Origin of the sequence: Thiorhodococcus mannitoliphagus (genome assembly GCF_010915725.1) — a bacterium.
GTDB lineage: Bacteria > Pseudomonadota > Gammaproteobacteria > Chromatiales > Chromatiaceae > Thiorhodococcus > Thiorhodococcus mannitoliphagus.
Map to the genome: position 1 here is coordinate 1 of NZ_JAAIJR010000028.1, position 52445 is coordinate 52445.

Consider the following 52445-nt stretch of genomic DNA (forward strand, 5'->3'; position numbering starts at 1 on the left):
GAGTTGTTCAATAGATTGAAATATAAATGGTTTATGGAAAATGAATAACGTTGGCTATTCTTAGCCTGACGGCTATGGGGCCAGGGGGGATTTCGGGCGGGATCGCTCGCATCGGGAAACAATTGATGAGCGCTTTCTTACTCTTAGAAAGTGTCCATCAACAGCTTCCCCCCCTTTCGCAAAGGGGGGCTAGGGGGGATTTCGGGCGGGATCGCTCGCATCGGGAAATAGTTGATGGGCGCTCTCTTAGCGGGCGGGGACAAGGGTTCGCAAGACCGCGACATTACAGCCCGTACACCGCAACAATCCAACCCCAAGGGGAGCGACATCTCCCCACGGGGAAGGTGTGTCTCCCCGATTGATCAAGGAGATCACACCATGAAACGCAGAACGCGACTCATATCGATCCCGCAGATTGTCCGCAATCAAAATTGGATCGGATCCTGGATGCATCCCGCCATACTCCCTTTACTCCTTCCTCTTTGCGCCGCAACACGATCGCGCAGGCGCTCGCATCCACAGCATCTCTAACGGCTGACCACGCAGCACCGCGACCGCCGTGGAACAGGCATAGCGCTCTGTGATCTCCATCACCCGCAACGCCTCCGGTAAGCATTCTCCGAACTTCAGCTCGGCGATGAAGTCTTCATCGAGCGGCAACCGGATCTCAGCGGCATCGCCCAAGACCTTCTCGCCGATCGCGCGTTTCAACGACTCCAGATCGACAGCACCACTGAAGCTGATGGCAAGGTTGTCGGCGATGACCTTGCTCGCCTCGCCCGAGAGGGCATCGGCGATTGCGGCATTCACAAGCCGACCCGCGAAGGTCCACCACGCCAGGCTGTCGGGCTCATAGGCAATCAGGAAAGTCTTATCGGGCTCCACCCAGTCGAAGACCTCGCGCAGGCCTTCCATGTGCTCCGCAGCACGGCGCGAAAAGGCGGCGGGCGGGTCTTCACGCGCCAAGACGCGAGCCACGGCCTGGCAGAGCGCGAAATGCAGCGGCTGACCGGCACTCAGCCACTGGGAGCGGCCACGTAGCTCGGTGGGCTCCACATAGGCCTTGCGGCGCGGCCAATCGACATATTTGGTGGCCCAGGAACGCCCCCCCAAACTGAGGACCGCAGCCCCCTCCTCTTTCACGATGAAGGTCGACTGATGGACCTCGCCGATCTCCTGGCGACCGTGAAAGACCTTGATCGAGGGCGGGCTGACGAAAACCGAGAACAGCTCCATGAAGTGCTTGGCACCGAACTGGCGCTCGCCCGATTGGCCGATGCCAAAGAGGCCCTGGTCGGCATGGAGGATCTCGGTCTGGTGCATGAAATCGAGGATCTGCTCCAACATGCCTAGCTCGACAGCCTCCAGCCCCGGCCTCCGACCCAGCCAGGCTGGCCAATCCGCCGCCGTGATGCCGGATTCCTGCAAGGCCAGGCCCATGATCTGTTGCGCGAAGAGATGCATGGGCAGCGGCGGCGGCTCGATCGGCTCGACGTAGCCTTCGCTCCACAACTGCAGCAGGGCGGCTGCGGGCAAGAAAGCCTCCTCCTTGGTGATGAGGAAGAGGCAGTTGCGCGGCGTTCCCGTGCGGCGGCCGGTCCGCCCGATCCGCTGCAAGAAAGACGAGACCCTACTCGGCGCATCGATCTGGATCATCCGATCCAGATCCCCGACGTCGATCCCCAGCTCCAGGGTGCTGGTCGCGACGATGACGCAATCCTGACCCTGACTGAAGGCCGCCTCGGCAGCTTGACGCTCATCCAGGCTGAGACAGCTATGCGAGACGAAGGTATAGACGCCCAAGGCCCGTAGCTCGATCGCCAGCTCCTCGACGCGCGCCCGGCTGTCGCAAAAGACGAGGCGCTTCTCGCCGCGATGAAGTCGGGAGATGACCAGTGCGGCGTTGCGCAGGTTGCCGACCCAATCGAGTTCGACCTCGGGTGCGGGTCCTGCGTCTGTTGGCGGATTGATCACGCGGCGCGGCTGGACCAGGCCGCCGGCCAGCCAGTCGCAGAGCTGCGCGGGATTGCCCACCGTCGCCGAGAGTCCCAGGCGCTGCAGCTCACGGCCCGCGATGCGACTGAGCCGCTCGAGCAGATACAGCAGATGCCAGCCACGGTCGTCGCCAGCGAAGGCGTGGACCTCGTCGATGATGACGCAACGCAGCTCGGCGAAGAGCCGCCAATGGTCGATCCGCCGCGAGATCAGCGTGACCTCCAGCGACTCGGGTGTCGTCAGGAGGATGTCGGGCGGATCCGTGACGAGCTTGGCCTTGCGCGCCGGGCTGACATCGCCATGCCAGAGTGCGACCCGCCGGCCGACCAACCCGGCATCCTGCGCGAGCCGTGGCTCAAGGTTGTTGAGCAGCGCCTTGATTGGGCAGATGTAGAGGACGCTAAGGCCGTTCCAAGGCTCGGTCAGCATCCGCGACAGCACGGGAAAGACCGCCGCTTCCGTCTTGCCGCCAGCGGTAGGCGCCAAGAGGATCGCATGCTCGCCGCTCAGGATGGGCGGGATGGACGCGGCCTGCAGCGGACGCAGCGACCGCCAACCGAGGCTGTTGACGATGTGATGCTGCAGCGCCGGGTGCAGCCGTTCGAAGGCGAATCCCCCCAACCCCCCTTTTTCAAAGGGGGGCTTTTCTCGCGAAAACCCAACCATCAGCGTCCTTCATCTTCCTTTTTCAAAGGGAGCCTTTCTCGCAAAACTCCAGTCATCAGCCTCTTTCACCCCCCTTTATGAAAGGGGGCCGGAGGGGATTAAATCCAGCTCAATGTCGTCCACACAGCGGGCGGAACGAGCCGCGCGCTCCACGGCCGTCAGCTCCTGATCGCCGACGGTGAGGGCGTAATGCCGACGCGGATCGAAGCCGGCGTACTGATCGACGCGATCGAGGACCTCACCGACCAGCTTCTTCAGAAACACCCGGGGCGCAATGCCGACCTTGCCGCCCAGAGCCCCGGTAACGGCCTGAGCGAGCGTCGCGACATAGGCATCGTCGACCACCTGCAGGAGGCGCGCCGACGCCCTGCCCTCTGCATAAAGATCCCGCACCTTGCGGCCCACCTCGCAAAGGGCCTCGACATCGAAGCCCTTGAGGCGAATCTGCACCGCGCGCGGATTGTCGAAGCGGGCGTCGGTCGCGAAGTCCACCGCGAGGCGCTGCGCCAGGGGCGGCAGGCGCTGCACGCCCATGGGGCCTTCGAAGAAGGGCGGCGTTCCGGTGATCACTAGATAGAGGCCAGGAAAGCGTCCGCTGTCGATCTCGTCCATGAGCTGTCGCAGGGCGTTCAGGCTCTTGTCACGCACGTCGCCGCGCATGCGCTGCAGGGTCTCGACCTCGTCGAGGACCAGGAGCAGCCCCGGGTGGCCAGAATCCTTGAGGATGGTCAGCACACCCTGCAGGAAGCTCAGGGCGCCAAAGTGGTCAATGTCCCCTTTGATGTTCGCAGAGCGCTTGATCTTGGCAGCAATGTTCGGCTGCCCCGCCATCCAGGCGAGCAGACCATCGGCAAAATCATCGCGCCCCTCCAGCAAGGCGCGACGATAGGCACGCAGCGTCAGCGCGAAGGCCGGCGCCGCGCGCACCACCGCGCCGAGGCGTTTTTCCATCAGCACGTCGGTGGCCTGCATCAAGGCTGGGAGGTCGTTGGGATCGACCTCGCCCTGGGCGATCACGTCCTCTTCGAGGGCGAAGAACCAGGCATCGACGACGTTACGAAAAGCCCCGGACGGCGAGTCGGCCGTCGTCAGCCGCTCCATCAGGCGGCGGTAGACGGTCTCCAGTCGGTGCAGCGGTGTCTCCGTCTCCGAGATCTGCACCTCGGCGCAGGCGAAGCCCAACCGGTGCGCGCGCTCGCGCAGCCAACGGGCGACGAAGGTCTTGCCGCTGCCATACTCTCCGCGCACGGCCTTGAACTGACCGCGACCGCAGGCGACGCGCTCGAGTTCGGCATCGAAGGCGGTCTCGAAGGGCGCCAGGCCCACGGCCAGCGCGTCCAGCCCGTACTGAGGCACCGTGCCGCGCCGCAGCGCGTCGATGATATCGGTCCTACGCTGATGGCTGATCATCACAGCCCCGCCCGAAGCAACCGGACTCCGATCACCGCGCTGGAGTCGCGAAGGTCATGACTGCTCGTCGATTGACATGCACTTAGCATGCAACTAGCTTAATCGCATGCCAAAGAATATCCAACTTCGTAACGTGCCGGACGACCTACACCGCCGGCTCAAGGCACGGGCGGCACTGGCGGGTCAATCCCTGTCCGAGTATCTGATCACTCAGGTCGAGGGACTGGTCGCGCGACCAACGCCACAAGAGCTCCAGGAGCGATTGAGCCGGCGCGAGCCCGTCTCGCCCAGCCGAAGGGCGGCAGAGGTTCTGCGCGAAGAACGAGACAGCGGGTGATCGTCGTCGACGCATCCGTCGTGATCGAGATGCTGCTGCGCACCCCTGGAAGCGAGGGACTCGCGGAGCGGTTGCTCGCCCCGAGTGCGCTGCTCAATGCGCCGCATCTACTCGATATCGAGGTCACCCTGGTCTTGCGCCGCTACGTCCGCCAGCGGGAGCTGACACCCACCCGTGCCGACGAAGCCCTGCAAGATCTCGCCGACCTGCCCGTCGAGCGCTGGTCGCATACCTTGCTGTTGCCGCGCATCTGGTCCTACCGCGACAACCTCTCGGCCTATGACGCGACCTATTTGGCATTGGCCGACGCGCTCGACTGCGGGGTCCTGACACGAGACAGCCGCTTCGCGGGCGCTCCGCCCTGTTCTGGACGAGTCGAGCTGGCTTGATTCCCTGCTTAAGAAAGTGTCCATCAACAACTTCCCCCCTTTCGCAAAGGGGGGCTAGGGGGGATTTCGGGCGGCATCGCTCGCAGCGGGAAATAATTGATGGGCGCTCTCTAAACTTCAAACTGCGTCTTCAATGAGTGCCGGTCGAGCCGAACCGTCTTAGACGCCCGATCGATCGACAAGACTGGATAGCCGTCGACATTCAGCAGCTTCTGCACGCCGGCCAGGAATCCATTCAGACGCAGCTCGGGAATACCGAGCCGCTGGGCCACGGTCGCGGACATTTGTTGGCCGCCCGCCGCATCGAGTTCTTCGAGGAGCGCGCGCAGCTGCGACTCGCTAACGCGCACCCGCCCGCTACGGGCCTTCATCTGGGCGTAGACCGGCGAGCGGAGCAGCGCCGCGATCCAATCGCCCTCCTCGTGCTCGGCCGGCGCCTGCTCGGCCAGCTGGGCGAAGAGGTCGAGTGTGTGCGCATCGCGTTTGGGCGATTTGCCTGGCTGCGGCGGGGATTCGGCTGCGTTGGGCACCTTGGGCACGCTGCGCTTTGCCCAACCTACAAGTTCCTGTTCTACGCAGGTGGCCGGTTGCGCGTCCACTGCCAGGTCCCACCACTCCGGCGTCTGGCGCGCCACCTCCCGCCAGCCAGTCAGCTCGCCCGAGTCGCCGGCGTTGCGATAGACACCGAAGGGCACCAAGACCTCCTGCGGCGAGCCGCCGCCGTGGTAGCCCATCTTCGCCGCCGCATAGCGAATGCGCTCGGACCAGGGCAGTACGATCGCATGACCCGGTGCCACCACGCGCTCGCCCGAGACCCTCAACTCGCCCTTCCCGACCGGCTCGGTCACGGGCTTGAAGCGCTGCGCCTCGCCAGTGCGCTTCACCAGCTTCATGTCGTGATCCAGCACATGGCCGTGATCGCTGGTGAGCATCACCAGCCGGCCGGACTCGCGCGCGGCCTCCAGGATCTGGCGCAGCAGACCAATGGACGCCACCGACCAGCGCACCGCCACCTGGGCGCCGCTGCTCAAGTGGTCATCCACCGCGTTGATCACCGCGCCCACGACCTTGTGATCCTGGCCCGCGATGACCTCGCGAACCCCTTCGGCCAGGCCACCACTACCCGCCTGCTGGAGATCGGCCTTGTGCAGCAGCAATGGCGGTTGCTTTGTGGCCACGCGTTTTAAGGCGGGATGCGCCGCAAACGCCTTCTTTTCATCGGCACCGACGCCCTCGCCCAGTGTGCCGGAGAGCAGCGCATAGCGACTGACCTGGGTGACGGTCGGCAAAGCGGCCATGAGGCAGCAGGGACCGGCCTGATCCACGGGCAGCAGCTCCACCCAGCCCTGGCGCAGCACATCCTGCGTTAGCTCGCGATAGACGGCGTGACTCATGCCATCCAGGACCAAGATGAGCACCCGCTGCTGCTTGGCCAGAGGTGCCACCAGTACATCCAACGCCCGCTCGATGGGCTGAATCCACGGACCAACCTGATCGCCGCGCGCGATCATCGGCAGAGACTCTGCAAAGTGCGCATTGAAGCGCTCACGCCGCGCCGACAGCTGGCTGACTAGCTTGGCGTAGACCCGACTCAGCGACTCCTGCGCATCGCCCGACCAGAGCCGGCTGCGCGCCCAGTCGAGATAGCCGCCGTTCGCGACATAGTCGTAGACCGCGTCCGGCAGGCTCGCGGGCCTGCCCTCCTCCGTCCGCAGCCAGCGGCAGGCCCGCACCGCGAGTGCAGCTGTAGCGAGCTGCTCGCCGCGCACCGTGGCAAGCCGATGACGGCGCAGTTCCGCCAGGGCGTCGAGCGCGGGCGCGATCGGCTTGCCGTAGAGCGCCGCCGTCAGCGACCTTGCGAGTCGATCGAGACGCTGACCAAAGGCCGCCGGCAGCAGGTCGGAGGCATCGGCCAGCGACAGCATGTCGAGACTGGCGAGAATCTGCTCCGCCTGATCGAAGGCCCCATTGAGCGTGCGATTGGCGCCGATGTTCGAATGACGCGTGATCGCGGCCACCGTTGCGTCGCCGTAGTCCTGCAAGGTCGTATCCGTGATGTCCGCGCCGCCAAGCAGGCGCTCACACAGGCGGCCGCGCGCCTGGAACAGCGCCTGGTCGGGCTTGAGTCCCGGACGATACAGCACTGAGCACACGAGCCCGATGGCGACCATCTCGCCCGCGTGGCCCTCCCGCCATAGGCTGAGGACCAGATCCGCCTGTTCGCAACCGGGGGCGCCGAGCGCCGGCCCGAGCCAGTCATCGAGATGTCCAGCCAGGGACTCAGGGAGTGCCGCCACCGCCGTTGCGGCATCTGCGCCGAGCGACCACTCCAAAAGCGCGTCCAGATCGAGCGTATCGCTCTTAAAATCCAACCAGGCCAAGGCCAGCGCACGCCACGCCTTATCGAGATCCAGCACCTCGCCGAATTGAATGCGCCCGCGATAGCGCTCGAAGCCCTCGATCAGAGCCTCGGCGATCCAGCGATAGGACTTGGCCGTCAGCCGTGGATCGATCTGGCGCACCCGCAACAGCTGCTCCAGGGTACGCCAGGGGCTGATGCGTTTGGGCTCGCAGCCCCAGAGCCGCGCCAGGACGTCCTTCGAGAGGCGCGTCTCGTCGAACGGGGTCAACATCACCAGGCGCTCATCGCCCGGCGTATGCGTGACCAACAGCTCGCGCATCGCCAGCTCGGACGGGCAGTAGACCAGACGCAGGCGCGTCTCAGAGGCTTGATGACGCCGCTCGCCGGGCGGGAGCGGATCGGGCCACAACAGCGCGATCCGGTCGGCCTCGGCGTCCTTAGCCAGAATCGCCTGGACCTGGGTCAGCACAGCGCTGGGGAGCGCATCAATCATCGGTGTTCCCAATGACCTGGTAGCTGATGTCTAGCGTCACACCATTGCGCAGCAATGGCTCGATCTCCTTCAGCACACGTCGAGCCTCGCGGACGTCCAAACCTTGGTGGTCGTCCTGCTTCAGCACCTTCCGCGTCTGTCCACGCCCAACTCCAGCCCCCTCTCCCACAAAGCCCCCCTTTCGAAAAGGGGGGTTGGGGGGATTTGGTCTCACCAGCTGTGTCGCATCCATCTGGGCCTGCTTCAACACCTCTGCGAGCGCAGTCACCAGCTCGTCCGCCGCCAGCGCCTCCGCCACGGCGTGCTTGATCCGCACACCGTCACCCGTGCCCCAGACGGCTTCGAGCAAAGCCCAGTTGTTGTCCGCCAGCGCATTGCTCACCCGGAGCGCCGCAATGATGCTGCGACCCAACGCCTGCAGACTAGTGACCGGCTTGAGCGCTGCCAGGGCCGCGACCAAATCAGGCCCCTCGCGTGACTGCAGATCCTCCAGCCATCGCACGGCGAGCTGGGCATTGGCCAGCCGGTTGCCGGTCGCCGCAAGCCCAAGCGCGTCGAGCTGTTTAGTCAGATCCTCGACCAGGGTGCGGCAGTCCTCCAGACGGGCATTGACCTCGGCCTGCACCTCTTTCTGCAGCGCATTCTGGTTGTTTGCCGTACGCAGGGCATTGACCGTCAGGCCGAACACGGCGCCAGCATGCTCCAGCGCCCGCTGCCAGGTCTCGGGCGCGGCCAGATCCTGCTTGATGAGTACCAGGTCGTCACGGATGTCCTTGAGGCTGACATCATCGAAGGGTCCGCCGTGGAAGGTGAAGGCGTACTGGCCATGCTCGACGAAGACCAGGATCAGCAGGTTCTGCACCGCCGTTGGCAGCCCTCGGGGGCGCGGATCGTCCATCGCCGCTCGCAGCGCCCGCACGGTCACATCGCCGCCCGCCTTGGCCAGGACGCGCGCCAGATGCTGCGGCCAATCCTCCTTGAAGATGAAGTGCCGCTCGTGCATCTCGCCGAGCTTCAGCGGCTGGGCGATCTGGCGCATCAGCGGCCGCAGCGGGCTGTCCACGTCGATGCGCCCGTGCGGGGCGTGAATGGCGCGGCGCAGCTCGGTGAAGACCTTGCCGAGATCGCTCGTCCTGACTTCCCCATCGAATTCAGGATGGTCCGGATACTGAAAGGCCAGCGCCTGCCCCAGCAGCTGCTCGAAGGCCTTCGCCATGGTGGTGCCGGCAGGCGGACGCGGCCTGAAGCCCGGCTGCAGCGACATGAGCTGGGACTCGAGCAGATCGGTATTGTCGAGCGAACCGGGCAGGTCTTGGGCCACGCCGTAGGCGCCCATCAGGGTGTCCTTGAGCTGCTGGCGCAACTGGCTGCGCTGGTTGTCGAGCAGGGTGCGGGCGCTGGCGCGGTCCTGCGGGCTCAGATGGCGGCTGTAGCGGTTGAAGCTGTCCTCGCTCTTGAGGATCTCCTCCAGCACGACGAGCTTGCCGAGGTTCTTCTGCGCGCTCTGGCTGAGGAAGTAGGGCAGCCAGCAAATCGTTCTGGCCTGCCCGCCGGCCGCCTCGAAGTCGCGCACCCGCGCCTGGGCATCGGTCGGGGAATGCGTCCCGGTGCCGAAGGGGAAGTCGATGATGACCTTCCACTGATCGTCGCGCGACTCGAAGACGCTGTCGTCGGTGATCCCGAGGATGCTCTGGAAGAGCACATCCACCCGCCGCCGGGTGCCGTGCCACAGCCACGCGTGCTCGACGAAGAGCTGGTTGTCGTCGCGGATGCCGAAGGCGTCGAAGACCATCTCCTTGACCAGCCGGCGGCGGTTGCCATCGTTGTCGTTGATGCGCGCCTGCTCGAGGATGCTCTCGGTATCCACGCCCGAGAGCTGCACGCCGATGGTCGGGTTGGCGTCCTCGGAGATCTTGATCTCCCCCACCTGCCCCGCCCACTTGCGGCACTTCTGCAGCACCGTCGCGGCCTCGCGTCCCGGGATGGGCGAACGGATGGTGCCGTGATTCAGCGCCGCGAGCTTGGTCGCGGTGAGCTGTTTGAAGCTCTCGACCTCCGGCACCAGCGCGGCCAGGACCAGGGTCTTGAGCAGGCGCAGGTCATTGTCGAACGCCTGCCGCTTGGGATCGTCCGCGGGCAGCTCACGCAGCGCCTGGAAGCCGATCTGATGCTCCATCTCCAGCACCGGGACCAGCTTGCGCTCGAACAGCAGCCGGGCGTTATCGAAGTGCTGTCGCATCTGCTCGGAGAAGGGCTCGGCCTCGGAGGCGATGACGTCATAGAGGTCGCCGACCGGGATGACGCGCCCCAGGGTCAGGGTCTCGCGCTGCTCGACCAGCAGCATCAGCATCACCTTGAGCGCCGTGCGCTCGCGCTGCAACGCCGAGGACAGGGCAACCAAGGCTTGCACCAGGGCCGGACTGAAGGGATAGAGGGCGCGGAACATGTCGCGGTCGCCCTGGCTGGTGAGCAGCAGGGTGAAGGCCTCCTCGCGCATCTTCTCGGTCTGGGCGAAGGCCGCCTCGATCTGACCCTGGGCCGCGGCGCTGACGGGCGCGAGGAGACGCCGCTGGGCGATCACCGGCAGGTTGCGGTCTTCGAGCGTGATCCTGTGGAAACGCCCCTCCCAGTATTTCAGCGAATCGCTCAGGATCTCCTGCTCGACCCCGCTGTACTGATCGCCCACGAACTCGCGCAGGTCGCGCTGGCGGGCGATGAAACTGATCACCGGCAGCTCGCGCGGGATGCCGGTCTCGACCAGCTTGACGACCTTCTGGATCTCCGAGTTGATGAAGTTTCGGTCGGACAGTCGGCTCGCGAGCCAGAGGATGAGTTCGTCGAGGAAGAGGATGACGGCGTCATAGCCGAGCGCCTTGGCGTGGCGCGTCATGACGCGCAGCCCTTCGTCGAACTCGATATAGCCGCCGCTCTGAGTGTTGGCGAGGTCGGCAAAGGACCGGAACAGGCCCCCGACCAGATCGCTGACCAACCGGTCACGGTCGTGCTCGCCCGCCTGCCCCGAGAGCACGGCCTCGAAGCTCAGGGCATCCCAACCGGTCGCGGCATCGCCCCAACCGTCTTCGCCTCCAGGGGCTCCACTCGCCGCGTTCAGCGCGGCGAAGAAGCGCTCATCCCCCATGTGACCCCGCATCCCCTGCGCATCCGCGAAGAGCCGCCCGCTCATATAAAAGCCTGGCACCGGCGCATCCGGGTGGAGCTTGTGGACGTGTCGTGCATAGCCGCCCAGCACCCCGGCCTCGATGCTCGCGGCACCGATCATGTGATAAGGCACCAACAGGATGTTGCGGCTCTGCATCCAGTCGCTGTGCTTGGCCACCGAGGCGGCCAGCTCCGGGATGGCACGGGCCTGGGCGTTGCCCCGCAACAAGAGGTTGAGCACCGCCATGAAGTGCGACTTACCCGTGCCGAAGCTGCCGTGCAGATAGGCGCCCTTGTTGCGGTTCTGCTGGCTTCCGACGGTACTCTTGACGAAGCTCAGGGCGTCCTCGAAACAGCGCGCGAGCTGCGGGGTGACGACATAGTCCTTGAGCGTCCGGTCGATGGCCTCGGCCTCCAGGCCGCTTGCCAGATTGAGCACGAAGTCCCCGCGCTGGACGCGCTCGGGGATATGGATGAGGTCTTTGATAAGCGTCATGCGTGATCCAGCCGTGTCGTCCGTTCGCCATCATGGCAAGCATTGCCTACAATGATAGCAAAGCAATCATTCTTGGGTGTTCATCATGGCGACCCTGACCATACGCAATCTGGACGAATCCTTGAAATCCGCCCTCCGGGTGACGGCGGCCCAGCATGGCGTCTCCATGGAAGAGGAGGCGCGCCGCATCCTGCGCCAGACGTTACAGCCAGCCACCCCAGCGCCGACGGGCTTGGGCCAGCGCCTCGCGCGCCGCTTTCAGGCCGTGGCGACCGACGAGTTGCCCATCCCGCCCCGCTCGGAGGCACGCACACCGCCATCCTGGGACTGACCGTGATCCTGCTCGACACCAACATCTTGTCCGAGTTGATGCGTCCGGCTCCCGCGCCGAACGTGATCGCCTGGTTGGACCGGCTGCCCGCCGACCGGGTCTGGTCGTGCGCCATCGTGCGTGCCGAGATCGAACTGGGGGTGGCGCGTCTGTCCGATGGTCAACGCAAACGAGGACTCCTCATGGCCGCGCGCGCCATGTTCGAGGAAGACTTCGCGGACCGCTGTCTGCCCTTCGACGAGTCCGCCGCCATCCGCTATGCCGCCATCGTCGACAGCCGACTCCGCCACGGTCGCCCGATCAGCGTCGAGGACGCGCAGATCGCGGCGATCGCCCTGACGCATCGACTGACACTGGCGACGCGCAATGGGCGCGATTTCGCGTCGATCGACGGGCTGGATGTCGTCAATCCATGGATGGAGCCGGCGGGCTGAGCGCAACCGCCTCTGCGGCTCCAAACACTAGCCGATCATAGATCTCGCGCACCGACAACCGGCAGTCGGGCATCTCCAGCTCGATGACGGCGTCCAGGTCGGCGTAGGCGCAGAGCAGCCAACGATCGTCCGGCTGGCGGGTGAAGACATCCACCGAGACCCGGTCCTGGGCGATCAGCAACTAATGACGCAGGCTCGGCAGCCGCCGGTAGTGCGCGAACTTGCCGCCGCGGTCATACCCCTCGGTCGAGGGCGAGAGCACCTCGGCGATCAGCACCGGATTGGTCAGCACATCGCGCCGCTCGTCATGGAAAACCGGCTCGCCGCACAGCACGCTGACATCCGGATAGGCGCAGACATCGGCGGTCTCGATACGGATGCGCATGTCGCTGGTGAGCACCCTGCAGGGCCATTGTCGAGTTGATTGCCCAGTCGTATGGTCAAATTGGCCGCGATCAGACTGTGCTCATAGCTCCCGCCGGTCATGGCGAAGACCTGCCCGGCAACGTATTCGTGCTGCACATCGATCGATTCACGCTCAACCGCCAGATAGTCCTCGAAGCGATACTCGGGCATGGGTTGTGTTTACATCTGCGTGATCCTCCGATAGCCTCGGTTGGGCACGCTGCGCTTTGCCCAACCTAGATTTCTTCGATCTCCTCGTAGATCAGGTCGAGCGGTAGCCTGATAGCCAGACAGTCGAGCCCGAGGTCCCCGTCGGTCAGCACCTCCGCGGCCCAATCACGCGAGCGGCGATAGTGCCAGACCTCGCGCCGCGTCTGGCTCACCAAGAGATAGTCCTGCAGGCTCGGCAGGGTCGTATAGGCCAGGAACTTCTCGCGCCGGTCGATCCGCTCGGTCGATTCGGACAAGACCTCGACGATCACGCAGGGCTGGGTGCAATAGTAGGTCTCGCGGTCGTCTGGATCGCAGCTCAGCAGCAGATCCGGATAATAGAAGATGTCCTGACCCGCGATCAGTAAACGGATCTTCATGTCGTTGGAGAAGAGCTGGCAGCCGCGACCACGGATGAGCGGGCGCAGCCCGGCCACCAGATTGGAGACGATCAAACCATGCTGGCGGCTTGCGCCGGTCATGGCATAGATCTGACCGTCGATGTATTCATGGCGCAGCTCACCGCCCTCCTCGGCGGCGAGATACGCCTCGACGCTGAGCCTGGAAAAAGGATGCGTGGCGTGCATGATGTCGGTCCTCTGTATCCGAATCTCTCGACTGCTCACCGTGGACGTCTTGCCTTCAGCTCCTCGAGCGAAAGAAACACGGCCTCACCGGCGTCGACCTTGCGCTGCCGCTCCTCCAGGATCTCTCTGTGCCAATCAGGTGTCTCAAGATCAACGGGCGCCTGGCTGAGCGAGTCCCACAGCAGCTCCATGGTCTGAATCTTTTCCTCCACCGTCATCTGATCGAGTTGTAGGTTGGGTTTCATCATGCCTCCTGGATTGATCGATGATTTCGGCAATGATCAGGATCTTGCGGACCAGTTCAGATGCTCTAGCGCCAGTAGTTGCGCAGTGCGCAACATGCTACGATTGCCGCATGATCCAGTCGTTCCGACACAAAGGGCTCAAACGGTTCTACGCGACCGGCTCGACAGCGGGAATCCAGCCTCATCATGCCAAACGCTTGAAAATGCAACTAGCCGCCTTGGATACGGCCACAAGCATCGAGGACATGGATATCCCAGGCTTCAAGCTCCACCCGTTGAAAGGAGCCGACACAGGCCGCTGGTCGATCTGGGTGAACGGAAACTGGCGTATCACCTTCGAGTTTCAAGAAAGCCATGCCTATATCCTTGACTATGAGGATTATCACTAAATGCCCATGCACACACCCCCGCATCCTGGCGCGTTCATTCGAGAAGTCTATCTGGAGCCATTCGGCCTGACGGGACGACAGCTTGCGGCAAAGCTCGGCGTTTCAGCGTCCACGTTGAGTCGCATACTGAAAGGCAACAGCAGCATCAGCTCCGAAATGGCCCTCCGGCTCTCCAAGGCCCTGGGCCGCAGTCCCGAAAGCTGGCTGGCCATGCAAAATCAGTACGACCTCTGGCAGGCCCGGAAATCGGTCGATCTCGATGCCGTGCAAAAGGTTGAGCTTCGCGTTGCTTGAGCCGCATCACCGCCCGCGCCCCCGCCGCACCGCCGCCGGCTCCCACGCCAGCAGCGCGTCGCGTGACAGCTCCAACTGGCGCAGCTCTTCGAGCAGAAAGCCCGCGTAATAGTCACCCAGCCGCTCGCCGAATTCCGGATCGAGGGCGTTGTGCCATTGCTTGAGCCAGGGGGTCAGCTCGTCGAGGGCGACCAGCAGGGGCGTGAGCCGCGCAGCGTCCCAGCCGTCCTGCTCCTTGCGCTCCAGGTACCAGGCGGCGATGGCCTGGGCGCGGCTCAGATGATCGAGCCCGGCCCAGCCGATGACGAGGCTGGTGTCGCCGGGGCGCTCACAGCCCGGCAGGCTGAAGAAGCGCTCCTTGGGCACGTCGAGCTTACCGCGCAGGCCCCAGTAGCTCGGCTTGCGGAAGTCGGCGGCGGCGTACTTGGGCGGCAGCGGGATGTCGCCAATCTCGCTGGCCTTCAGCGCCCGGGCCTCATCCTCGGTGAGATGGGCCGGGTCGGCGGGATCAAGCATGGTGCGGGCGTCGATGGCGTCCTCGGCGCGCTGCTGGTCCCAGGTCTCCTGCCAGGCGCGGAATTTCGGCATCGCCTTGGGCTTGTAGCGCGCGGCGGCCATCTGCGGGACCTGATCGGACTCGACTAGCTCGGCGACCAGGGCGCGGGCATCGAAGGTGTCCGAGCCGGTGTAGAGGGCGGCGACCTGCTGGAAGGCGGCGTCGTGACGGGCGCGCTCGGCGAGTTGGGCGACGGTGAGCAGTTCGGGGGCGTGGCAGAGTCCCTCCAGATGATCCAGCAGCCAGTCGCGCAGGGCGCGGCGCTGGCGGCCCTCCCAGGGCTCACGGTTCCAGCGGCGCTTGTACTCGGGCTGCTCGACGAGTCGAATCCAGCGGTTGTCGGCGATCGCCTGGAGCCGGCGCTCGGTCAGGGCGCGGTAGTCGTCCGGCCAGTGCGCGGGGATCTCGGTGATGGGGGTGCTGTTGTGGCGCTGGAACCAGGTCGTCTCGGTTTCGCCAGCGGCCAGACGGCGGGCGAGCAGGATCTCGAAGGGGCGCTCGCCGAGACGGATCTCGGGCGGGGTGGCGTCATAGCAGAGGTCCGCGTCGGTCAGGCCGTAGAGCCGGTAGTTGAGCCAGTCGAGTTCTTCCTGGAGGGCGATCATCTGGCGCGCGATAGACTCGGATTGGGCTTGGGCCTGGTCGAGCATGGCCGAGAGATCCGAGGCGCTCCATTGAGTCGAGAGGACCTTGGCGGGGTCCTGGTCGGCTAGGCGTTGGGCTGAGTGGTCGAGGGCTGTTGCGAGGGTGCGGGCTTTGCTCTCGGGGTCGGCAGGAACGGGGAAACTCTTCATCCCGGTTCCAGTGAACTCACGAAATTCCTCCCACTCCGCGCGGCTTTCCTGGCCTATACCGCCCTGCCCTTTGCCGTGAAAAACCTGTTTCATCCAGAACATGGCGGTCGAGCTGTTGAGCAGACCCAGCAGCGCCAGATGATCGTCCTCGCTCGCCCCGGCGGGGAGCTTGATGACCGGCGCCTTGCTGTTGACTACCGTTCGCGACCGAATTAATGCGAAATGGTTGTGCGTTGCAACATTGGGAAAGACGACAAGAAAGCGACTGAGAAACCTCTCGGTAAACAGCATCGAATACTCAAACCAACGAAGCCCTCTCTCAGATTGTGTTTTCCCAAATGCAATCCGCGTTTCGAGCAAGATTCGAAAAGGCCAGAGTCTCCAAATCAGATCCACGCCGATGTCTTTAAGCGCCCGTGCGGATTCGTCATAGGGATAAATCACATCGTTTTCGGACGTGATGCTCCAATCCCGAACGTCCTGTCCGACAACGTGGGGCAGTACGGTGTTTCTCGGCAACCCGCCCCTGCGAGTCCCCAACGGTGGATCATAGATGTCATCGGCCCGAATGACGGATACCGCACCGATCTCTTCGGCGGCGTCAGCAAGGCGACTTGTGCATTGGCGCTCAATTAACTCCATCAACTGCGTCGCACCGCCACCTCCGACACTCCAAGGATGCCGCGCATACAGCCCCCGCTCCTGATCCACCACGCTGACGAACGCGCTCTCACTCCCTGGCCGCTCCAGCAGCTCCACGATCGACCGCCACACCAGCCCCTGCGCCGCATCCTCCGGCGTGCTCGGCTCACCCCGAATCCCCAGCACCGCCCGTACCCGCTCGCCCTCCGGCTTGCGATTCCGCCCGAAGAGGATCACCGTCGGCGTCCCATGCCCCGGGATGTAGGCCCCGGAGGTGTCGATCACATGGGTCAGATCCTTACGCGGCAGATAGGCCTCGATCAGCTTCTTGCCGAACTCGCGCTTCATGAAGGAGTTGGCGGTGATGAGGCCGACGAAACCGGCCGGGCGGTTGTCCTCCGCCGGTAAGGTCAGATCAAAAAAACGCTCGGTGAAGGGCACGCCGAGCGAATATTGACGATGACAAGTCGGGTACTTCACCCGATACGCCTGATTGAGCGCCTTGTCCTTGACGGTGATATAGGGCGGATTGCCGACGACGACCTGATAGCGCTGCCCGAGGATGCGCTCGAGCTTGTCCCGGTCCTCGACCTCGAAGCAGTGGGCCAGCGGGTCGTCGAGCAAGTCGCCCTGATTGCCCTGCCCCTCCCACTCGTGGCGCGGCCCAAGCAGCAGCGAGTCGCCGACGGCGAGGTTGAAATGGAAGTCAGGCGCGTCCTTGAGCCGCTCGCTGCCGGCCGCCTTCATGGCCGCGATCAGCAGCCGGAAGCGGGCGATGGCGACCGCGTAGGGATTGATGTCGACCCCGTGGATGGCGTCGAGCGCCCGCTGGGCCAGGGCGCGGGCGTTGGTGGCGGGCTCGCGCCGTTGCCACTCATCGAACAGCCGCTCGAAGCCGGTCAGCAGGAAGTGACCCGACCCACAGGTGGGGTCGATGAGTTTGAGCCCTGGCAGACCGAAGGCGGCCTTGGCCGGCTCCAGGCTGTAGTCGAGGATGAAGCGTTCGACGAACTCCGGGGTCTGCAGCAGCGCATAGCGCTTGCGCACGCTCTCGGAGAGGTCCTGATAGAGATCGCCGAGGAAGCGGGTGTCCCAGCCCCCATCGGAGCGGTCGTCCGTGAAGTCGTGGACGATGGCACCGGTCGCGGGGTCGAGCCGCTGGAAGAAGTCGATCAGTGCCTTGGCACCGTCGGCCGAGAGCGGCAGCCGCCAGAGCGGGTTGTGGGCGCGGTCGAGCAGCTCGCCCAGCGCCGGCAGGGTCTCCAGCTCGGTGAAGACGGCGAGCAGATAGTCGCGCTCGGCATGGGTCGGGTGCGCGTTGAAATAGACCGTCATCCGGTCCTTGGCCTGCTGCAGGGCGCCCTGCCCTGAGCTGTCCGCTGGCCCCGAGAGCATCGGCATGTCCAGCAGCCCGTTGTCCTCCAGGAAGCGCACGAAGACGCTGGTCAGCACCCAGGCGGCTGCGGCCTGGGTGATCTGCGCCTCGCGCCAGGCGACGAAGTGCTCGGCGGTGCGGCTGGCCTCCTTCGCCTTGGCGTACTCCGATTGGAGGTGCGCCTCCAGCTCCGGCCGGGTCTGGGAGTAGGCCAGGATGTCCTGCTCCAGCTTAGGCAGCAGGGACTGTAGGTCGGCGAGGAGGTGTTTGGGATGGATCATGAGCGTCAGGCGGCCACTTCCACGTACTCGACTTGACTCTTGGGGAGGGGGGGCGTGATCCCATCTTCGCGCATCCCCTCCAAATGGAAGGCGATGGCCTCCTTGATCTCCTCCTCGACTTCCTCGACCGTCGCCCCAGTCGCAATGCAGCCTGGGAGATCAGGGACGTAGGCGGAGAAATTGCCCGCCGCTTGCTCGATGACGATTGCGTAGCGCATAAGGATCAGATCCAACCTGCTTGTTTGAAGATGCTGTTTCTGGTTCCCGGCGCGACATCATCGCTCGGTTTTCCGGGAACCGTCACGCGGCCTGGCTTGGTCGGGTGCTTGAATTGACGATGGCTTCCCTTCGTGGCAACCAAGTACCAGCCGTCCTCCTTGAGCCTGCTCAAGATCTCGGAGATCTTCATTGGCTAACGCGCCGCTCGAATTCCTGCACGGCGACCTGGACGAAGCGCGTCGGCTGCTTGCGATGCTCGGCGATGTCGCGATGATCGGCCTCGATCTGCTTCAAGACCCCGATGTCGAAATACTGCTCCCCACAGTATTCGCACTCGAGACAAGGCACCTGCTCGACGAAAAGCAGCTCACCATTGTGCTGATGGATGTAACGGGTGGTCTTGGACGTCAGGTTGCGGTTGCCGCAGAAGCTGCATTGCTCGGCCATTGCTCAGTTGCCTCGCTCATAGGAATTCTTGAATTTGGGAGGCTCAGCCATGCCAATCCCTGAGATGGCGAATGCCCGGCAGCGCCTGGGCCTTGCGGTGGTAGGGATCGTCGGCCGTGATGAGACAGGCCTCCGACTCCAGGGCGACCGCGTGATAGAGGGTGTCGAAGAGGTGGTGCCCGAGATCGATGGCAAGCGTGCAGGCGTGCGTCAGCACAGGGGCATCGCCGCGCACCGGTAACACCATGGCCTCCAACAGCGCGAGGTCCCGCTGGGCACGCTCGGGCGTCGCGCGCGCCATGACGGCCGCGATCTCGATCAGCCAGTGCGGCGGCTGCAGGACGGGCTGATCACCGCGCACGACGCTGGCCATCAGCGCGGTTGCCTGCTCGGTATCGGCCTCGCGCTCTGGATCCTGAAAGAGCCATCTGATGATGACGCTGGCGTCGATGACCAAGATCATAAGTGGATCATGGCCGGCCCGATTCGCGTGCCGCGCGGGCGGCGACGTCGGTCAGCGCAGGCCGCTCGGCGCGTGCCGTCGTCAACTGCTCGAAGGCGACCTGGCGCCGACGCTGCTGCTCGGCCTCCGCGATGGCCTGCCGCATCAAGCGGGCGATCACGGCGCTCTTGTTCTGCCCGGAGAACTCGCGGTTGAAGGCGTCGCGGATGTCGTCCGGGATGCTGAAGTTCATGGTGGCCATTCAGACATCCGGTTGTTGAGATTTTCGACAATCGTAGTTGGTGGGCAGGCGTCGGACAAGTTCTGGGAGAAGCCCCCCTTTAAAGCCCCCCCTTTAAGAAAGGGGGGGTTGGAGGGGATTCTCGCTAGCGGCACGGTAAATCACCTCCACCACTGCGTCCGTCTCCCTCAAGACCTGACGGCTGTCGAACCGAAGCACTCGCAGGCCAAGCTGCGCCAACCCCTGATCCCGCCTTGCGTCCTTTGCTTTGTGCTGGGACTCCAGATGCTGACTGCCGTCGATCTCGATCACGAGGGCGGCCTTGGGGCAGAAGAAGTCCACGATGAAGTCGAGGAGCGGTTTCTGACGGTAGAACTGCAGTCCATGGATCTGTTTGCGACGCAGACGCTGCCACAGGACTTGCTCGGCATCGGTCATGTTGGAGCGGAGGTGGCGGGCGAAGGGTTTGAGTGCGTTGTTGTATGGCTTCAAAAGAAATCCCCCCAACCCCCCTTTTACAAAGGGGGGCTTTATCTGCTGCTCGGCCTCTCCCCTTTGATAAAGGGGGGCTTTGTCTGCTGCTCGACCTCTTCCCTTTGATAAAGTGGGAGCTTTGGTTCGGTGCTTCGTTTCCCTGATACGACGCGTCCTACAGGATCTGCTGCCCAGCCTCCCCCCTTTATCAAAGGGGGGACCGAGGGGGGATTAACCAAGCACTCGGAATCCGCGCAAATTCCCGACTGCCCGCGCCGCTCGGCACGCTCACACCTTCGATGACGGCACCTGGCGTGGCGGTCTCATTGGCGATGAGCAGCAAGAGGGTCGGCCTCCCCCCCTTTGACAAAGGGAGGCTTTATCTGCTGCTCAGCCGCTCCCCTTTGATAAAGTGGGAGCTTTGGTTCGGTGCTTCGTTTCCCTGATACGACGCGTCCTACAGGATCTGCTGCCCAGCCTCCCCCCTTTATCAAAGGGGGGACCGAGGGGGGATTAACCAAGCACTCGGAATCCGCGCAAATTCTCGACTGCCCGCGCCGCTCGGCACGCTCACACCTTCGATGACGGCACCTGGCGTGGCGGTCTCATTGGCGATGAGCAGCAAGAGGGCCTGTGCCCGCGGGTCCTCCTCCAGATGACGCCGCAGATCCCCGAGCCAGCTGTCGACGAGACCGTAGCGGGCGATGAGCCCGGCATCGGTGAGCAGGACCGGGCGATCCACGGCCTTGAGTTCCTCGGCCATCGCCGGCAGGACGCGGCGCACCAATCCCTGTAGCCGCGACCAATCGACGCTGCCCGGATCGGCGGCATCGGCCTTGAGCACCACCTGCCAGTTGGGCGGATTGGCCATGCCATCGCACAAGGCCCGCAGATGGCGCAGCAGCAAGGCATCGAAGCTCAGGATCTCCAGCCCGAAGGTCTCGGCAAGATGCGCTTGCGCGCGCCGCCACAGCTGAAGACGCACCGACAGCGCCAGGAAGCGCGCCGAGTCGAGGGCGTTGCGGACGCTGTGCTCGAAATGCTTGAGATCACGCGTGGCGGCGGCCGCGCCCCCGTCGTGCAGGCTGTAGTGGAGGCTGGTCCGGGTCGCGGCGAAGGTGCTGCTGCCGGAGCCGAGCACGCCCGCCTGGGGCAAACAGTAGAAGCCGCGCTTGCCGCCGTGCTCGGCCTGCGGGTCCCAAACGAGGCCCAGCTCGAGCTTCTGCAGCAGGGTATCGAGCTGCGGGCGGCCCGGCAGCGGCAGGGCCTCCGGATAGCGGCCTTGGATGCGATCCTGGACCTCGGCCACCGAGAGCCTGGGCGTACCGAGCAGGGCACCCTGGGCTAGCTCGAGCGCGCGGTCAGCGGGCATCCCCTTGGGATAGAGTTCGGCCCGGCTCGAGAGCGCGGCGCCTTGCGCGGCGGCGACGGCGAGGCGCAGCAGGCGATGATTGCTGAGGGCGGCCAAGGTGTCCGGCGCCGGGAGTGCGCGAATGCGCTCGAGGGTGCGTGCGGGCGACAGCAGGGGCTGCTGCTCGGCGCACTCGTCGGCGAGCTGCCCGAGGGCCTCGGCATAGTCGGCCAGCGCTTCGCCCTGCCCCTGGGTATCCTCGGCAACCAAGACGCGCTTGCCGCAACGGCGCAGCACCCAGCGCGACTCCTGACGCGCGAGCTCGGTCTCGATCGCGGCACGCACCACGGCCTGCGCCCAGCGCTCGCGCGTCGGCGAGGGCTGCACCGAGCCGCGCCGCAGCAGCACGGCCTCCCCCAGCTCGACCGCGGTCATGACGCCGCCTTGGTCGGAGAGCAGGCGGGCGATGTCGTGGCGCAGCTGAGTAATGAACTTGTTCTTACCCCATTGGCTCAGGACGCGGGATTGGAGCTCCCGCGCTTGGGTCGATTCCATGCCGAGGGTTGCACCGACCATGAGCGGCGTCGGCCAATGCACGTTTTCCGTTGTGCGGTTTGTGTCGCTGTCGAGACGGCCGAGGTACTCGGTGAGGAAACGCTGGCGGTCCGGGTCGGTCGCCTTGGTCGGCGTTGGCCGCAGGGCGCGCATGAGCTGGTCGACGCTGATCGCGAGACCTTCCGCCCCCGTCGCAGCAGGGGTGATGCGAGGCCCCTCCGTCCGATCGGCCTCGGGTGGGGTACCGATCGCGACCAGGCGCGCCTGCAGGCTGGCAATCACCTCCGAGAGTTCGCGCCGGGTCTTGGTGCCAACGCCGGTCATGCGCACCAGCTCGTTGCGCGGGAGCCGGATGAGTTCCGCGACGCTGTTGATGTTGAGCCGGCTCAGGGTATCCAGGGCCTGGGCCGAGAGCGGCAGCAGACCGATCTGGGTGTCGAGCTGGGCCTCGCCGATCGGACAGCGCGCGGTCTCGTCCTCCGCCTCTGGGTGCCGGGTGGTCTCGCGGGCGGCCTGGTGGAAGAGCTGCAGCCAGGCGCGGCGCATGTCTTCGGCATTGCCGAAACGCGTCTTGACGTCACGGGCGAGCGCCGTGCGGAAGAAGGCGGTCAGGCCCTCGCGCACGCTCGGGTCGAAGACGGCGGAGTTGATCTCGAGCGCGCCTTCGATCAAGGGCGGCAGTCCGTCCGTTTCGGCCCAGTGTGGCAACCCACCGGTCGCCATCTCGTAGAGGGTCAGGGCGGCGGAGAAGCGCTCGGCGTAGTCGTCCCAGCGTCGGCGGCCCGGATCGCGGATGAAGGGATCCATGTAGGCCAGGGTGCCGGCGGTGAAGTTCTCCGGGCTGGTGCCGGTGAGCGAGAAGTCGAAGAGCACCAAGTGCAGCTGGCGGCCCTGTTTCATGAGACCGATGTTGGCCGGTTTGATGTCGCGGTGGGACAGCCCCTTCGCTTCCAGGTGGCAGAGGGCGCTCAGGAGGTCCTCGCCAAAGCGCTCCAGCAGCTCGAGCTGGATGGGACCGAGGGCGCGCAGGCGCTCCGCCAGGTTGCCCTCGGCGGCATAGTCGAGCAGCAGCCCGGTGTGACCGAGGAAGTCGTGGGTCTCGTGGTAGGCGATGATGGCCTGATGCCGCAGCTTGTGGAGGGTCTCGCCTTCCTGGCGCAGACGCGCGTTGTGCTCGGATGTGGCGGCGAGCTTGAGCACCCGCTCCTGGCCCTTGTGGTCGACGACGAAGGCGACCGAGCTGGCTCCGCGCCCGAGACGCTTGCTGACGCGGATGCCGCCCTCGAAGGTATCGCCGGGGCGTGCGGCGGCCGGGTCGCTGCGGCGCTCGCTGTCAGGTCGCGTCAGCTCGTCCTCGACCGCGATCAGGTTGTCGAGAAACTCATCGACCGAGCCAGTCCGGCAGCTCGTGTCCGGATGCGTGGCGTATTGGACGAGATATTGCAGCTCTGTGCGGGCGCCATTGAGCGCATCCGTGACCTGCAGCCCCTTGCCACCGCTGAGCTTGTCCTGCAGGTCCAGATCGCTCGCCGCGGGCGGCTGGCCGGTGAAGAGCAGATAGGCGATGGCGCCGAGCGAGAAGACGTCGAGATAGACGCTGTCGCTCGCCGCACCGCCGAGCGCTTCGGCATGGGCCTCGAGCGCGAGGTAGGGACCGGCCTCATCCTGGAGAACGCAGCTCAGATGGCTGAGCGCCAAAAGTGTCTGCGTCTCGCTCGGCAGTCCACGCCGGGCGGTGGCCCAGTTGGCGATCCGGGCCGTGAGCGTCCCATCGGCCTCGCGGCGCGCGAAGATGCTCTGGGGGCTGAGCGCCCGATGGTAGAGCCGCTTGCAGTGGGCGAAGCGCACGGCCTCGGCGATCTGGCGCAGCAGCGCCAGGGCGTCCTGGGTGTCGAGCGGCTGCCCGGACCCGCGCTCGACGAGGAAGTGATCCAGGCGCACGGCCGCGGGATCGTGCTCGTAGACCAGGGCGGGGCCTTGGTCGTGCTGCTGATACTCGCGCGCCTGGAGGATGCCCGGATGCTCGATCCCTTCGAGCAAGCGGTGCTCGAGCCGCGCGGCCTGGCGCAGGGTCTCGGCCTCGGGCTCGGGCCGACCTAGGGTGAGATAGATGCGAATGCGCCGCTGCACACCGGTCTCGCTGTGGTGGGCGAGCCAGTCCTGGAAGTGGTCCGCCTCATCGAGCAGCTCGCCGAGTTCATAGAGACCAACACGGCGCGCTCGCATGGACTCCTTGATGCCGGCTTCTTCCAGCGCCCGGGCGACGGCCTTCGAGGTGGGCCGGTCGAGCTTGCGGTGCTTCCAGTCGTGGTCGATCCGGCAGAGTGCATCAAGGATGTTCTTGCGGGTGCAGACATTCAGCCGCGCCGGACCTTGCAGCTTGTTGACGACGTTCTCGGCGGAGAGCAAGACAAGCGTGTCGATGAAGGGAATGCGCTCCTTCCCCTTCAGCGCCGAGCGCTGGCTCTCGAGCAGCGACTTGAGCTTCTTGGCCTTGCGGTCGGCGAGCAGGCGGGGATTGTCGAAGACGCGGCGGCGGCCCTCGTGGCTCCAGACCCAGCTGCCGGCGTCCCCGCTGATCTCGCCGGGGCGGGACTTGATCTCGACGAGAAAGAGACCCTTGGGGGTCAGGACGAGGACATCCACCTCGTTGATAGCGCCACCCTGAGCGATGAATTCGAAATTGGCCCAAGCGCGGTAGGGCTCGTGATCGGGCAGGCTCTCCTTGAGAAAGGCGAGCGCCTCACGTTCCCAGGCGAAATCCGAGGGAGTGATCTGCTTCCAGAGCTTGTCCATGCAATCGCTTAGCGGGTGTCATTGAAGAGGCGGAGCAGTCCAGAGCAGAAGCGTCCGTTCTAGCCACGATCAGATTGGGCGTGGACCCGAGCATGGCAGCATCGCTAAACACTCAGGCGCTGAAGCACGGCGACGAGCGCGCCATTGGCCGCTCCGGCACCTGAGCATTAGCGGCGATGATAGCAAATGTCCGACATGCCCTGGATGCGAGAAGATCGATAGGAGTCTTGGAGCGAGGGATCAAGAAAAGCCGTCCACCGAACCGCGCCGGGCGAACAGCCGCGTATCGCCAACCCCAAGCCCGATGCACTCACCACCTATCGGTTTTATGTAGCCAGGGCTTTCAGCCCTGGCAAACCAGGCCAGGATGGCCTGGCGACGAAGGCTTGGAGCAGCTGTTCCGGTTGATTTCGGGAAACCGATAGGTGTTGAGCCCGATGCAGCCGCGCCTGGACATGGGGTCCACCTTATGGCGCCCGAGCAAGACCGGATCCTATTGTCACCCGAGCGCCTCGATCGCTTGCTAGACCAGCTCGCGGCGACCGCCTAAATTGGCCAAAGCCGAGTTGACTCGACAATAGATCTGAAGCAGGCCAAAAAGGTCAAAAGATGTCGTCTAGAGCCGCAAATCCCTGAAACCACGCCTGCGCAGCAAGCAGCGTGCTAGAGTCTAGCTGTAGAGGCTAGCAAGCTTTGGATCTTGAACGCGCCCCGCCGCTCGTTGCGGGGCCAACGCGAGGGCCTTGGGGCTACCTCGCATCCAACCAGGAGACCAGAATGAGAAGATCGGGGTTTCGGGCGGCCGCCATCGCCGTATCCGCACTGCTCAGCGTCGGCTTACCCTCAACGCTCTGGGCCCAGCCGGGACAGGGGTACTCCCAGGGCGGACAGCGCCAAGGCCCACCTCAAGGTCAAAGCCAGGGGCAGGGCCAACAACCTGGGCAGAGTCAAACTCAGGGTCAGCGCCCAAGCCAGGGGCAGAGCCAGGGTCAGCCCCCGAGCCAAGGGCAGAGTCAAGGGCAGCCCCCTAGCCAGGGTCAGCGCCCAAGCCAAGGGCAGAGCCAGGGCCAGCCCCCGAGCCAAGGGCAGAGTCAAGGCCAAAGCTGGGGACAAGGCCCCTCGCAAGGGCAACGACCGGGGCGGGGATCGGGAGGTCCGAACCAGAGTCAAGGTCCGGGGCGTGGCGGCTATGGCGGCAGCGGCCCGAACTACGATGGTGGCCGAGGGCCCGGCGCTGGCTCGGGTCCGGGCTATGGCCCTGGAGGCGGTCGCGGACCTGGGGGAGGCTATGGACCCGATCGCGGCTACGGCCCCGGGTACGGTCCAGCACCCGGCTATGGACCACCGGGACCAGGCGGACGCCCGCCTTATGAACAGGGACGCTATGGACCGCCTCCCCGCTAGTGATTGACTCGATGTGGGTCCTTGGCCTGCAAGACGGCTGAATCGCAACGGCCCCTTGCGCTAAAAAGAGAAGCCGGATGGCACCAGCGATCCGGCTTCTTGAGCATTTACGGCAAGTCCCGCGCGATCCAAGACGGCGCGAGCGGCGGACTATGGTGCTTCAGCCACTAGCCTCGGCCGCCAGCATCTCGTCGTAGACCTCCCAAGCGGCGGCGGCTTCCTCTGCCGTCACCTTGTTGATAACGTAACCGAGGTGGACGACCACATAGTCACCGACCTTGATCTCTTCATGCTGCAGCATGAAGAGACTGGCCTCGCGCTCGACACCCTTGGCCTCACAGCGCGCCATGAAGCCGTCGATCGACTCCACTTGCATCGGAATCCCAAAGCACATGGAAATTGCCTCCCCATTGATCCACAGCATTCCATAGCGCAGGCTAGAACGCGTTAGACTCGGACGCAAGGAAAGTTGTCATGCGCCCCCGCCCGCGCGTTCACTCGGAGCACCTGATATTGGCCCCATCAACGCTTATTCTCGGTCTCGGCAACATCCTCATGACTGACGAGGCCGTCGGCGCAGCGGTGCTGAAGCATCTTGAGGCCGATCCGTCCCTGCCGGACGATTGGCTCCTCTTGGACGGCGGCACCCTGAGCTTCACCCTCGCCGGCCCCATTGGCGACGCCCAACGTCTCATCGTAGTTGATGCAGCCGCCATGGGTGATGCGCCGGGAACCGTGCGGATCTTCGAAGGCGAGGCCATGGATCGCCAGCTGCGCACACATGCCAAGAGCGTCCATGAAGTCAGCCTTGCCGACCTCATGGACATGGTCCGGCTAACCGATCAGCTGCCCGCCCAGCGCGCCCTGATTGGAATCGAGCCCGAGCAGATCGGCTGGGGTGAGGAGCTAACACCTCCCGTCGCCACCGCAGTACCTCGCGCGTCAGCGGAAGTACATGCCCTCTATGCGCGCTGGGTCGACACTTCCCCACCGCCCGTCGCCAACCAAAGCGACCCATAGCGCAGCTCGTCATCGGCGATCCGAGGATCAGGGCGAGGCATCGAGATGCGCGTCCGCGAGGCATCCTGCAAGGCCATTGGCGAGCGCCCACAGGAGCGTGGTGCCACTCGCCGCAGCGTCGCTACCACAGCCTCAACGCGACACTCCAAGCCATCACCCTGCAACAGACCAAAGCGACGCTCGACCGGACCGAAGCCTCCTGCGGTCATCTGATGGTCCTGTCCTGACACCCTGCAGGCGGTCTCGGGCGAGGGCGCGGATGCGGGACGGCCCCCGATCCGGCGAAACAAAGGCTTTCGGTTTCGTGAAGTTCACCACGAAAGCCGCGTCGAGGTCGTCAACTTCCCGAATAGAACTGAGCTGCATCAAGAAGCACCAGAGTCCAGCCGCCTAGAATCAACAGACTACCAGCGAGACCAGCCCATGCCAGAGTCGGACCCGATGAGCGCGCATCCTGCCACACCCAATGGCTGCCAAGGCACTCCGCGCAGTTTCGGAAACGCCCTGCCGGTTCTCAATGAGATCCGTCACGCGCTTGAGAAACTCGTCACAACCGGCGAGGAGACGCGAATCGACCTCTCCGCGCTGCCCTTTGGCCCAGGTGATCTGGACCGGTTGACGGACTGGCTTGGCACGGGTGAAGTCGAGGCCACAGTCGACGCCCTCGGCCCCACTCGGGTCCAAGAGACCGCCATCCCCGGCGTCTGGCTCGTCGACTATCACAATAGCGAGCAACAACGGCTCACCCTGCACATCGAAGTCGCCCCCGTTCCCGAGATCCTGCGCCCGCAGCCGCAGGACCTGGCGGATGCGCTCAATCAGCTCGACGCCCGCCTGGAGCAAGAAACAGGCACCACGCCACTATCGTCCTGACACCCCGAAGGAGGGACCATGGCCACCCCAACGCGCCCTGACAAGACCCTTGGCGAGAGCCTGCAAGATCATGGCCTCTCGCGCCGAGGCTTCCTCAAGCTCTGTGCCGCGACCGCCTCCATGATGGCGCTGCCCGCCAGCATGGTGCCCCGCATCGCGGCGGCCCTTGAGCAAGCCAAACGCCCCTCGGTGATCTGGCTGTCTTTTCAGGAGTGCACCGGCTGTACCGAGTCGTTGACGCGCAGCCATGCGCCGACGCTCGAGAATCTGATTCTGGACATGGTCTCCCTGGACTACCACCACACGCTCCAGGCCGCCTCAGGCGAGGCCGCCGAGGCCGCTCGTCTGACCGCCATGGAGGCCAATGCTGGCGAGTATCTGGTCATCGTCGACGGCTCCATCCCCGGACCAGACGCCAATCCCGGCTTCTCGACCGTGGCGGGGCACAGCAATTACGACATTCTGATGGAGACGGTCGAGCACGCCGCCGCCGTGATCGCAGTCGGCACCTGCGCCGCCTTCGGCGGCTTGCCGCAGGCGAAGCCAAACCCAACGGGCGCCATGTCGGTTATGGACCTGGTCAAGGACAAGCCCGTCATCAACGTCTCAGGCTGCCCCCCGGTGCCCATGGTCATCACCGGCGTGCTCGCGCACTACCTGACCTTCGGACGGCTGCCCGAACTCGACGGCTATGGTCGCCCCATGGCCTTCTTCGGTCAGTCGATCCATGACCGCTGCTACCGCCGACCCTTCTACGACAAGGGTCTCTTCGCGGAGCGCTTCGACGATCGCGGCGCCAAGGAAGGCTGGTGTCTGTATCGGCTCGGTTGCAAGGGCCCCACCACCTACAACGCCTGCGCCACCATGAAGTGGAATTCGGGCACCAGCTGGCCGATCGAGTCGGGGCATCCCTGCCTGGGCTGCTCGGAGCCGAGCTTTTGGGACGCCGGCGGCTTCTACGAACCCGTCTCCGTGCCGCTAACGGCAAACCCCGGCACCACGCTGCTAACGGCTGGCGCCGTCGGCGCGGTCGTGGGCGGCACTGCCGCATCAGTGGCGAAACATCGCGTCAAGAAGGCAAACGCGGATCGCCAACCGGTCACCGTCGAAGCGCTGGAGAAGACGCTATGAGCCAGGCGATGGACTTCCTGCTGTGGACCAAGGGTCCCATGTTCACCATCGCCATGGTGATCTTCGCCGTTGGCCTCCTCGCCCGTTTGGTGGAGATCTTCGTACTGGGGCGCGCGACCAACTATGCCGAGCCGCGCGCCAACGAGTGGCTGCCGGGTTTCCGCACGGTCTTGACACGCACGGTTGCCGACCCTGGGACCTTCGAGCGCGCGCCCTTCAACGTCGTCGTCGGCTGGGTCTGGCACATCGGCTTCCTGATGGCCCTGCTGCTCTTCATCCCGCATATCGAGCTGATCAAGGGCGTGCTCGGCATCTCCTGGCCGGGACTCGCGAATCCGGTGATCGACTTCTTCACCGCAGTGACCTTGCTGAGCCTGGTCGCGACCCTGGTGCACCGCATGGCTCACCCCGTGAAGCGGCACATCAGCACGGTCGAGGACTATCTCGTGTGGACGATCGTCTTCCTGGTCGTGCTGACCGGCTATCTCGCCTACCACCGCCTGGTGAGCCCCTACCCGCTCGCCCTCGGGATGCACATCCTCTGCGCCGAGATCTTTCTCATCATGCTGCCCTTCACCAAGCTGACCCACATCTTCACCGCCTTCATCGCCCGCTGGTACAACGGTGCCGCTTTCGGCCGCAAGGGGGTTCAGTCATGAGCGCACAAGAGAGCACCTTGTCATTGGAGCGAGGGCTTGCCGCCTTTCGCGCCGAGATCGATGCCCCAACCGCGGCCTTCTTCTCCAGCTGCGTCCACTGCGGGATCTGCGCCCAATCCTGTCCGTTCTACCTCGAGACTGGCGACCCCAAATACACGCCCATCCTCAAGCTCGAGCCGCTGCGGCGGGTCTGGGAAGCTGAATTCACCCTATGGGGCCGCATCAAGCGGCTCCTCGGGCTGGAGCAGAAGGTCACCGACGCGATGCTGGCCGAGTGGGAGGAACTGCTCTACGACTCCTGCTCCATGTGCGGACGCTGCTCCCTGGTCTGCCCGGTGGGCAACGATCTGGCGTACATGATCCGCAAGACGCGTGAAGGCATGGTGCAGTCCGGGCATGCCCCGGAAGGCCTCATCAACGCCTCCATCCGGGCCGTCACCACGGGCAGCCCCATGGGCCTACAGTGGAAGACGCTCGCGGTCCAGATCAAGCACGTCGAGGCCAGCACTGGCCTCGAGGTCCCGATCGACAAGACAGGCGTCGACTACATGGTGCTGCTCTCCTCCATGGAGATCATCAACTTCCCCGAGTATCTCGAGGCCATCACCAAGATCTTCGATCATGCGGGCGTCACCTGGACGCTCTCCACCGAATGCTTCGAGGCCACCAACGCAGGTATCCAGATCGGCAACAAGGACATCGCCGCCCAGCTGGTCGAGCGCGTCGTCGCCGCTGCCGAGAAGCTCAAGGTGCCCAATGTCATCAGCCCAGAATGCGGCCATGCCTTCACGGCCATCCGCTGGGAAGGCCCCAACCTCATCGGCCGGCGCTATCCCTTCCGGGTCTTCCACATCGTCGAGGTGCTGGAAACACTGCGCGCCGCCGGCCGCCTCAAGACCGAGGGCAAGGAGACGGACCGCCTCTCCATGCACGACCCCTGCAATCTCGCCCGCAAGAGCGGCGTTATTCAGCAACAGCGCAACCTCATGGATTTGGTCGCGGACGACTTTGTCGACCTCAAGGAGCATGGTCGCTATCAGTGGTGCTGCGGTGCCGGCGGCGGCGTCAGCTCCAACGAGCGCGCGGAGCCACTCAAGATGGCGGCCTTCAAGCGCAAGAAGGCGCAGATTGAGGAGGTCGAGCCCGCACGCATGGTCACCATGTGCGCCACCTGCAGGACCCAACTCGAAGAAGGGCTGGAGGAGTTCAACATGGACATCCCGGTGGTCGGCCTGACCGAGATGATTGCGGACCACCTGGTCGAGAAGGATGCGACAGCCGAGGAAGAGCCCCAGGCCTGACGCGAAACGGCCTTCACCGATTAAGGCGGGGTCGGCGCACCCATCCCGCTTAGGAGAGTCCCGAACATGAGTGAACGTCTAGTCGTCGACCCCATCACCCGCATCGAAGGACATCTGCGCATCGAGGCGCAAATGGACGGGGACAACATCGCCCAAGCCTACAGCTCAGGCACCTCGGTACGCGGCATCGAAACCATCCTCCAGGGCCGCGACCCGCGTGATGCTTGGGCATTCGCCCAGCGCATCTGCGGCGTCTGCACCCTGGTGCATGGCATCGCGTCCGTCCGCTCGGTGGAAGACGCCCTCAAGGTCGAGCTGCCGACCAACGCCCAGCTGATCCGCAACCTCATGATCGGCGCCCAGTACGTGCAGGATCACGTGATGCACTTCTATCATCTGCACGCCCTGGACTGGGTCGACATCGTCAGCGCCCTGAATGCCGACCCGGCAGCCACCGCTGAGCTGGCGCAGAGCATCAGCCGCTGGCCCAAGTCCTCCCCTGGCTACTACGCGGACACCCAGAAGCGCATCAAGACCTTCGTCGAATCCGGCCAGCTCGGCATCTTCGCCAACGGCTACTGGGGGCATCCGGCCTACAAGCTGCCGCCCGAGGCCAACCTCATGGCGGTCGCCCATTACCTCGAAGCCTTGGCCTGGCAGCGTGACGCGGCCCGGCTGCATGCCATCTTCGGCGGCAAGAACCCGCACCCCAACTTCCTGGTCGGCGGCGTGCCCTGCCCGATCGACCTGGACTCCGACTCGGCCATCAACGCCTCCAGGCTAGCGCAGGTGCAGGACATCATCCGCTCCATGGTGACGTTCGTGGACCAGGTGTATGTCCCAGATACCCTCGCCATCGCCAGCTTCTACAAGGACTGGAGCACGCGCGGCGAAGGGCTCGGCAACTTCCTCTGCTACGGTGATCTGCCCGAGGGCGGATTCATGGATCCCGCCACCTTCCTCTTCCCGCGTGGCGTCATCCTCGACCGCGATCTCTCGACCATTCACGAGGTGGATCTGCACGAGCAAAGCGAGATTCAGGAGTTCGTCGCCCACGCTTGGTACGACTACAGCTCAGGCAACACCCAAGGACTCCATCCCTACGATGGCGAAACCAACCTCGAGTACGACGCTCGTGGCGGCGTCAAGCCCCCTTATTCGCAGCTAGACGTCGCCGACGGCTACTCTTGGATAAAGGCACCGCGATGGAAGGGAAACGCGGTTGAGGTCGGCCCCCTCGCGCGCGTCCTCATGCTTTACGCGACCGGTCACGAGCAGACCCAAGACCTCGTCCAGATGACGCTCGGCAAGCTCGACCTGCCGGTCGAGGCACTCTTCTCAACGCTAGGACGAACCGCTGCCCGAACGCTCGAGACCAAGATCGTCGTCGATGCCATGCAAGGCTGGTACGACGCCCTGGTCACCAACATCAAGGCGGGGGACACCAAGACCTTCAACGAAACCCTCTGGGATCCCTCATCCTGGCCGCATCAGGCCAAAGGCGCCGGCTTCATGGAGGCACCGCGCGGCGCCTTGGGGCACTGGATCGTCATCGACGGCGGGCGCATCGCCAATTATCAAGCCATTGTCCCTTCGACCTGGAACGCCGGCCCGCGCGACGCCGCAAGCCAAGCCGGCGCCTACGAGGCCGCCCTGCAAGACAACCACCAATTGGTGGACGTCAAGCAGCCGCTCGAGATCCTGCGTACCATCCATTCGTTCGACCCCTGCATCGCCTGTGCCGTACACCTCACGGATCCTGACTCAGGCGAGGACCTGGAGATCAAGATCACCTGAGCGTCACATCGAGCGTCTTGTCCGCCGCCGAGGTGCGCGCCGGACAAGACGCTGGCCCCGCACATCAGCCAAGCTATGGGGGGCAGCCATCCGAGCCACCTGCCGCGGCCGCGTCCATCAAGACCTGGACCCGCCCCTCGGATCGGATGCGGGCGATCGGCAGCTCCTTCCCGGCGCGCCATTGCGCCAGCGCCTCGCGCTTGTCAGCTCCGGTGACGAGGACGAGAACCTGGCGGCTAGATGCGATGGCATCTGGGGTCAGAGACACGCGATCCGGCGGCGGCTTGGGGGCATGATGCACGGGCATCACCAAGACACCCTCGGGAATCTCCCGCCCTGGAAAGAGGCTGGCGGTGTGGCCATCCTCACCCAGGCCGAGCAGCACCAGATCCAGGGGAAGCTGGGACGCGATCAGCTCAGCATAGGCCGCAGCGGCGGCCTCCGCACCAAGCTCGGCGGGGATCGGATGAACATTCGCGGCCGGGATGGGAACTCGGCTCAGGAAATGCTGGTCCGCAGCACGACTGTTGCGCTCAGGGTCATCCGGCCCCAAACAGCGTTCATCACCAAAAAAGATGTGCCATCGGTCCCAGTCTGTCGCCTCGTCTACGAGTAAAGTGTAGGCATTAAGGGGGGTTCGTCCGCCGGCGAGAGCCAGGCAGAAACGCCCTCGCGCAGCAATCGCGTTCCGAGCGGTCGTTAGGATTCGCTGCGCCGCAACGCTGGCCAGTTGGTCTATGGATTCGCAAAGGTTGAATTCGATCTGTGTATCTGCCATGGCAGAGTCCGCCCATGATGTTTTAAAGTCTCAGCGAGTCGCGACCTGGGCCTCTGAGAATCGCGAATGACGGCAAGTACTCCCGACATTGCGCCATCAGCTCGAGAAGAGACGCCGGAGGCCCAAGCGTGGCGTCCCGGAAGAGCCCGGTAAGCTCCGGCGGTCTGCCCGAAAGTTACGAGCGCAATCTCTGATCCACAAGCCATCGCTGCAAATCCGACCGGCCATCTCCGGTCAGCCATTCAACACAATCATTGGAAGTGATGTGACCGATGAAGATACTCCTGGTCGACGATTCGAAATCCGCGCGCTACGCGCTTAGACTCCAACTGCAGCGCCACGGCGTTGAGGTCGATACGGCTGAATCCGCGGAGGCGGCCTTCGTCAAGCTCAAGGGCGCCTTGCCGGATGCCATCTTCATGGACCACATGATGCCTGGGCTCAACGGTTTCGAGGCTTTAGAGGTCATTCGCGAGGATTCGCACACTTCCAACATCCCGGTCGTCATGTGCACCTCTCACGAAGAGCCTGAGTTCGTCGCTCAAGCCAAGAAGAAGGGGGTCTTTGGAATCCTGCCAAAATCCGCCGCGCCCGAACTGCTGCCCGAGATGCTCGAGAAGCTGCAAAGCGCGCTCGGTGTCAGTACCGCCGCGCCTGAGCCCGCCGCACCAACGACCAGCAAGGTCGAAGCCGCCGCGGGACTCTCCGATGAGGCGATCATCAAGATCGTCGATGGACGTCTCGAAGCCCGCCTGTCGAAGATCCTGCCGGCGCTCATCGAGGAGCTGCGCCGAGATCTGAGCGAGGGCATCCTCAACGAAACGCAGCGAATCCTCGACGAGCGCGCCGCCGCCGAGCAAGCGGCCAAGCGCAAGGCCGCACCTCAGCCGAGCATGGCAGACCTCCAGGCGATTTCGACGCGAATCGCGACCGAAACGGTGCCGGATCTCATCAAGCGCGGCCTGCAGGCAGAGCGCACACAGATCATGGAAATCGTCGACAAGCGCCTCCGCGACGCACTCCCCAAAACGGGAAGCGGCCACAACGCCGCTCAAGAAGGCGAGGACATCGCCGCCAAGGCGGTCGCCATGGCTAGACGCGAGTCGCAGGAGGCCATCGACACCGCACTCGCTACCTCGCGCGAGTCGATCCAAGCGGTCGAGCTGTCATTGCAGAAGGCCAAGGGAACCATTTTTGGCCTCATCGCCTTGGCGGCCATCTTGGGCATCGGTGCGGCCGGCGCGGTCTTTGTCCTGCTCGGCGGCGGGTAATTCCACACTCAGAGGCGGGAGCAGAGATTCCCGCCTCGACCGCCCGTCGGATCGCACACATGAACCCGCCGGGCAACGCAGCGGCCCCGTCCCAGGCACTCCGCTTCCGCGCTGAGCCCCGCAGCAACTGGCCGCACCCGCGAGCCCATCAGTCCATCTATCGACGCGGCCGTAGATCGCCCTCGGCCTGATCCCGTCCGCGACCCGAGATAAGCCCTTGACGCGACACTTTCCAAAATCGACACTGACCGTGGCTCTTCGATCGCTCGACACAGACTGATCGAGCTACCACGCGGACTGATCGAACTTAGGTCGAAGGGGCAAACCACACCGACCGATGCACAGCCACATCATCTGGAGGACAACATGGCCCAGACCATGACCGAAATCATGAACCCAGGCGCGACGAGCAAGGATCCGGGCTTCCCCCAGGCGCCCGAGGATTGGAGCAAGAACTCCGCCGAGGCGGCGGCACGGGAAGAAGACATTACACTTTCCGACGACCACTGGGCGGCCATCAAGGCGCTTCAGACCTACTTCGACCGCAACGAACAGCCCAACGTCCGCGAACTGCATGATGGCCTGAACGAGGCCTTTCACGACAAGGGCGGCATCAAGTATCTCTACGAGATCTTCCCAGGTGGCCCCGTCGCCCAGGGCTGTCGTCTCGCTGGATTGAAGCCGCCCGCCGGCGCTGTCGACCCCTCTTTCGGTAGCGTTCAATAGCGACTTTAGAGCGGAGAAACGATGCAGTTTTTCGAGGGCTTCCGGTATCAGGACAGGCTGGATGCGTTCACTGAGCTGGATGATGAGGCTCTAGTTGATTGCCCTCCCTGGGGGGCACTAGAGCCTCGAGCGCAGGAGCGCGATGAGGACGGGTTCTTTCTCAATCGACGTCAATTCCTGGAGGCGCTCGCGGCGACGTCCGCGGGCCTCTTACTGGGATCACCCAGCTACAGGGCGGAGGCGTCGTCCGAGCATCCGCTGCAGCACAAGGTGAACGATCTCGTTAAAGGGATGCGGCGGCAAGGCCTGATCCTTCCCAGCGAAAAGACCTCCTGGTCGGTCTTCGACTTCTCCACCGGAACCAAGCTGGTCTCGATCAATGAGTCCGTGCCGCGTCAAGCCGCGAGCATGATCAAACCCTTCGTCGCGCAGGCCTACTTCTTCCAAGTCTCCCATTCGCGCAAGGTGCGTTACACGGGCGAGGTGAGACGGCTGATCGAGCGGATGATTCAGAAGAGTTCCAATCCATCGACCAACCGGCTGATTGACATTGTGAGCCGCAACCGGTCAGGCCGTGGGCCGCGAGATGTCGAGGCGGTCCTCAAGAAATACGCGGGCGGCGTCTTCGAGCAGACCCGCATCGTCGAGAAGATTCCGCGCGGTGGCGGCACCTACGCCAACAAGGCCTCCGCCCACGACTATAGCCGCTTCCTCTATGCGCTGAAGCACGACACGCTGCCCTACAGCAGCGAGCTTCGGCGCATTATGCGTCTGCCGAATCATGACCGAATCGTCACGCAGGTTCCCAGCATGCCGGACAACATCCGTGTCTGCGACAAGACGGGCTCGACGGCCAGACTCTGCGGCAACATGGGCATCATCGAGGCACGCGACAAGCGCGGGCGCATGCACGCCTATACGATGATCGGCATCATCGAGCGTCGCAGCAGAGCAAAAAATTACGGTCGCTGGATCACACGCCGCAGCAACGCCATTCGCAAGGTCTCCAACCTCGTGTACCTCGAGATGAAGGACCGTCACAACTTAGTGTGAAAAAGCCAGGCAGTCACCTAAGTTCGGGCGACCCCGCATCGCCCCGCCCCAGTTCAGCCAGCTTGCGCTGCGCTCAAAGGCTCGGCGCCTATAGGCTCCCCTGACCAAGCTGCTCTAGAAAACGCTTCATGAGCCTCAGCAGTTCGGAACCCTCCAAGCGTCCCTCCCAAGCGGCAATCAGCTCCTTGCGACGCACCTCCATCATCTCCGGCGGATTGGAGAGATAGCCCATCGACCAGCCACCAAATAGACGCTGCTTGATCGAGGCCACACCAATCAAGACACTGTCATAGTGTCGCCGATCGTTGAGAATCTCGCCGTAGAGCCGAAAGAGGTCGTCTTGCTCGCCCTCCAGCACCTGGATGAAATGACCACCCCCACCACAGAGGACGCCGGTCACGTTCAACGTCTTATTCTTACGCCGCGAACTCTCGAGGATCTGCTTGAGTTCGTCGTCACCAACGCCGCCACTCACGCGGCTCACATACATCATTCGGGTCAGATGTTTCATGCTCTCCGTCCGCTAGGTTCAGACTGTTTGCCCTCAACACCTATCGGTTTCCCGAAATCAACCGGAACAGCCGCTCCAAGCCTGCGTAGCTAGGCCATCCTGGCCTGGTTTGCCAGGGCTGGAAGCCCTGGCTACATAAAACCGATAGGTGGTGAGCTGTTTGCCCAGAATACTTGCGCAATCCGCGCCTATTCCTATGGCAAGCGCCCATGCAGTCTAAGGAACTGTCCATCAACAACTTCCCCCCTTTCGCAAAGGGGGGCTAGGGGGGATTTCGGGCGGCATCGCTCGCATCGGGAAACAATTTATGGACACTTTCTAAGCAGTCATGCACGGCCAGCGCTCCTCGTGACTTCAGTCGACCCAGAGGCGCGCGTTGCGGAAGAGACGCATCCAGGGGCCGTCTTGCCCCCAATCCTGCGGATACCAGGAATTCTGAAGGGCACGGAAGACGCGTTCAGGATGCGGCATCATGATGGTCACGCGACCGTCCGTGCTCGTCAGGCCGGCGATCCCGCTGGGCGAACCGTTCGGATTGGCGGGATAGGTCTCGGCCACTCGGCCGTCGTTCTCGATGTAGCGTGCGACCACGTAGGGCTCGGCCGCAAGGAGGTGCTGGGTGTCGCGGAACTCCGCGCGCCCCTCACCATGCGCAACGGCAATGGGGATACGCGAGCCTGCCATCCCCGCCAAGAGCACGGAGTCGCTCTTTCCCACTTCGAGCAAGAGCGTACGTGCCTCGAACTGCTCGGAGCGGTTGCGTACGAAATGCGGCCAATGGTCGGCACCCGGGATCAGCTCACGCAGATTCGAGAGCATCTGGCAGCCATTGCAGATACCCAGTGCGAAGGTATCCGAGCGCTCGAAAAAGGCCTGGAACTGATCGCGTGTCTTGGGGTTGAACAAGATGGTCTTGGCCCAGCCCTCGCCCGCGCCCAGGACGTCCCCATAGGAGAAACCGCCGCAAGCGACCAAGCCGCGGAACTGTGCGAGGTCGATACGCCCGGCAATGACGTCAGAAAGATGCACATCCACGCAGGCGAAGCCAGCCGCGTGAAAGGCGGCCGCCATCTCGATCTGACCATTGACGCCCTGATCCCGAAGGATGGCGATGGGCGGGCGCGCTCCGCGCTCCACATAGGGCGCGGCGATGTCGTCATCCGGATCGAAGCTGAGCAGGGAGCTTAGGCCAGGATCCGGGCTCGCGATCCGGTCGAAGGCCTCTTGTGCGCACTCCGGATTATCGCGCAGCGATTGCATCCACAGGCTGGTCTCGGACCAGGCCTGCTGCAGGTCCACGCGCGTTGCCTCGAACAACACCTTGCAGCGACGACAGATGCGGATCTCGTCGCTGTCGTCCAGCATGGCGATGACCGGGCTGAACTCGGCAAGCCCGTAGTAGTCCAGGATCCGCAGCACAATATCCGTCTCCGTATGCCGGACCTGGATCACGGCACCGAGTTCCTCACTGAACAGGGCCGACAAATCGTCCGGCCCGACGGCCGCCAGATCGACATCGACGCCGCAACGTCCGGCGAAGGCCATCTCGCAGAGGGTCGTGATCAGCCCTCCGTCGGAGCGATCGTGATAGGCGAGGATGAGGTCTTCCTCGCGCAGTTCCTGTATGGCGGCAAAAAAGCGCTTGAGCAGGTCCGCATCGTCCAGATCCGGGACTGCCGCGCCGACATGGTTGAAGACCTGCGCCAAACAGGAGCCGCCCAGCCGGTTTTGTCCGCGGCCGAGATCGATGAGGATGAGGTCGGTGTCACCTTCGTCGGTGCGTAGCTGGGGTGTCAGCGTCCGCCGCACGTCCGCGACCGGCGCAAAGGCCGAGACGATGAGTGACAAGGGCGACGTCATCTCACAGCGATCACCCCCGGCGCCCTGCCAAACCGTCTTCATGCTCATGGAGTCCTTGCCGACCGGAATGGCGATCCCGAGCGCCTCGCACAGCTCCATGCCGACGGCACGCACGGTGTCATAGAGCCGCGCGTCCTCACCCGGATGGCCTGCGGCCGCCATCCAATTGGCCGAGAGCTTGATGTCGCCGAGCTGCTCGATGTTGGCGGCCGCAATGTTGGTAATCGCCTCGGCCACCGCCATGCGGCCGGATGCGGGCGCATTCAGCAGCGCGAGCGGCGTGCGCTCGCCCATCGCCATGGCCTCACCAGTGAAGCCGCGGAAGTCACTGATGGTCACGGCGCAGTCAGCAACAGGGACTTGCCAAGGGCCAACCATTTGGTCGCGCGCCACCTGCCCCGTGATGCTGCGGTCGCCGATGGTGATGAGAAAGGTCTTGTCCGCAACGGTCGGCAGCCGCAGGACGCGATAGAGCGCCGCGCCGATGTCGATCTCGCTGGGATCGAAGTCGTCACAGGGCGGATCCACTCGGGCCACATCGCGCAGCATCTTGGGCGGTTTGCCCAGCAACAGCGAGAGCGGCATGTCGATCGGCCGATCCTGGAAATGCGCATCCTCCAGCCTCAGGTGCGCTTCCTCGGTGGCCTGCCCGACGACAGCATAGGGGCAGCGCTCGCGCTCGCAGAGGGTCTTGAAGACATCCAGGCGCTCGGCGGCAACGGCCAGGACATAGCGCTCCTGCGCCTCGTTGCACCAGATCTCCATCGGCGACATGCCTGGGTCGTCATTGGGGATCTCGCGCAGTCCGAAACGACCGCCACGCCCGCCGTCGTGCACCAGCTCCGGCAAGGCATTGGAGAGCCCGCCCGCCCCCACATCGTGGATAAAAAGGATGGGATTCTCCGCACCGCGCGCCCAGCAGCGGTCGATGACCTCCTGACAGCGCCGCTGCATCTCGGGATTGGCGCGCTGCACCGAGGCAAAGTCCAGATCCTCCGCAGAGGTCCCGGAAGTCATGCTCGACGCCGCGCCGCCACCGAGTCCGATGAGCATCGCGGGTCCACCCAGCACCACGAGCGGCGTGCCGGCCGGAAACTCGCCCTTCTCGACATGCTCCGCACGGATGTTGCCGAGCCCACCCGCCAGCATGATGGGCTTGTGGTAGCCGCGCAGCTCGGCCATGCCGCCGGCGCTCGGGACCAGCTGCTCGTAGGTGCGGAAATAGCCAGCGAGGTTGGGCCGGCCGAACTCGTTGTTGAAGGCCGCTGCCCCGATCGGGCCTTCCAGCATGATATCCAAGGCCGAGACGATCCGGTCCGGCTTGCCGTGGTCCTGCTCCCAGGGCTGCTCGGCGCCCGGAATGCGTAGATTGGACACGGAGAAGCCGCAGAGACCCGCCTTGGGCTTGGCACCCTGGCCGGTAGCACCCTCGTCACGAATCTCCCCACCCGAACCTGTCGCCGCACCTGGATCCGGCGCAATGGCGGTCGGGTGGTTGTGCGTCTCGACCTTGATGAGGAGGTGGATCTCCTCCTCGGACTCACCGTAGACACCGCTCTCGGGACAAGGCATGAAGCGCCGGCCGTCCCAACCCTCGAGCACGGCGGCGTTGTCCTTGTAGGCTGACAGCACCCCCTTGGGCGCCTTCTCCGTCGTATTGCGAATCATGGCGAACAGCGAGCGCTCCTGGCGCTCGCCGTCAATGACCCAATCGGCGTTGAAGATCTTATGTCTACAGTGCTCGGAATTGGCCTGAGCGAACATCATCAGCTCGACGTCCGTCGGGTTTCGGCGCAAGCGACTAAAGCTGTCGACAAGATAGTCGATCTCGCCATCGGAGAGCGCCAAACCAAGCTCCAGATTGGCGGCGGCCAGCGCGGGACGCCCGCCCCCCAGCACATCGACACGCCCCAGGGGCCGCGGTTCGGCCGCATCGAACAAATGACTCGCGGACTCCATGTCGAAGAGCGCAACCTGAGTCATGCGATCGTGCAGCAAGGCTGCCGCAGTCTCGAGCCCCTCCCCCGCCAGCACATCCCCCGACGTGGAAAGGTAGTAGGCGACCCCGCGCTCGAGCCGCGCCACAGCCGCCAATCCGCAGTTGTGTGCGATGTCGGTCGCCTTGGAAGACCAGGGTGAGATGGTCCCCGGCCGAGGGACGACCAGGATCAGCGCGCCTTCGGGCGCGTGCGACGGCAGACTCGGCCCATAACGCAGCAGACGCTCGAGCACACCGCGCTCCTGCTCGCTCAGCTCGGCGGACAACTGGGCGAAATGGACATATTCCGCATAGGGTTGGACCTGTGCCCCGGTCTGCTCACTGAGACGATCGGCAAGCTTCTGAAGACGGAATTCGGAGATGGCGGGTGCGCCACGAAGGACCAACATGGGCGATTGCTCTAGGTGCTAGGGATGACGGATACATCTTAACTTGAGTGCGAGCCGCGCTGCGCTCCCAGAATGCACGGCGCCAAGCAATGACCGCACTCAGTGGCCTTGACGTTGCCGCAAGGCCTCGAAAAGGCAGATGCCGGCCGCGACAGAGACATTGAGGCTCTCGACCCTGCCACACATGGGTAGCTTGACCAGGGTATCGCAGCGCGCCCGCGTCAGGCGGCGCAGCCCAGTGCCCTCGCTGCCCATCACCAGACCCAATGGACCCCTCAGGTCGGTCGCATAGAGCGTGCCCTCGGACTCGCCGGCTGCTCCGATCAGCCAGATCCCGCGCTCCCTGAGCGCGTCCATGGTCCGAGCGAGATTGGTGACCTGAATGTACGGCAGGGTTTCCGCTGCGCCACTCGCAACCTTGCACACGACGGGCGTCAAACCCACCGCATTGTCCTTCGGCGCAACCACGGCATGCACCCCAGCGGCATCCGCGGTGCGCAGGCAAGCCCCAAGATTGTGCGGATCCTGAACCTCGTCCAGGAGCAGGAGAAAAGGCGGATCATCCAGCGCATCGAGCAAGACCGCGAGATCGCGCTCCGAGCGCGCGGCTGGCACACTGACCCAGGCGATCGCGCCCTGATGGGTGGCGCCTTCCGCGACCCCGTCCAGCGCATCGCGATCCATCTGACGAATCTTGACCCCAGCGGCCTTCGCCAGCTCGGCAAGCTCCCCCAAACGGCGATCGCGCCGACTGCGCTCCAGCCAAACCTCGCGCACCCCATCCGCGCCGTGCTTGAGCGCAGCGCGGACGCTGTGGATGCCAGCGACCGGCGTCTCACCCCGCATCGTCAAGAGGCCGGCTTGGGTCCGCCCGACTGGCGCTTGCGCCTGGAGCGACTGCGGCTCTTCTTCGCGGCGGCAGGCTTGGCCGGCGCTTGCTCGTTCTTCTTTGCAGGCCGCGGATTCCCGCGTCCAGCCGACTCAGCCAGGACGAAGTCGATCTTGCGATCGTCCAAGTTCACTGCCGCAACCTGCACCCGCAAGCGATCGCCGAGTCGGTAAACGGTGCCGGTACGCTCGCCATGCAGACGATGTCCGATGGGGTCGAAATGATAGAAGTCGTTATCCAGCGCCGTGATATGCACCAGGCCGTCGACATAGACCTCGTCCAGCTCGACGAAGATTCCGAAGGAGTTGACGCTGGTGATGCTGCCTTCGAAGGACTCACCCAGCTTGTCCTGCATGAACTCACACTTGAGCCAGTCCTCGGCGTCACGCGTGGCCTCGTCGGCGCGCCGCTCGGTGCCCGAGCACTGCTCGGCGATCTGCTGCAGATCCGTCTTGGAAAGCTCCAGGTCCGCCGCCGTGCCACCCGCGAGCAGGTGCTTGATCAGGCGGTGGACGATGAGGTCGGGATAGCGACGGATGGGCGAGGTGAAGTGAGTATAGGCATCGTAGGCCAGCCCGAAGTGACCTGCATTGTCCGAGCTGTACATGGCCTGCTGCATCGAGCGCAGCAAGACCGTCTGGATCAAACGGCGGTCAGGCCGGTCTTGGACCTGCTTGAGCAGCTCGGCATAGTCGGCGGCGGTCGGCTTGGCCCCGCCTGGGAGCTTCAGGGCGAGCTGCCCCAGGAACTCACGCAGATCGGTCAGCTTCTCTTCGCTCGGGGTGTCGTGGATGCGATAGATCGCCGGAATCCGTTTGCGCTGAAAGAGCCGCGCCGCAGCAACATTGGCCGCCAGCATGCATTCTTCGATCAGGCGATGGGCGTCATTGCGGATCTGGGGAACAATGGCGTCGATGCGCCCCTGGTCGTTGAACGCAAACTTGGTCTCGGTGGTATCGAAGTCGATGGCGCCGCGCTCAGTCCGGCGCGCCAGCAGGGCTTGAAAGAGCTGATAGAGTTCGTGCAGGTGGGGCAGCACCTCGGCGAAGCGCTCGCAAAGCGCGGGGTCGCCGTCGACGACCATGGCTGCGACCTGGTCGTAGGTGAGGCGGGCCTGAGAGCGCATCACGGCCTCGAAGAAGCGGGTTCGCATCACCTTGCCGTCACGGGCGACGTAGATCTCGGCCGTCATGCAGAGACGATCGACGTGCGGATTGAGCGAGCAGAGCCCGTTGGACAAGACCTCCGGCAGCATGGGAATCACGCGATCCGGAAAGTAAACGGAGTTACCGCGCTTCTGCGCCTCGGTATCCAGGGCAGTGCCTGGTCGCACGTAGGCAGAGACATCCGCGATGCAGACAAGCAGTTTCCAACCCTTGGGCGTGCGCTCGCAATAAACCGCATCGTCGAAATCGCGCGCATCCGCGCCGTCGATGGTCACCAGGGGCAATTGGCGCAGGTCGGTGCGACCCTCCTTCGCCGCTTCCGGCACCTCCGCGGCAAGACCGGCGATCTCGGACTCGACCTCGGCCGGCCAGTCCACCGGGAGATCATGGGCCCGGATGGCGATATCCGTCTCCATGCCCGCCGCCATGTGGTCACCCAGTACCTCCTGCACCCGCCCGATCGGCTGGGTTCGGTGCGTCGGCTGGTCGGTGATCTCGGCCACCACGATCTGACCCTGTTCAGCCTCATTCATCCGATCGCTCGGAATGATGATGTCGTGAGCTAGGCGTTTATTGTCAGGTGCAACGAAGCCGACACCACTCTCTTTATAGAGCCGACCGACGACGCTGCGCGTGTTGCGCTCGAGGATCTCGACAACCGCACCCTCTAGCCGCCCCCGCCGATCACGGCCGCTGACGCGCACGACGACGCGGTCGCCGTGAAAGAGCGCGCGCATCTCCTTGTTATAGAGATAGAGGTCGTCACCGCCCTCGTCCGGGCGCACGAAGCCGAAACCATCAGGATGACCGATGACGCGCCCGGCGATGAGATCGCGCTTGTTGACGGGACAATAGACCTGGTTGCGGTTGCGCACCAATTGGCCGTCGCGAACCATCGCGCCCAGGCGGCGCTCGAGGGCGACGAGGTCCTGCTCGTCACGCAGCGCGAGGGCCTCGGCAAGTTCGTCAAACGAAAGCGGAACCCCCTGCTCCGTCAGCGTCTCCAGGATGAACTCCCGGCTAGGGATTGGGTTTTCGTACTTCTTCGCCTCGCGTTGGCGATGCGGATCCCCGGTCTTTGCAGGGGCTGATGGTCTACGTCGTGCCACGTGATCTCATTCGTTGATGGAAAGCCCTAGTGTAGCGTTGACAACCCCAACCTGTCTCGCTAACATTCGCGCTCCACTGGCGGAGGGCGTCCACAAAGCGCAATCCAAGCCGGTCCTGCCGAGGTGGCGGAATTGGTAGACGCGCATGGTTCAGGTCCATGTGAACGAAAGTTCGTGGAGGTTCGAGTCCTCTTCTCGGCACCAGCTCTAGGCACCGTCCGATGACGGTACCAAAAACGCAAAAGGCGCTGATCCAAATGGGTCAGCGCCTTTTTCTTTGCCAAGTCTTGAACCTCCGACGCCACCAGAGCCGCCTCTAGCGGCCCTCGACCTCCGCTAGCTGCCAGCGGTCTCTCGCCGCCTGCGACTCCGGCTGCGCCTGAGCCTGAATACCGTCCAGACTGGCCCAGAAGCCGCGTAAGTCACCGCCAGGATGAAAAGCACGAGCGGCGGATAGATATAGACCACCGCAAAGCCGAGCATGACGGCCACCGCAAGCAGAAAGGGCACCCGCCCCTGCAGATTGATCTGCTTGAAGCTCAGATAGCGAAAGTTGCTCACCATCAGCAGTCCGGCACTGGCGGTCAGGAAGGCGGCCAGCCAGGAGACATCCGAGCCGTCGATGCCGAGATCATTCGCCGTCCAGATACCCGTGGCGATGATGGCCGCGGCTGAGGGACTGGCAAGCCCCTGAAAATAGCGCTTATCGGCGATCCCGACCTGCGTGTTGAAGCGCGCCAGACGCAGCGCCGCAGCCGCCGTAAACACGAATGCGGCGAGCCAGCCTACCTTCCCCAGCTCACCCAGCGCCCAGTGGTAGGCCACCAAGGCCGGCGCCACACCGAAGGCCACCATGTCGGAGAGACTGTCATACTCAGCGCCGAACTCGCTTTGGGTGTTCGTCATGCGCGCGATCCGCCCGTCGAAGCCATCAAGGAGCATCGCGGCAAGGATGCCGAGTGCAGCGGCCTCGAAACGATCCTGGGTCGCGGACAGCACGGCGTAGAAGCCGGCGAAGAGGGCCGCAGTGGTAAAGAGGTTAGGCAGCAGGTAGATGCCGCGCGGCCTGCGTCGCGGCCGAGGGGTCTCGTCCATAGTCGTCAGTGGTATCGGTGGGAGCTGTTGGCAGCGCAGAGTATAGCCGCGGATCCCTCAGTGCCGAAAGAAAGCCGGGCCGGGACTTGCAACTGGACTTGACCGCCCGCAGTGGATCGAGGCGGGGACTTCGTTTTGTCATAGACTTGCGTCATAGTACCTTCAGCTTGACTGGAGACTCGACCCTTCTGGTCCACCTAGCCTGCCGGATCAGCAGAGCAACGCGCCGCGACGCGCTCCCAATCACTGCCGCCTGGGAGGTGACATGACACTGCAGCACGCCAAACCGCCAATGCCGAGCGACGACAAGCGCTGGAAACTGGTCAACGCTACGATGCGCCGAAACGGCTATGCCGACCATGCCCTGATCGAGACCCTGCACAGCGTCCAAGACGCCTTCGGCTATCTTGACGAGTCATCCCTGCGCTTCGTCGCCGCATCCCTGGATCTGCCACTCAGCAAGGTCTTTGGCGTCGCGACCTTCTACCACATCTTCATGCTCAAGCCGAAGGGCCGCCACGCCTGCGTGGTCTGCACCGGAACGGCTTGCTATATCAAAGGGGCTGGAGCACTCTTGGAAGGTATCGAGGAGCGCTACGACGTCAACCCAGGCGAGACCACGGAAGACGACAAGCTTTCGGTGCTCACGGCACGCTGCGTTGGCGCCTGCGGACTGGCGCCGGCCGTCGTGCTTGACGGTGATGTCATCGGCAAGCTCGCCTCGGATACCCTGGTCGCCAAGCTCGAGGAGCTAGACTGATATGCATCTGGAAGACTTGGCCGAGAAGGCTGCCGAATTCGAAGCGGAAGAGGCTCACGTCACGCATGAGGTCCGTGTGTGCATGGCCGCGAGCTGCCAGTCCTCAGGCGCGACCCATGTGCTCGATGCGCTCAACCAGACCAAGGGCGACGGTGACGCGTCCTGCAAGGTCAAAGGGGTCGGGTGCATGGGGCTCTGCTCGGCCGGCCCCTTGGTCGCCGTGGCCGACAAGGGGGCCGATCTCGCCGGCTCCGTGCTCTACCGCGATGTCACCCCAGAGGATGCCGCCGACATCCTCGGCAGTGTCGGCGGATCGCCCGTAGAACGGCTGCGCTGCCCCACCGAACAGCCATTCTTCGCGCGTCAGCGCAAGATCGTGCTCGAAAATTCGGGCATCATCGATCCGAACAGCTTCAAGGGCTATGTGGCGGCCGGCGGCTACGCATCGCTGGTGCAGGCGCTCTCCGAGATGACCCCAGCCGACGTCCTGCGCGAGATCACGGCAAGCGGCCTGCGCGGACGCGGCGGTGGCGGCTATCCAACGGGGCTCAAGTGGTCGACCGTCGCCAAGATGCCGGGCGATCAGAAATACGTCATCTGCAATGCCGACGAGGGCGACCCCGGTGCCTTCATGGACCGCGCGGTACTCGAATCCGACCCTCACCGCGTGCTCGAGGGCATGGCGATCGCCGCCTACGCCGTGGGCGCGAGCAAGGCCTACATCTACGTCCGAGCCGAATATCCGCTCGCCGTCGAGCGCCTGCAGACCGCCATCCGCAAGGCGAAGCGGGCCGGCTTCCTCGGCAGCAAGGTCGCCGACACCCAGTTCAGCTTCGAGGTCGAGATCCGACTCGGAGCCGGCGCCTTCGTCTGCGGCGAGGAGACCGCGCTCATGGCCTCCATCGAGGGGCTGCGGGGGCAGCCGAGACCGCGACCGCCCTACCCGGCCGAGTCCGGCCTCTGGGGCTGCCCGACCCTGATCAACAACGTCGAGACCTTCGCCAACATCGCGCCCATCATTCGCGAGGGCGGTGACTGGTTTGCCTCCATCGGCACGGACAAATCCAAGGGGACCAAGGTGTTCGCGCTGGCCGGTAAGATCGAGAACACCGGACTGATCGAGGTTCCAATGGGGACAACCTTGAGGGACATCATCGAGGTCATCGGCGGCGGCATCCCGGACGGCCAAAACTTTAAGGCGGTCCAGACCGGCGGCCCCTCCGGTGGCTGCATCCCGGAGGCCCACCTGGACATTCCAGTGGACTACGACAGCCTCAAGACACTGGGCACTATGATGGGTTCCGGCGGCATGATCGTGATGGACGAGACCTCATCCATGGTCGACGTCGCCCGCTACTTCATGGAGTTCTGCATGACCGAGTCTTGCGGTAAATGCGTTCCCTGCCGCACGGGCACTTATCAGATGCACGGCATCCTCGACAAGATCACCAAGGCGCAGGCAAGCCACGCCGACCTCGCGCTGCTGGAAGATCTGTGCGAGGTCGTCCAGGCCACCAGTCTCTGCGGACTCGGACAAACGGCGCCCAATCCGGTGCTCAGCACCTTGCGCTACTTCCGCCAGGAGTACGAGGAGAAGCTGCAAGCGGAGGACGGCGCATGAGGCAGCATCGCGACGCGTCCGCGTTTCCGGCACCACACCGAGCCAGCACCGCGCTGACTCCTAGCGAGGCTTCGCCTCAGACCGACGCGTCATGCCATCGGTATCGCTATCGTCGGTTCGATACCGATACCGATACCGATACCGATACCGACGGCCTTGGATGGTCGGACGCTTCATCGAAATTTGACTCATCTACAAGCATTTTGCGCCCTCTAAGGATCCTAGGCGCTGTTTGAATCAGCGCCACTAGATCGAGCGCCAGCGCCCACTTCGAGGCCTTTCGCCGCCAGCCCCTGACGACTACCCGGAGGCACCATGCCCCTACCAGTCACGCCGCCAAACATTCGCGCCGTCACCCTCAAGATCGACGACCAGGATCTCTCTGCCCGTGAAGACGAGACCATCATCGAGGTCTGTCGTGAGAACAAGATCGCGATCCCTAGCCTCTGCTACCTCGATGGCCTTTCGGTATGGGGCGGCTGTCGCCTCTGCATGATCGAGATCGCCGGTCAAGGCCGACTCGCCGCTGCCTGCTCGACGCGTGTCGCCGAAGGCATGGAGGTCCGAACCAATACCGAGCGGCTGCAGCGCTACCGCCGCACCATCGTCGAGATGCTCTTCGCCGAGCGCAATCATGTCTGCTCCGTCTGCGTCTCCAACGGCCACTGCGAGCTTCAGACCATGGGCCAGAGCTGCGGCGTCGACCATGTCAGAGTGCCCTACCGGCAGACGCCTTATCCGGTAGACAGCTCGCATGAAATGTTTCGCCTCGATCACAACAGATGCATTCTCTGCACCCGCTGCGTCCGGGTCTGCGACGAGATCGAAGGGGCACACACCTGGGACGTCATGGGGCGCGGCAGCGACTGCCGTGTGATCACGGACCTGGCGCTGCCTTGGGGCCAGAGCGAGACCTGCACCAGCTGCGGCAAGTGCGTCCAGGTCTGTCCAACCGGCGCCCTCGTGAAGCAGGGTACTTCCGCCGGCGAAATGGTCAAAGACCAACACTTCCTGCCAATTCTCGCGCGCCGGAGACATGCCCAATGAGCACGCCGAACAAGATCACCGTCGCCACCACCTGGCTGGACGGCTGCTCCGGATGCCATATGTCCTTCTTGGACATGGACCAGCGCTTGGTCGATCTCGCGCAGCAGATCGACATCGTCTACAGCCCCCTGGTGGACACCAAGGAACTGCCGGATCAGGTCGACGTCGGCATCCTTGAGGGCTCCATCAGCAACGATGACGACCTGGAGAAGGCCAAGACCTTTCGCAAGCACTGTAAACTGCTGATCAGCCTCGGTGACTGCGCCGTGACCGGCAACGTCCCGGCCATCCGCAACCACTTCAAGCTCGCGGACGTCATGGATCGCGCCTACCGCGAGAACGTCACCCTGCAGCCGCAGATCCCGACCCGCTGCGTGCCGCCCTTGCTAGAGACCGTGAAGCCGATCCATGGCGAGGTCAAGGTCGACGTCTTCGTGCCAGGCTGCCCGCCGCATGCGGACGCCATCTGGTACGTGCTGAGCGAGCTGATCGAGGGCAGAACGCCAGACCCCAGCAAGGTCACACGCTTCGGCGCCTGAGACCAAATCTCACGAAAGAACTCCGAGCCAGCAGGAATCCCCTATGAGCGAAGCCACTTACGAGACCGGCGTCATCGTCGCGCTGCTTGAGCGCATGCGCACGCAACGCCTGCCGCGCGCGCTCGACCTCAAGGAAAAGGTGGACCGAGGCGAGCGGCTCGACAGTTTCGACATCTACTTCCTCCAAGAGGTCTTCGAGGACGCCCAACAACAGCAACCCCATTGGGGACAGCATCCAGAGCTGCAGGACATCATCGCCAAGCTCACCCACCTCTATCACGAGATCACGGCCAAGGCCTTGGAGAACGAGGAAAAGGCCGCCTCGACCTGAGCACCGCCGCACCCTCACCTCTTCTCGTCACTGGCTATTTGCACAGGGGATCGCCGCCATGAGCCGCACCGTCACCATCGAACCGGTCACCCGCATCGAAGGACACGCCCGCATCACTCTCCAGCTTGGCGACGGCGGCGGGGTCGAGGATGCCAAGTTCCACCTAACCCAGTTCCGCGGCTTCGAAAAGTTTTGCGAAGGCCGCCCCTACCGCGAGATGCCGGCGCTGACCGCGCGCACCTGCGGCATCTGTCCGGTCAGTCACCTGCTGGCCTCCAACAAGGCCTGCGACCATCTGCTCTCGGTGAGCATTCCGCCGACGGCCGAAAAGCTACGCCGGATCATGAACCTGGCGCAGCTCACCCAATCGCACGCCCTGTCCTTTTTTCATCTGTCGTCGCCGGACCTGCTCATGGGCTGGGACTCGGACCCAGTCTCGCGCAACATCTTCGGCGTCATGCGCCAGTATCCCGACCTCGCGAAAGACGGCATCCGGCTGCGCCAGATCGGTCAAAGCATCATCGAGACCCTGGGTGGCAAGAAGATCCATCCGACCTGGGTGGTGCCGGGCGGCGTCAGCGAACCCCTAAGCCAGGACAAGCGCGACGCCATCCTCAAGCTCCTGCCCGAAGGGCTGGAGATCGCCAAGCGCACCTACGACTTCTTCAAGACCCTGGTCCCCAAGTTCAAGGACGAGGCCGACCACTTCGGCACCATGCCCACGCTCTTTTTCAGCCTGGTCACGCCCAAGGGGAACCTAGAGCACTACGACGGCGTGCTTCGCGTCAAGGACGCCAAAGGCAACATCCTGGAAGACATGGTGCCACCCTGGGAGTACGAGCGGCTCATCGGCGAAGCCGTCGAGGACTACAGCTACATGAAGTTCCCCTACTTCAAGGCCCAGGGCTATCCCAAAGGCATCTACCGCGTCGGCCCCTTGGCCAGGCTCAACAACGCCAACGCCTGCGGAACGCCGTACGCCGACGTCGCCCTCGCCGAGTTCCACATGCTGCAGGAATCCGGCCCCATTGCCAGCAGCTTCCACTACCACTATGCGCGGCTGGTCGAGATCATCTATGCCATCGAGATGATTGAGCGCCTGCTCAAGGATCCGACCATCCTCGATACCCGTGTGCGCGCGCGCGCGCGCAGCAACCGCTCCGAAGGCATCGGAGTCGCCGAGGCCCCGCGCGGGACCCTGATGCACCACTACCGCATCGACGACGACGGTCTCATCACCTGGGTCGACCTCGTCATCGCCACCGGCCACAACAACCTGGCGATGAACCAATCCATCCGTCAGGTCGCCGATGCCTATGTCGATGGCAACGACCTCCAGGAAGGCATGCTCAACCGCGTCGAGGCCGTCATCCGCTGCTACGACCCCTGTCTGTCATGCGCCTCGCACGCCTTCGGACAGATGCCCCTGACCATCGAACTCAAGGACGCCTCGGGCCGGGTCGTCGATACCATGACGCGCGGTTGAGGACTGGACTTGAAGACGCTGATTATCGGATACGGCAGCCCGATTCGTGGAGACGACGCCTTGGGGCCGCTCGCGGCCGATCGCCTTGCGGGTCTGGAACTGCCGAGCCACGTCGAGGTGGCCTCAAGACACGTTCTGACAGCAGAGATGGTGGCGGATCTCGCCGACAAGGATCTGGTGATCTTTCTCGATGCGGCCGTGGATCTCGCCCCGGGCGAGGTGCGCTGCCAACCGCTCGCGCCAGATGAGCATGCGGTCTCGACCATGGCACATTTTCTCGATCCCCGAGAACTCCTGGCCTGGTGCGAAACCCTCTACCAACGCGTACCCGACGCCTACCTCATCACTGGCGGCGGCGATTCGTTCGACTATGCCAGCTATGAGCTAACCCCCATCGCCGAGTCCGCAATCGAGAAAATGCTCGACACCGTCAACAAGCTCCTCGCTCGCGAGCAAGTGGCGGATCGGACCTCCGCGCGCCCTCAACCGCAGGCTCTCGGCAGTTAAAATGGGCGCGCTCGCAGCGGCCCTACCCTGATCGATATCCATCGACCCCACCTCCGGGGGATTCACGATGAGCGCCGGCCTTGAGACCCACCCCTCGCCTTAACCGAGCCTCAGCGTGCGTCTTGGGGGCGAGCAGCCTGCCAATCATAAGGCGCAATACGCGATCACTCTGACGCCCTCGTTTTGGCAGTGAACATGAGTTGGCTCTATTCGCAGGCGCTGGTGGATTTCTGAACCGTCGATGCGGCAGTGAACCCGGTGTGGGAGGTGTGCCGTGCCTCGACGGCTTTCTGAGCTGCCTATGGGGCAGTGAACGCGGATCTCTATAGGCGCCTAGCCTCGTAGGGCGGATGCCCGATAGGGCGATCCGCCATCACGATACCGAGCAAAATGGCGGAACCGCTATCGCGTTCCGCCCTACGCGGGCTCCCGGCGGCGGGGAGAAGAAGCGACGCATCAGGGTTCACCGCCGCGCCCCCTGCGTCAATCCTCTGACCACGAGCCGATGGCGGCGACCCAGCCTCGTAGGGCGGATGCCCGATAGGGCGATCCGCCATCACGATACCGAGCAAAATGGCGGAACCGCTATCGCGTTCCGCCCTACGCGGGCTAACGGCGGCGGGGAGAAGAAGTGACGCATCAGGGTTCACCGCCGCGCCCCCTGCGTCAATCCTCTGACCATGAGCCGATGGCGGCGACCCAGCCTCGTAGGGCGGATGCCCGATAGGGCGATCCGCCATCACGATAC

General features: G+C 64.1%; 44 protein-coding genes, 1 tRNA gene and 1 pseudogene. 23 read left to right on the forward strand and 23 right to left on the reverse strand.

The annotated features are described in order from the left end of the window. Window positions 1–468: 468 nt before the first annotated feature. Entirely contained in the window at window positions 469–2616 is a 2148-nt protein-coding gene (locus G3480_RS08830) for a DEAD/DEAH box helicase (protein WP_240905703.1), read from the reverse strand. A 120-nt stretch (window positions 2617–2736) separates the two neighbouring features. Next, the gene (gene brxD / locus G3480_RS08835; RefSeq protein WP_206171607.1) at window positions 2737–4071 is read right to left on the reverse strand and encodes a BREX system ATP-binding protein BrxD; all 1335 of its coding nucleotides are present in this window, start codon (window positions 4069–4071) and stop codon (window positions 2737–2739) included. 106 nt (window positions 4072–4177) lie between these two features. Here brxD and G3480_RS08840 point away from each other — a divergent pair, with 106 nt between their 5' ends. Continuing rightward, entirely contained in the window at window positions 4178–4408 is a 231-nt protein-coding gene (locus G3480_RS08840; RefSeq protein ID WP_164653512.1) for a FitA-like ribbon-helix-helix domain-containing protein, read from the forward strand. After that, on the forward strand, window positions 4405–4797 hold the full coding sequence (locus G3480_RS08845) for a PIN domain-containing protein (RefSeq protein WP_164653513.1): 393 nt from the start codon (window positions 4405–4407) through the stop codon (window positions 4795–4797). The genes G3480_RS08840 and G3480_RS08845 overlap by 4 nt, the downstream gene beginning before the upstream one ends. A gap of 110 nt (window positions 4798–4907) precedes the next feature. Here G3480_RS08845 and pglZ read toward each other — a convergent pair whose 3' ends face one another. Continuing rightward, complete coding sequence (pglZ, locus tag G3480_RS08850) at window positions 4908–7652, reverse strand: BREX-2 system phosphatase PglZ (RefSeq protein ID WP_164653514.1); 2745 nt, start codon at window positions 7650–7652, stop codon at window positions 4908–4910. Beyond that, entirely contained in the window at window positions 7645–11307 is a 3663-nt protein-coding gene (locus G3480_RS08855; RefSeq protein ID WP_164653515.1) for a BREX-2 system ATPase PglY family protein, read from the reverse strand. Before G3480_RS08855 ends, pglZ begins: the two co-directional genes overlap by 8 nt. Window positions 11308–11392: 85 nt before the next feature. Between G3480_RS08855 and G3480_RS08860 the strand changes: the two genes are divergently transcribed. Then, window positions 11393–11638, forward strand: coding sequence for a FitA-like ribbon-helix-helix domain-containing protein (locus tag G3480_RS08860; RefSeq protein WP_164653516.1), 246 nt, complete (start codon window positions 11393–11395; stop codon window positions 11636–11638). Window positions 11639–11640: 2 nt separating this feature from the next. After that, complete coding sequence (locus tag G3480_RS08865) at window positions 11641–12072, forward strand: PIN domain-containing protein (protein ID WP_164653517.1); 432 nt, start codon at window positions 11641–11643, stop codon at window positions 12070–12072. On the opposite strand, the gene G3480_RS28280 is transcribed toward G3480_RS08865, so the two are convergent. The 4 genes and pseudogenes from G3480_RS28280 to G3480_RS08880 form a co-directional block, all read right to left on the reverse strand. Next, window positions 12044–12253 carry a hypothetical protein gene (locus G3480_RS28280; protein WP_240905705.1) on the reverse strand — a complete coding sequence of 70 codons (210 nt, stop codon included), beginning with the start codon at window positions 12251–12253 and terminating at the stop codon, window positions 12044–12046. The two genes, G3480_RS08865 and G3480_RS28280, sit on opposite strands and share 29 nt — an antisense overlap. Next, a pseudogene (locus G3480_RS29460) lies at window positions 12254–12648 on the reverse strand (Uma2 family endonuclease). 65 nt (window positions 12649–12713) lie between these two features. Then, on the reverse strand, window positions 12714–13274 hold the full coding sequence (locus G3480_RS08875) for a Uma2 family endonuclease (RefSeq protein WP_164653518.1): 561 nt from the start codon (window positions 13272–13274) through the stop codon (window positions 12714–12716). A gap of 35 nt (window positions 13275–13309) precedes the next feature. Next, window positions 13310–13519, reverse strand: coding sequence for an addiction module protein (locus tag G3480_RS08880; RefSeq protein WP_164653519.1), 210 nt, complete (start codon window positions 13517–13519; stop codon window positions 13310–13312). Between the two features lie 110 nt (window positions 13520–13629). On the opposite strand from G3480_RS08880, the gene G3480_RS08885 reads away from it, so the two are divergent. Next, window positions 13630–13908, forward strand: a complete 279-nt coding sequence (locus G3480_RS08885; protein ID WP_164653520.1) for a type II toxin-antitoxin system RelE/ParE family toxin — start codon at window positions 13630–13632, stop codon at window positions 13906–13908. After that, entirely contained in the window at window positions 13909–14202 is a 294-nt protein-coding gene (locus G3480_RS08890) for a HigA family addiction module antitoxin (protein ID WP_164653521.1), read from the forward strand. 6 nt (window positions 14203–14208) lie between these two features. Here the strand turns inward: G3480_RS08890 and pglX are convergent, their stop codons facing one another. The 9 genes from pglX to G3480_RS08935 form a co-directional block, all read right to left on the reverse strand. Then, window positions 14209–17850 (reverse strand): BREX-2 system adenine-specific DNA-methyltransferase PglX, encoded by a 3642-nt coding sequence (gene pglX / locus G3480_RS08895; protein WP_164653522.1) that lies wholly within the window; start codon window positions 17848–17850, stop codon window positions 14209–14211. Between the two features lie 5 nt (window positions 17851–17855). Continuing rightward, a complete protein-coding gene (locus G3480_RS08900; RefSeq protein ID WP_164653523.1) occupies window positions 17856–18068 on the reverse strand; it encodes a type II toxin-antitoxin system HicB family antitoxin in 213 nt (70 codons plus the stop codon). 5 nt (window positions 18069–18073) lie between these two features. Then, window positions 18074–18259: a type II toxin-antitoxin system HicA family toxin gene (locus G3480_RS08905; RefSeq protein ID WP_164653524.1), complete on the reverse strand. Its 186-nt coding sequence runs from the start codon at window positions 18257–18259 to the stop codon at window positions 18074–18076. Further along, window positions 18256–18516, reverse strand: a complete 261-nt coding sequence (locus G3480_RS08910) for a YgiT-type zinc finger protein (protein ID WP_164653525.1) — start codon at window positions 18514–18516, stop codon at window positions 18256–18258. Before G3480_RS08910 ends, G3480_RS08905 begins: the two co-directional genes overlap by 4 nt. Window positions 18517–18559: 43 nt before the next feature. Next, window positions 18560–18979 (reverse strand): type II toxin-antitoxin system VapC family toxin, encoded by a 420-nt coding sequence (locus tag G3480_RS08915; RefSeq protein ID WP_164653526.1) that lies wholly within the window; start codon window positions 18977–18979, stop codon window positions 18560–18562. A 7-nt stretch (window positions 18980–18986) separates the two neighbouring features. After that, window positions 18987–19220 carry a hypothetical protein gene (locus G3480_RS08920; RefSeq protein ID WP_164653527.1) on the reverse strand — a complete coding sequence of 78 codons (234 nt, stop codon included), beginning with the start codon at window positions 19218–19220 and terminating at the stop codon, window positions 18987–18989. A gap of 93 nt (window positions 19221–19313) precedes the next feature. After that, a complete protein-coding gene (locus G3480_RS08925; RefSeq protein WP_164653528.1) occupies window positions 19314–19691 on the reverse strand; it encodes an endonuclease domain-containing protein in 378 nt (125 codons plus the stop codon). Window positions 19692–20163: 472 nt separating this feature from the next. Continuing rightward, complete coding sequence (gene pglW / locus G3480_RS08930) at window positions 20164–24375, reverse strand: BREX system serine/threonine kinase PglW (RefSeq protein ID WP_164653529.1); 4212 nt, start codon at window positions 24373–24375, stop codon at window positions 20164–20166. 1564 nt (window positions 24376–25939) lie between these two features. Further along, window positions 25940–26173, reverse strand: a complete 234-nt coding sequence (locus G3480_RS08935) for a HypC/HybG/HupF family hydrogenase formation chaperone (protein ID WP_164653530.1) — start codon at window positions 26171–26173, stop codon at window positions 25940–25942. A gap of 80 nt (window positions 26174–26253) precedes the next feature. Here G3480_RS08935 and G3480_RS08940 point away from each other — a divergent pair, with 80 nt between their 5' ends. From G3480_RS08940 to G3480_RS08965, 6 genes are all read left to right on the forward strand, one after another. After that, complete coding sequence (locus tag G3480_RS08940; protein WP_420824615.1) at window positions 26254–26799, forward strand: HyaD/HybD family hydrogenase maturation endopeptidase; 546 nt, start codon at window positions 26254–26256, stop codon at window positions 26797–26799. Between the two features lie 441 nt (window positions 26800–27240). Beyond that, a complete protein-coding gene (locus G3480_RS08945; RefSeq protein ID WP_164653531.1) occupies window positions 27241–27672 on the forward strand; it encodes a hydrogenase expression/formation protein in 432 nt (143 codons plus the stop codon). Window positions 27673–27690: 18 nt separating this feature from the next. Then, window positions 27691–28803: a hydrogenase small subunit gene (locus G3480_RS08950; protein WP_164653532.1), complete on the forward strand. Its 1113-nt coding sequence runs from the start codon at window positions 27691–27693 to the stop codon at window positions 28801–28803. Then, window positions 28800–29462, forward strand: a complete 663-nt coding sequence (locus G3480_RS08955) for a hypothetical protein (RefSeq protein ID WP_164653533.1) — start codon at window positions 28800–28802, stop codon at window positions 29460–29462. The genes G3480_RS08950 and G3480_RS08955 overlap by 4 nt, the downstream gene beginning before the upstream one ends. Further along, on the forward strand, window positions 29459–30763 hold the full coding sequence (locus tag G3480_RS08960) for a (Fe-S)-binding protein (protein ID WP_164653534.1): 1305 nt from the start codon (window positions 29459–29461) through the stop codon (window positions 30761–30763). Before G3480_RS08955 ends, G3480_RS08960 begins: the two co-directional genes overlap by 4 nt. Window positions 30764–30829: 66 nt before the next feature. Then, a complete protein-coding gene (locus G3480_RS08965; protein ID WP_164653535.1) occupies window positions 30830–32560 on the forward strand; it encodes a nickel-dependent hydrogenase large subunit in 1731 nt (576 codons plus the stop codon). Window positions 32561–32633: 73 nt separating this feature from the next. Here the strand turns inward: G3480_RS08965 and pgl are convergent, their stop codons facing one another. After that, complete coding sequence (gene pgl / locus G3480_RS08970) at window positions 32634–33338, reverse strand: 6-phosphogluconolactonase (RefSeq protein WP_164653536.1); 705 nt, start codon at window positions 33336–33338, stop codon at window positions 32634–32636. 272 nt (window positions 33339–33610) lie between these two features. Between pgl and G3480_RS08975 the strand changes: the two genes are divergently transcribed. The 3 genes from G3480_RS08975 (at window position 33611) to G3480_RS08985 (ending at window position 36388) form a co-directional block, all read left to right on the forward strand. Then, entirely contained in the window at window positions 33611–34609 is a 999-nt protein-coding gene (locus tag G3480_RS08975) for a response regulator (protein ID WP_164653537.1), read from the forward strand. Window positions 34610–34975: 366 nt separating this feature from the next. Then, window positions 34976–35335, forward strand: a complete 360-nt coding sequence (locus G3480_RS08980; protein WP_164653538.1) for a TusE/DsrC/DsvC family sulfur relay protein — start codon at window positions 34976–34978, stop codon at window positions 35333–35335. Window positions 35336–35356: 21 nt separating this feature from the next. After that, window positions 35357–36388: a serine hydrolase gene (locus G3480_RS08985; protein WP_164653539.1), complete on the forward strand. Its 1032-nt coding sequence runs from the start codon at window positions 35357–35359 to the stop codon at window positions 36386–36388. An 88-nt stretch (window positions 36389–36476) separates the two neighbouring features. On the opposite strand, the gene G3480_RS08990 is transcribed toward G3480_RS08985, so the two are convergent. The 4 genes from G3480_RS08990 to rnr all read right to left on the reverse strand — a co-directional run bounded on the left by G3480_RS08990 (window position 36477) and on the right by rnr (window position 44311). Then, complete coding sequence (locus G3480_RS08990; RefSeq protein ID WP_164653540.1) at window positions 36477–36899, reverse strand: BLUF domain-containing protein; 423 nt, start codon at window positions 36897–36899, stop codon at window positions 36477–36479. Window positions 36900–37253: 354 nt separating this feature from the next. Further along, a complete protein-coding gene (purL, locus tag G3480_RS08995) occupies window positions 37254–41147 on the reverse strand; it encodes a phosphoribosylformylglycinamidine synthase (RefSeq protein WP_164653541.1) in 3894 nt (1297 codons plus the stop codon). A gap of 99 nt (window positions 41148–41246) precedes the next feature. Beyond that, a complete protein-coding gene (gene rlmB, locus G3480_RS09000; protein ID WP_164653542.1) occupies window positions 41247–41993 on the reverse strand; it encodes a 23S rRNA (guanosine(2251)-2'-O)-methyltransferase RlmB in 747 nt (248 codons plus the stop codon). Between the two features lie 2 nt (window positions 41994–41995). Beyond that, entirely contained in the window at window positions 41996–44311 is a 2316-nt protein-coding gene (gene rnr / locus G3480_RS09005) for a ribonuclease R (protein ID WP_164653543.1), read from the reverse strand. Window positions 44312–44428: 117 nt separating this feature from the next. Here rnr and G3480_RS09010 point away from each other — a divergent pair. Further along, window positions 44429–44515, forward strand: a tRNA-Leu gene (locus tag G3480_RS09010). 132 nt (window positions 44516–44647) lie between these two features. Here G3480_RS09010 and pssA read toward each other — a convergent pair. After that, complete coding sequence (gene pssA / locus G3480_RS09015) at window positions 44648–45406, reverse strand: CDP-diacylglycerol--serine O-phosphatidyltransferase (protein WP_164653544.1); 759 nt, start codon at window positions 45404–45406, stop codon at window positions 44648–44650. Between the two features lie 265 nt (window positions 45407–45671). Here pssA and hoxE point away from each other — a divergent pair, with 265 nt between their 5' ends. From hoxE to G3480_RS09050, 7 genes are all read left to right on the forward strand, one after another. After that, window positions 45672–46166, forward strand: a complete 495-nt coding sequence (gene hoxE / locus G3480_RS09020; protein WP_164653545.1) for a bidirectional hydrogenase complex protein HoxE — start codon at window positions 45672–45674, stop codon at window positions 46164–46166. A gap of 1 nt (window position 46167) precedes the next feature. Then, window positions 46168–47787, forward strand: a complete 1620-nt coding sequence (gene nuoF / locus G3480_RS09025; RefSeq protein WP_164653546.1) for an NADH-quinone oxidoreductase subunit NuoF — start codon at window positions 46168–46170, stop codon at window positions 47785–47787. A gap of 315 nt (window positions 47788–48102) precedes the next feature. Continuing rightward, the gene (hoxU, locus tag G3480_RS09030; protein ID WP_206171610.1) at window positions 48103–48834 is read left to right on the forward strand and encodes a bidirectional hydrogenase complex protein HoxU; all 732 of its coding nucleotides are present in this window, start codon (window positions 48103–48105) and stop codon (window positions 48832–48834) included. After that, a complete protein-coding gene (locus G3480_RS09035) occupies window positions 48831–49373 on the forward strand; it encodes an NADH-quinone oxidoreductase subunit B family protein (RefSeq protein WP_164653547.1) in 543 nt (180 codons plus the stop codon). Before hoxU ends, G3480_RS09035 begins: the two co-directional genes overlap by 4 nt. Before the next feature lie 43 nt (window positions 49374–49416). Next, window positions 49417–49704, forward strand: coding sequence for a hypothetical protein (locus tag G3480_RS09040; protein ID WP_164653548.1), 288 nt, complete (start codon window positions 49417–49419; stop codon window positions 49702–49704). Between the two features lie 58 nt (window positions 49705–49762). Next, complete coding sequence (locus tag G3480_RS09045) at window positions 49763–51190, forward strand: Ni/Fe hydrogenase subunit alpha (protein ID WP_164653549.1); 1428 nt, start codon at window positions 49763–49765, stop codon at window positions 51188–51190. A 9-nt stretch (window positions 51191–51199) separates the two neighbouring features. Further along, complete coding sequence (locus tag G3480_RS09050; RefSeq protein ID WP_164653550.1) at window positions 51200–51697, forward strand: hydrogenase maturation protease; 498 nt, start codon at window positions 51200–51202, stop codon at window positions 51695–51697. Window positions 51698–52445 lie beyond the last annotated feature (748 nt).

Bases quoted from the DNA above. Each gene is read 5' to 3' on its own strand.
- brxD (WP_206171607.1), bottom strand. From the start codon at position 4,071: ATGATCAGCCATCAGCGTAGGACCGATATCATCGACGCGCTGCGGCGC.
- G3480_RS08840 (WP_164653512.1), top strand. From the start codon at position 4,178: ATGCCAAAGAATATCCAACTTCGTAACGTGCCGGACGACCTACACCGC.
- pglZ (WP_164653514.1), bottom strand. From the start codon at position 7,652: ATGATTGATGCGCTCCCCAGCGCTGTGCTGACCCAGGTCCAGGCGATT.
- G3480_RS08855 (WP_164653515.1), bottom strand. From the start codon at position 11,307: ATGACGCTTATCAAAGACCTCATCCATATCCCCGAGCGCGTCCAGCGC.
- G3480_RS08860 (WP_164653516.1), top strand. From the start codon at position 11,393: ATGGCGACCCTGACCATACGCAATCTGGACGAATCCTTGAAATCCGCC.
- G3480_RS08875 (WP_164653518.1), bottom strand. From the start codon at position 13,274: ATGCACGCCACGCATCCTTTTTCCAGGCTCAGCGTCGAGGCGTATCTC.
- G3480_RS08880 (WP_164653519.1), bottom strand. From the start codon at position 13,519: ATGAAACCCAACCTACAACTCGATCAGATGACGGTGGAGGAAAAGATT.
- G3480_RS08885 (WP_164653520.1), top strand. From the start codon at position 13,630: ATGATCCAGTCGTTCCGACACAAAGGGCTCAAACGGTTCTACGCGACC.
- G3480_RS08890 (WP_164653521.1), top strand. From the start codon at position 13,909: ATGCCCATGCACACACCCCCGCATCCTGGCGCGTTCATTCGAGAAGTC.
- pglX (WP_164653522.1), bottom strand. From the start codon at position 17,850: ATGATCCATCCCAAACACCTCCTCGCCGACCTACAGTCCCTGCTGCCT.
- G3480_RS08900 (WP_164653523.1), bottom strand. From the start codon at position 18,068: ATGCGCTACGCAATCGTCATCGAGCAAGCGGCGGGCAATTTCTCCGCC.
- G3480_RS08905 (WP_164653524.1), bottom strand. From the start codon at position 18,259: ATGAAGATCTCCGAGATCTTGAGCAGGCTCAAGGAGGACGGCTGGTAC.
- G3480_RS08910 (WP_164653525.1), bottom strand. From the start codon at position 18,516: ATGGCCGAGCAATGCAGCTTCTGCGGCAACCGCAACCTGACGTCCAAG.
- G3480_RS08915 (WP_164653526.1), bottom strand. From the start codon at position 18,979: ATGATCTTGGTCATCGACGCCAGCGTCATCATCAGATGGCTCTTTCAG.
- G3480_RS08920 (WP_164653527.1), bottom strand. From the start codon at position 19,220: ATGGCCACCATGAACTTCAGCATCCCGGACGACATCCGCGACGCCTTC.
- pglW (WP_164653529.1), bottom strand. From the start codon at position 24,375: ATGGACAAGCTCTGGAAGCAGATCACTCCCTCGGATTTCGCCTGGGAA.
- G3480_RS08935 (WP_164653530.1), bottom strand. From the start codon at position 26,173: ATGTGCTTTGGGATTCCGATGCAAGTGGAGTCGATCGACGGCTTCATG.
- G3480_RS08940 (WP_420824615.1), top strand. From the start codon at position 26,254: ATGCGCCCCCGCCCGCGCGTTCACTCGGAGCACCTGATATTGGCCCCA.
- G3480_RS08945 (WP_164653531.1), top strand. From the start codon at position 27,241: ATGAGCGCGCATCCTGCCACACCCAATGGCTGCCAAGGCACTCCGCGC.
- G3480_RS08950 (WP_164653532.1), top strand. From the start codon at position 27,691: ATGGCCACCCCAACGCGCCCTGACAAGACCCTTGGCGAGAGCCTGCAA.
- G3480_RS08955 (WP_164653533.1), top strand. From the start codon at position 28,800: ATGAGCCAGGCGATGGACTTCCTGCTGTGGACCAAGGGTCCCATGTTC.
- G3480_RS08960 (WP_164653534.1), top strand. From the start codon at position 29,459: ATGAGCGCACAAGAGAGCACCTTGTCATTGGAGCGAGGGCTTGCCGCC.
- G3480_RS08965 (WP_164653535.1), top strand. From the start codon at position 30,830: ATGAGTGAACGTCTAGTCGTCGACCCCATCACCCGCATCGAAGGACAT.
- pgl (WP_164653536.1), bottom strand. From the start codon at position 33,338: ATGGCAGATACACAGATCGAATTCAACCTTTGCGAATCCATAGACCAA.
- G3480_RS08975 (WP_164653537.1), top strand. From the start codon at position 33,611: ATGAAGATACTCCTGGTCGACGATTCGAAATCCGCGCGCTACGCGCTT.
- G3480_RS08980 (WP_164653538.1), top strand. From the start codon at position 34,976: ATGGCCCAGACCATGACCGAAATCATGAACCCAGGCGCGACGAGCAAG.
- G3480_RS08985 (WP_164653539.1), top strand. From the start codon at position 35,357: ATGCAGTTTTTCGAGGGCTTCCGGTATCAGGACAGGCTGGATGCGTTC.
- G3480_RS08990 (WP_164653540.1), bottom strand. From the start codon at position 36,899: ATGAAACATCTGACCCGAATGATGTATGTGAGCCGCGTGAGTGGCGGC.
- purL (WP_164653541.1), bottom strand. From the start codon at position 41,147: ATGTTGGTCCTTCGTGGCGCACCCGCCATCTCCGAATTCCGTCTTCAG.
- rlmB (WP_164653542.1), bottom strand. From the start codon at position 41,993: ATGCGGGGTGAGACGCCGGTCGCTGGCATCCACAGCGTCCGCGCTGCG.
- pssA (WP_164653544.1), bottom strand. From the start codon at position 45,406: ATGGACGAGACCCCTCGGCCGCGACGCAGGCCGCGCGGCATCTACCTG.
- hoxE (WP_164653545.1), top strand. From the start codon at position 45,672: ATGACACTGCAGCACGCCAAACCGCCAATGCCGAGCGACGACAAGCGC.
- nuoF (WP_164653546.1), top strand. From the start codon at position 46,168: ATGCATCTGGAAGACTTGGCCGAGAAGGCTGCCGAATTCGAAGCGGAA.
- hoxU (WP_206171610.1), top strand. From the start codon at position 48,103: ATGCCCCTACCAGTCACGCCGCCAAACATTCGCGCCGTCACCCTCAAG.
- G3480_RS09035 (WP_164653547.1), top strand. From the start codon at position 48,831: ATGAGCACGCCGAACAAGATCACCGTCGCCACCACCTGGCTGGACGGC.
- G3480_RS09040 (WP_164653548.1), top strand. From the start codon at position 49,417: ATGAGCGAAGCCACTTACGAGACCGGCGTCATCGTCGCGCTGCTTGAG.
- G3480_RS09045 (WP_164653549.1), top strand. From the start codon at position 49,763: ATGAGCCGCACCGTCACCATCGAACCGGTCACCCGCATCGAAGGACAC.